The sequence below is a fragment of the Alsobacter sp. SYSU BS001988 genome (assembly GCF_054796215.1).
The window spans coordinates 271,348-327,201 of sequence record NZ_JBTAMK010000003.1 but is presented as its reverse complement, the minus strand read 5'-3'; the positions used below and the strand labels follow the sequence as shown (position 1 = coordinate 327,201).

51 protein-coding genes are annotated in these 55,854 nt (G+C 69.6%); 27 read left to right on the top strand and 24 right to left on the bottom strand.

All coding sequences use genetic code 11. From position 1 onward, the window contains the following. Positions 1-38: 38 nt before the first annotated feature. Complete coding sequence (locus ACYVO7_RS08565) at positions 39-1,424, bottom strand: dipeptidase (protein WP_460449404.1); 1,386 nt, start codon at positions 1,422-1,424, stop codon at positions 39-41. A gap of 122 nt (positions 1,425-1,546) precedes the next feature. Here ACYVO7_RS08565 and ACYVO7_RS08560 point away from each other — a divergent pair, with 122 nt between their 5' ends. Next, positions 1,547-2,575 carry a GSU2403 family nucleotidyltransferase fold protein gene (locus ACYVO7_RS08560; protein WP_460449403.1) on the top strand — a complete coding sequence of 343 codons (1,029 nt, stop codon included), beginning with the start codon at positions 1,547-1,549 and terminating at the stop codon, positions 2,573-2,575. Between the two features lie 36 nt (positions 2,576-2,611). Here ACYVO7_RS08560 and ACYVO7_RS08555 read toward each other — a convergent pair whose 3' ends face one another. Continuing rightward, positions 2,612-4,162 (bottom strand): helicase HerA-like domain-containing protein, encoded by a 1,551-nt coding sequence (locus ACYVO7_RS08555; protein ID WP_460449402.1) that lies wholly within the window; start codon positions 4,160-4,162, stop codon positions 2,612-2,614. A gap of 192 nt (positions 4,163-4,354) precedes the next feature. On the opposite strand from ACYVO7_RS08555, the gene ACYVO7_RS08550 reads away from it, so the two are divergent. The 7 genes from ACYVO7_RS08550 (at position 4,355) to ACYVO7_RS08520 (ending at position 11,130) form a co-directional block, all read left to right on the top strand. Next, entirely contained in the window at positions 4,355-4,744 is a 390-nt protein-coding gene (locus ACYVO7_RS08550) for a DUF2267 domain-containing protein (RefSeq protein ID WP_460449401.1), read from the top strand. Between the two features lie 109 nt (positions 4,745-4,853). After that, the gene (locus ACYVO7_RS08545) at positions 4,854-6,716 is read left to right on the top strand and encodes a methylmalonyl-CoA mutase family protein (RefSeq protein WP_460449400.1); all 1,863 of its coding nucleotides are present in this window, start codon (positions 4,854-4,856) and stop codon (positions 6,714-6,716) included. A gap of 92 nt (positions 6,717-6,808) precedes the next feature. Next, positions 6,809-7,159: a hypothetical protein gene (locus ACYVO7_RS08540; RefSeq protein ID WP_460449399.1), complete on the top strand. Its 351-nt coding sequence runs from the start codon at positions 6,809-6,811 to the stop codon at positions 7,157-7,159. A 142-nt stretch (positions 7,160-7,301) separates the two neighbouring features. Then, positions 7,302-9,467 (top strand): methylmalonyl-CoA mutase, encoded by a 2,166-nt coding sequence (gene scpA / locus ACYVO7_RS08535; RefSeq protein ID WP_460449398.1) that lies wholly within the window; start codon positions 7,302-7,304, stop codon positions 9,465-9,467. Between the two features lie 112 nt (positions 9,468-9,579). After that, on the top strand, positions 9,580-9,873 hold the full coding sequence (locus tag ACYVO7_RS08530) for a FitA-like ribbon-helix-helix domain-containing protein (RefSeq protein WP_460449397.1): 294 nt from the start codon (positions 9,580-9,582) through the stop codon (positions 9,871-9,873). Next, positions 9,870-10,292, top strand: coding sequence for a type II toxin-antitoxin system VapC family toxin (locus tag ACYVO7_RS08525; RefSeq protein WP_460449396.1), 423 nt, complete (start codon positions 9,870-9,872; stop codon positions 10,290-10,292). Before ACYVO7_RS08530 ends, ACYVO7_RS08525 begins: the two co-directional genes overlap by 4 nt. Before the next feature lie 52 nt (positions 10,293-10,344). Next, positions 10,345-11,130, top strand: coding sequence for a DUF3750 domain-containing protein (locus ACYVO7_RS08520; protein ID WP_460449395.1), 786 nt, complete (start codon positions 10,345-10,347; stop codon positions 11,128-11,130). A 10-nt stretch (positions 11,131-11,140) separates the two neighbouring features. On the opposite strand, the gene ACYVO7_RS08515 is transcribed toward ACYVO7_RS08520, so the two are convergent. Both ACYVO7_RS08515 and ACYVO7_RS08510 read right to left on the bottom strand, forming a co-directional pair. Next, the gene (locus tag ACYVO7_RS08515; protein WP_460449394.1) at positions 11,141-12,373 is read right to left on the bottom strand and encodes an alpha/beta hydrolase; all 1,233 of its coding nucleotides are present in this window, start codon (positions 12,371-12,373) and stop codon (positions 11,141-11,143) included. A gap of 221 nt (positions 12,374-12,594) precedes the next feature. Then, positions 12,595-13,812 carry an alpha/beta hydrolase gene (locus ACYVO7_RS08510; RefSeq protein ID WP_460449393.1) on the bottom strand — a complete coding sequence of 406 codons (1,218 nt, stop codon included), beginning with the start codon at positions 13,810-13,812 and terminating at the stop codon, positions 12,595-12,597. Positions 13,813-14,011: 199 nt separating this feature from the next. On the opposite strand from ACYVO7_RS08510, the gene meaB reads away from it, so the two are divergent. Beyond that, on the top strand, positions 14,012-15,013 hold the full coding sequence (gene meaB, locus ACYVO7_RS08505) for a methylmalonyl Co-A mutase-associated GTPase MeaB (RefSeq protein WP_460449392.1): 1,002 nt from the start codon (positions 14,012-14,014) through the stop codon (positions 15,011-15,013). A 9-nt stretch (positions 15,014-15,022) separates the two neighbouring features. Here the strand turns inward: meaB and ACYVO7_RS08500 are convergent, their stop codons facing one another. Then, on the bottom strand, positions 15,023-15,355 hold the full coding sequence (locus ACYVO7_RS08500) for a c-type cytochrome (RefSeq protein ID WP_460449391.1): 333 nt from the start codon (positions 15,353-15,355) through the stop codon (positions 15,023-15,025). Between the two features lie 58 nt (positions 15,356-15,413). Beyond that, on the bottom strand, positions 15,414-16,676 hold the full coding sequence (locus ACYVO7_RS08495; protein WP_460449390.1) for a PQQ-dependent sugar dehydrogenase: 1,263 nt from the start codon (positions 16,674-16,676) through the stop codon (positions 15,414-15,416). 204 nt (positions 16,677-16,880) lie between these two features. Here ACYVO7_RS08495 and ACYVO7_RS08490 point away from each other — a divergent pair, with 204 nt between their 5' ends. Continuing rightward, a complete protein-coding gene (locus tag ACYVO7_RS08490) occupies positions 16,881-18,227 on the top strand; it encodes a TIGR03808 family TAT-translocated repetitive protein (RefSeq protein WP_460449389.1) in 1,347 nt (448 codons plus the stop codon). A 2-nt stretch (positions 18,228-18,229) separates the two neighbouring features. Here the strand turns inward: ACYVO7_RS08490 and ACYVO7_RS08485 are convergent, their stop codons facing one another. Beyond that, positions 18,230-19,237, bottom strand: a complete 1,008-nt coding sequence (locus ACYVO7_RS08485) for an asparaginase (RefSeq protein WP_460449388.1) — start codon at positions 19,235-19,237, stop codon at positions 18,230-18,232. A gap of 161 nt (positions 19,238-19,398) precedes the next feature. Between ACYVO7_RS08485 and ACYVO7_RS08480 the strand changes: the two genes are divergently transcribed. The 8 genes from ACYVO7_RS08480 (at position 19,399) to ACYVO7_RS08445 (ending at position 27,875) form a co-directional block, all read left to right on the top strand. After that, the gene (locus tag ACYVO7_RS08480) at positions 19,399-20,703 is read left to right on the top strand and encodes a UDP-glucose dehydrogenase family protein (protein WP_460449387.1); all 1,305 of its coding nucleotides are present in this window, start codon (positions 19,399-19,401) and stop codon (positions 20,701-20,703) included. A 3-nt stretch (positions 20,704-20,706) separates the two neighbouring features. After that, positions 20,707-21,534 (top strand): alpha/beta hydrolase, encoded by an 828-nt coding sequence (locus ACYVO7_RS08475; protein ID WP_460449386.1) that lies wholly within the window; start codon positions 20,707-20,709, stop codon positions 21,532-21,534. A gap of 72 nt (positions 21,535-21,606) precedes the next feature. Next, positions 21,607-21,843, top strand: coding sequence for an Lrp/AsnC ligand binding domain-containing protein (locus ACYVO7_RS08470; protein WP_460449385.1), 237 nt, complete (start codon positions 21,607-21,609; stop codon positions 21,841-21,843). A gap of 184 nt (positions 21,844-22,027) precedes the next feature. Next, positions 22,028-23,644: an ABC transporter substrate-binding protein gene (locus ACYVO7_RS08465; RefSeq protein ID WP_460449384.1), complete on the top strand. Its 1,617-nt coding sequence runs from the start codon at positions 22,028-22,030 to the stop codon at positions 23,642-23,644. Between the two features lie 165 nt (positions 23,645-23,809). After that, positions 23,810-24,787 carry an ABC transporter permease gene (locus ACYVO7_RS08460; RefSeq protein ID WP_460449383.1) on the top strand — a complete coding sequence of 326 codons (978 nt, stop codon included), beginning with the start codon at positions 23,810-23,812 and terminating at the stop codon, positions 24,785-24,787. Between the two features lie 4 nt (positions 24,788-24,791). Further along, a complete protein-coding gene (locus tag ACYVO7_RS08455; protein ID WP_460449382.1) occupies positions 24,792-25,721 on the top strand; it encodes an ABC transporter permease in 930 nt (309 codons plus the stop codon). 163 nt (positions 25,722-25,884) lie between these two features. After that, a complete protein-coding gene (locus tag ACYVO7_RS08450) occupies positions 25,885-26,868 on the top strand; it encodes an ABC transporter ATP-binding protein (protein WP_460449381.1) in 984 nt (327 codons plus the stop codon). Further along, positions 26,865-27,875, top strand: coding sequence for an ABC transporter ATP-binding protein (locus tag ACYVO7_RS08445; RefSeq protein ID WP_460449380.1), 1,011 nt, complete (start codon positions 26,865-26,867; stop codon positions 27,873-27,875). The genes ACYVO7_RS08450 and ACYVO7_RS08445 overlap by 4 nt, the downstream gene beginning before the upstream one ends. A 9-nt stretch (positions 27,876-27,884) precedes the next feature. Here ACYVO7_RS08445 and ACYVO7_RS08440 read toward each other — a convergent pair whose 3' ends face one another. The 10 genes from ACYVO7_RS08440 to mog all read right to left on the bottom strand — a co-directional run bounded on the left by ACYVO7_RS08440 (position 27,885) and on the right by mog (position 38,880). Continuing rightward, positions 27,885-29,171 (bottom strand): TRAP transporter large permease, encoded by a 1,287-nt coding sequence (locus ACYVO7_RS08440; protein WP_460449379.1) that lies wholly within the window; start codon positions 29,169-29,171, stop codon positions 27,885-27,887. Further along, positions 29,168-29,701: a TRAP transporter small permease gene (locus ACYVO7_RS08435; RefSeq protein WP_460449378.1), complete on the bottom strand. Its 534-nt coding sequence runs from the start codon at positions 29,699-29,701 to the stop codon at positions 29,168-29,170. Before ACYVO7_RS08435 ends, ACYVO7_RS08440 begins: the two co-directional genes overlap by 4 nt. A gap of 92 nt (positions 29,702-29,793) precedes the next feature. Then, positions 29,794-30,792: a sialic acid TRAP transporter substrate-binding protein SiaP gene (locus tag ACYVO7_RS08430; RefSeq protein ID WP_460449377.1), complete on the bottom strand. Its 999-nt coding sequence runs from the start codon at positions 30,790-30,792 to the stop codon at positions 29,794-29,796. A gap of 57 nt (positions 30,793-30,849) precedes the next feature. Continuing rightward, positions 30,850-31,518: a GntR family transcriptional regulator gene (locus ACYVO7_RS08425; RefSeq protein ID WP_460449376.1), complete on the bottom strand. Its 669-nt coding sequence runs from the start codon at positions 31,516-31,518 to the stop codon at positions 30,850-30,852. A 19-nt stretch (positions 31,519-31,537) separates the two neighbouring features. Continuing rightward, positions 31,538-32,428 (bottom strand): dihydrodipicolinate synthase family protein, encoded by an 891-nt coding sequence (locus ACYVO7_RS08420; RefSeq protein ID WP_460449375.1) that lies wholly within the window; start codon positions 32,426-32,428, stop codon positions 31,538-31,540. Positions 32,429-32,525: 97 nt separating this feature from the next. Further along, positions 32,526-33,377 carry a carbohydrate ABC transporter permease gene (locus ACYVO7_RS08415; protein ID WP_460449374.1) on the bottom strand — a complete coding sequence of 284 codons (852 nt, stop codon included), beginning with the start codon at positions 33,375-33,377 and terminating at the stop codon, positions 32,526-32,528. A 235-nt stretch (positions 33,378-33,612) separates the two neighbouring features. Next, positions 33,613-34,554: a carbohydrate ABC transporter permease gene (locus ACYVO7_RS08410; RefSeq protein ID WP_460449373.1), complete on the bottom strand. Its 942-nt coding sequence runs from the start codon at positions 34,552-34,554 to the stop codon at positions 33,613-33,615. 263 nt (positions 34,555-34,817) lie between these two features. Continuing rightward, complete coding sequence (locus ACYVO7_RS08405; protein ID WP_460449372.1) at positions 34,818-36,176, bottom strand: ABC transporter substrate-binding protein; 1,359 nt, start codon at positions 36,174-36,176, stop codon at positions 34,818-34,820. A 322-nt stretch (positions 36,177-36,498) separates the two neighbouring features. Further along, on the bottom strand, positions 36,499-38,073 hold the full coding sequence (locus ACYVO7_RS08400) for a DEAD/DEAH box helicase (protein ID WP_460449371.1): 1,575 nt from the start codon (positions 38,071-38,073) through the stop codon (positions 36,499-36,501). Positions 38,074-38,331: 258 nt separating this feature from the next. Next, positions 38,332-38,880, bottom strand: coding sequence for a molybdopterin adenylyltransferase (gene mog / locus ACYVO7_RS08395; RefSeq protein ID WP_460449370.1), 549 nt, complete (start codon positions 38,878-38,880; stop codon positions 38,332-38,334). A gap of 342 nt (positions 38,881-39,222) precedes the next feature. Here mog and ACYVO7_RS08390 point away from each other — a divergent pair, with 342 nt between their 5' ends. The 3 genes from ACYVO7_RS08390 to ACYVO7_RS08380 all read left to right on the top strand — a co-directional run bounded on the left by ACYVO7_RS08390 (position 39,223) and on the right by ACYVO7_RS08380 (position 42,160). Then, a complete protein-coding gene (locus ACYVO7_RS08390) occupies positions 39,223-39,927 on the top strand; it encodes a helix-turn-helix domain-containing protein (protein WP_460449369.1) in 705 nt (234 codons plus the stop codon). A gap of 134 nt (positions 39,928-40,061) precedes the next feature. Then, on the top strand, positions 40,062-40,916 hold the full coding sequence (gene cysQ, locus ACYVO7_RS08385) for a 3'(2'),5'-bisphosphate nucleotidase CysQ (RefSeq protein WP_460449584.1): 855 nt from the start codon (positions 40,062-40,064) through the stop codon (positions 40,914-40,916). Next, a complete protein-coding gene (locus ACYVO7_RS08380) occupies positions 40,913-42,160 on the top strand; it encodes an MFS transporter (RefSeq protein ID WP_460449368.1) in 1,248 nt (415 codons plus the stop codon). The genes cysQ and ACYVO7_RS08380 overlap by 4 nt, the downstream gene beginning before the upstream one ends. 12 nt (positions 42,161-42,172) lie before the next feature. Here ACYVO7_RS08380 and ACYVO7_RS08375 read toward each other — a convergent pair whose 3' ends face one another. After that, positions 42,173-42,841, bottom strand: a complete 669-nt coding sequence (locus tag ACYVO7_RS08375) for a dienelactone hydrolase family protein (protein ID WP_460449367.1) — start codon at positions 42,839-42,841, stop codon at positions 42,173-42,175. Positions 42,842-43,033: 192 nt separating this feature from the next. Between ACYVO7_RS08375 and ACYVO7_RS08370 the strand changes: the two genes are divergently transcribed. Together ACYVO7_RS08370 and ACYVO7_RS08365 are read left to right on the top strand one after the other, a co-directional pair. Next, positions 43,034-43,531 (top strand): pyridoxamine 5'-phosphate oxidase family protein, encoded by a 498-nt coding sequence (locus ACYVO7_RS08370; protein WP_460449366.1) that lies wholly within the window; start codon positions 43,034-43,036, stop codon positions 43,529-43,531. 13 nt (positions 43,532-43,544) lie between these two features. Beyond that, a complete protein-coding gene (locus tag ACYVO7_RS08365; protein ID WP_460449365.1) occupies positions 43,545-43,832 on the top strand; it encodes a helix-turn-helix domain-containing protein in 288 nt (95 codons plus the stop codon). A 57-nt stretch (positions 43,833-43,889) separates the two neighbouring features. On the opposite strand, the gene ACYVO7_RS08360 is transcribed toward ACYVO7_RS08365, so the two are convergent. The 5 genes from ACYVO7_RS08360 to ACYVO7_RS08340 form a co-directional block, all read right to left on the bottom strand. Further along, entirely contained in the window at positions 43,890-44,102 is a 213-nt protein-coding gene (locus ACYVO7_RS08360) for a hypothetical protein (RefSeq protein WP_460449364.1), read from the bottom strand. A 174-nt stretch (positions 44,103-44,276) separates the two neighbouring features. After that, positions 44,277-44,744, bottom strand: coding sequence for a hypothetical protein (locus ACYVO7_RS08355; protein ID WP_406856779.1), 468 nt, complete (start codon positions 44,742-44,744; stop codon positions 44,277-44,279). 969 nt (positions 44,745-45,713) lie between these two features. Then, a complete protein-coding gene (locus ACYVO7_RS08350; RefSeq protein WP_406856778.1) occupies positions 45,714-47,261 on the bottom strand; it encodes a SpoVR family protein in 1,548 nt (515 codons plus the stop codon). Continuing rightward, complete coding sequence (locus ACYVO7_RS08345; RefSeq protein WP_460449363.1) at positions 47,258-48,595, bottom strand: YeaH/YhbH family protein; 1,338 nt, start codon at positions 48,593-48,595, stop codon at positions 47,258-47,260. Before ACYVO7_RS08345 ends, ACYVO7_RS08350 begins: the two co-directional genes overlap by 4 nt. A 79-nt stretch (positions 48,596-48,674) precedes the next feature. After that, positions 48,675-50,621, bottom strand: coding sequence for a PrkA family serine protein kinase (locus ACYVO7_RS08340; protein WP_406856776.1), 1,947 nt, complete (start codon positions 50,619-50,621; stop codon positions 48,675-48,677). 381 nt (positions 50,622-51,002) lie between these two features. On the opposite strand from ACYVO7_RS08340, the gene sugE reads away from it, so the two are divergent. Together sugE and ACYVO7_RS08330 are read left to right on the top strand one after the other, a co-directional pair. Then, positions 51,003-51,317, top strand: coding sequence for a quaternary ammonium compound efflux SMR transporter SugE (gene sugE, locus ACYVO7_RS08335; protein ID WP_460449362.1), 315 nt, complete (start codon positions 51,003-51,005; stop codon positions 51,315-51,317). A gap of 84 nt (positions 51,318-51,401) precedes the next feature. After that, on the top strand, positions 51,402-52,760 hold the full coding sequence (locus ACYVO7_RS08330) for a dicarboxylate/amino acid:cation symporter (protein WP_460449361.1): 1,359 nt from the start codon (positions 51,402-51,404) through the stop codon (positions 52,758-52,760). Positions 52,761-52,766: 6 nt separating this feature from the next. Here ACYVO7_RS08330 and ACYVO7_RS08325 read toward each other — a convergent pair whose 3' ends face one another. Then, positions 52,767-53,702 (bottom strand): lipid kinase, encoded by a 936-nt coding sequence (locus ACYVO7_RS08325; RefSeq protein WP_460449360.1) that lies wholly within the window; start codon positions 53,700-53,702, stop codon positions 52,767-52,769. A 118-nt stretch (positions 53,703-53,820) separates the two neighbouring features. On the opposite strand from ACYVO7_RS08325, the gene ACYVO7_RS08320 reads away from it, so the two are divergent. Next, positions 53,821-54,279: an NUDIX hydrolase gene (locus ACYVO7_RS08320; protein ID WP_460449359.1), complete on the top strand. Its 459-nt coding sequence runs from the start codon at positions 53,821-53,823 to the stop codon at positions 54,277-54,279. A gap of 317 nt (positions 54,280-54,596) precedes the next feature. After that, positions 54,597-55,754, top strand: coding sequence for an ABC transporter substrate-binding protein (locus ACYVO7_RS08315; RefSeq protein ID WP_460449583.1), 1,158 nt, complete (start codon positions 54,597-54,599; stop codon positions 55,752-55,754). The last annotated feature ends 100 nt before the right edge of the window (positions 55,755-55,854 follow it).

Here is a 55,854-nt window from a genome sequence, read left to right as displayed (position 1 = left end):
CGGGCCGAAGCCCCTCGTCCGGCGCCGCCGGGATCGCCTCACTCCGCCAGGGCGGCGAGGATGCGCGCCCAGGAGCGCGCGCCCTTGTGGAAGCTCTTCACGTCGTATTTCTCGTTGGGCGAATGCACCCGGTCGTCGTCGAGGCCGAAGCCGACCAGCAGGCTGTCGACGCCGAGAGAGCGCTTGAAGTCGCCCACGATCGGGATTGAGCCGCCGCTGCCCAGCGTGATCGGGGCCTTGCCCCACTCCTCCTGCAGGGCGTTGCGGGCCGCCGTAAGCTGCGGCATGTCGTAGGGCAGCTGGATGGCGCGCGAGCCCTTGTGCTTGATGAACTCGACCGAGCAGTCCGCCGGGATTCTGGCGCGCACATGGCGCTCGAAGGCGGCCGTGATCTTGGCCGGGTCCTGGTCGCCAACGAGCCGGAACGAGATCTTGGCCGACGCCTGCCCGGCGATGACCGTCTTGGCGCCCTCGCCCGTATAGCCGCCGATGATCCCGTTGACGTCGCAGGTGGGGCGCGACTGCACCTGCTCGATCAGCATGCGGCCTTTCTCGCCCGCCGGGATGGACAGGCCGACGGGCTTCAGGAAGCTCTCCTCGGTGAGGCCCAGGCCGCGCCACTGCTCCAGCACCTGGCTCGGGGTCTCGGGGACGCCGTCGTAGAAGCCTTCGAGCGTGATGCGCCCGTCGGCGTCGTGCAGGTCGGCGATGATCCGCGCCAGGACCCGGATCGGGTTCTGCGCGCCGCCTCCGAACAGGCCGGAATGGAGATCCCGGTCGGCGCAGCGCACGATGATCTCCTCATAGACCATGCCGCGCAGCGCCGTCGTGATCATGGGCGTGTCCTGGTCCCACATGCCGGTGTCGCAGACCAGCACGACATCCGCCTTCAGTTCGGCCTTATTGGCCTCCACGAATTCCGGCAGGTGCTTGGAGCCGTCCTCCTCGGCGCCCTCCACCAGGAGGGTGATCCCGAGCGGCAGCGATCCCGTCACGGCCTTCCAGGCCCGGCACGCCTCCAGGAACGTCATCACCTGGCCTTTGTCGTCGCAGGCACCGCGCGCCATGATGACCTTGCGGCCGTCCGGCAGCGTGGCGAGCCGCGGCTCGAAGGGCGGCGTCTCCCACAGGTTCAGCGGATCGACCGGCTGGACGTCGTAATGGCCGTAGAACATCACATGCGGCTTGCCGGGCTTCGGCGCGTGGCCGAGCACGACGGGGTGGCCGCCGGTGGGGCGCAGGCCCGCATCCTCGAAACCCAGCGACTTCACGTCCGCGGCCAGCCACTCGGCCGCGCGCTTGCACTCCGCCGCATAGGCCGAGTCGGTGGAAATCGAGGGAATGCGCAAGAAGGCGAACAGCCGCTCCAGCGACGCATCGAGATCAGCGTCGATTTTGGCGAGAACGGCGTCAAGTTGGGACATGGGAACACACTCGCGTTTCAGAAGGCGGCGAGCCTATCAGGGCGAACGCGGGTGGCAAGGAAGCAACCTCCCGCAACCCAGGATTTATGGACATAACAGGCGACTTGTGTCCATAACGGACCATGGCCAAACTGCCCCTCAACATCCAGACGCTCTACGCCGATCTGGAGCAGAGCCTCACCGTGCGCGACGCGCCCGTGGGATCGCCCTACGATCACGAGGTGCACGGACGTCCCTACACCTATCTGTCGGAACGGCAAGGGGTCGCCCGCATCAAGCATTATCTGGGGCCGAAGGACGCGCCGGAGACGTTGGACCGCCTGCGCGCATCCGCCGAGGCCGGGGAACGGGCGAGCCAGCGCCGCGCGCTGGTGCGCCTGCTGAAATCCTTCGGTCTACCCGGCCCCACCACGGCGGTCGGACGCGTCCTCGAAGTGCTCGCGCGCAACGGACTTTTCGACAACGGCGCCGTGCTCGTCGGCACGGTCGCCTACCAGTGCATGGGCGCGCTCGTGGGGCGGACGTTGCCGCTGCACGCCATGGCGACCCAGGACGCGGACCTCGCGACAGGGACGCTGGCGCTTGCGGCCGATCCGTCGTCGCGCGACGGCGCCGATCCCGAAGCGGCCGTCGAGGCGGAAAGGCCCTCGCTGGAGACGCTGCTGCAGCGCGCCGATCCCACGTTCCGCGGCGCTCCCCACCTGAGCAAGGCTGCGCCGCCCGCGCGATTCCAGGCCTCCAACGGGCTGATGGTCGAGGTGCTCGTGCCGCGCCTGCGGCGGAGCGACCCGACGCCGGTTCCCATCAAGCCGCTGCGGGCGGGAGGGCTGCCCCTGCAGCAACTCGACTGGCTCATCGCGCATCCCATGGCGGCGGTGGCGCTGCATGGCGCGGGCGTTCGCGTCCGCGTTCCCCAGCCCGCGCGCTACGCCGTCCACAAGCTGATCGTGGCGCAGAAGCCCGAGCGCAACCCTCAGAAGCGCATCAAGGACCTGACGCAATCAAGCGCCCTGATCGCGGCGCTGCGCGAGCATGACCCCGATGCGCTCGGCGACGCGCTGGCGGACGCCCGCAAGCGCGGCAAGCGGGGCTGGGCCGAGCCGATCGCCACCTCGCTGCGGGCGATCGGCGCGGAGGAATGGCAGAGCTAGCGATGCAAGCCAGCCCTTGAAGAGGACGCTTCCGGCCTACTTCATCAAGCTCCCCAGCACGCCGCGCAGGATGGCGCGGCCGACTTGCGTGCCTACCGTGCGGGCGGCCGACGAGGCCATGTTGGTGATGACGCGTTCCGTCACCGTCATGCGGGCGCGGCCTCCTCCTCCGGAGCCGCCGCCCATGCCGCCGAGAATGCCGCCCAGGATCCCGCCAAGGCCGCCCGAAGCGGAGGCCTGCTGCGGCGCTTGGCCGGCCGGGACCTGCTGCGGAGCCTGGCCGGGCGCCGGCGCCGGCTTCTGCAGCCCGCGCCGCTGGGTCAGGATCTCGTAGGCCGACTCGCCGTCCACGGCCGTCTCGTATTTGCCCTTGAGCGGGCTGGCGGCCACGATCGTCTGGCGCTCCTGCGCGGTGACGGGGCCAACGCGGCCGGCCGGCGGCCGGATCAGCGTCCGGGAGACCATTTCGGGGATGCCCTTGCCCTCGAGCATGGACACCAGGGCCTCGCCGACGCCGAGCTGGGTGATGACCTCCTCGGTCTTCAGCTTGGGGTTCTGGCGGAAGGTGGTGGCCGCCGCCTTCACGGCGCGCTGGTCGCGGGGCGTGAAGGCGCGCAGCGCGTGCTGGACGCGGTTGCCGAGCTGGGCCAGCACGGTGTCGGGCACGTCGAGCGGGTTCTGCGTGACGAAATAGATGCCCACGCCCTTGGAGCGGATCAGACGCACCACCTGCTCCACCGCCTCCAGCAGCGCCTTGGGGGCGTTGTTGAACAGCAGATGCGCCTCGTCGAAGAAGAACACGAGCTTGGGCTTGTCCACGTCGCCCACTTCGGGCAGCTGCTCGAACAGTTCGGACAGCATCCAGAGCAGGAAGGTCGCGTAGAGGCGCGGATTGGCCATCAGCTTGTCGGCGGCCAGGATGTTGACCACGCCCCGGCCGTCGCGGTCGGTGCGCATGAAATCGGTGATCTGCAGCGCCGGCTCGCCAAAGAAGGTCGTCGCGCCCTGGTTCTCCAGCACCAGCAGCTGACGCAGGATGGAGCCGACGGTGGCGTCGGCGACGTTCCCATACTGGATCGCGACGGGCTTCAGCCCGTCGTCCTTGGTCATCTCGTTGAGAAGGAGCCGCAGGTCCTTGATGTCGATGAGCGGCAGATGCTGCTCGTCGGCGATCCGGAACGCGATGTTGAGCACGCCCTCCTGGGTGTCGTTCAGCTCCAGCATGCGCGACATCAGGAGCGGGCCCATCTCCAGAACGGTCGCCCGCACGGGATGGCCCTGCTGCCCGAACAGGTCCCAGAAGGTCGCCGGGAACTCGTCGGCCTGGTAGTCGAAGCCCATGTCCTTGGCGCGCTTGACGAAGGCCTCCCTGGCGTCGCCCATCATGGCCAGCCCGGAGAGGTCGCCCTTCACGTCGGCGGCGAACACCGGCACCCCGGCGTTGGAGAAGCCCTCGGCCAGGACTTGCAAGGTGACGGTCTTTCCGGTCCCGGTCGCGCCGGTGACCAGGCCGTGCCTGTTGGCGAGCCGCAGCAGCAGCTGCTCCGGCTTTTCGCTCTGCCCAATGATGATCGCGTCTTCGGCCATAACCCGCCCGTCCGTGGCGCGGAGGCTCCGCGCATCGCTCGTCGCGCCCAGATATACCTGCGCCGCGCGCTCCATGCCACACGCTGCGGCCCGCCGACAAAAATCAATTCGTCGGCGACGCGCTTGTCTTTCCCCGGCGCGGCTTCCAAAGATGCGCCAGGAGCGGCGCGGGGCCGCCAGGACGGAGCCACCATGGAAGACCTCATCTCGCGCATCAGCGCCGCCTCGGGCATGGACCCCGAGCTCGCCCGCAAGGCCATCGGCATCATCCTGTCCTTCCTGCAGAAGGAGGCGCCGGCCGAGGATGTCGGCCGCATGTTCCAGGCGATGCCCGGGGCGGAGACGCTGGCGGCCGAGCAGGCCGGCGGCGGAAGCGGCGGCGGCATCCTGGGCGCCATCGGCGGCATGATGGGCGGCGGCGGCCTGATGGCGCTGGCCGGCCAGCTCACCTCGGCCGGCCTGTCGATGGACCAGATGCAGACGCTCGGCAAGGAGCTCTTCGCCTATGGCCGCGAGACGGCCGGCGAGGACACGATGGGCGCGATCGTCGGCGCGGTGCCGGGTCTCGGCCAGTTCGTCTGAGCCTGGCGCGCGGCCCGGCCGGCCGGGTCCGTCGAACGGAGGGTGGCGCCGGCGGGCGCGCTCATGGCATGGTCCGGCCGGATTTTCGGCCGGACAGCGAGAGCCTCGGATGACCCAAGCCCCCTTCGCATCGTCCTTCCCCCTGCCCACGCGCGACCAGTGGCGCGCCCTGGTCGACACGGTCCTGAAGGGGAAGGATTTCGAGCGGACCTTGGTGTCGCGCACCTATGACGGGCTGAACATCGAGCCGCTCTATCCCAAGGCCGAGGGCGCGGCCCCCATCGCCGGCCGCGCCCCCGGGACGGGCTGGAGCGTGCTGCAGCGGGTCGACGACCCCGATCCCGCGCGGGCGAACGCCCAGGCGCTCGAAGACCTCGAGAACGGCGCGACCGGCCTTCAGCTCGTCTTCGCCGGCTCGCACGGCGCCTATGGCTTCGGGCTCCCGGACGGGTCCGCCGCCACCGTCGAGCGCGCCCTGCAGGGTGTCGTGCTGGAAGCCGGCATCCAGGTCGAGGTCGACCTGTCCTTCGCGTGCAAGGACGCCGCAGAGGCCCTCGCCGCCCGCGTCGAACGCGACAAGACCGACCCCGCCTCCGTGCGGGTCTCCTTCGGCTACGATCCCTTGGGCCAGATGGCGACGCTGGGCGGCCTGCCCCTGCCCTGGCCGGACCTCGCCAAGCTCTTCGCCGCCCTGGCGTCCTCGATCGCGGCGCGCGGCTTTCGGGGTCCGGTCGCCGCGGCCGACGCCCGCGTAGTGCATGCGGCGGGCGGCTCGGAGGCCCAGGAACTCGCCTATGCGACGGCCGGCGCGGTCGCCTCCCTGCGCGCGCTGGAAGCGGGCGGGATGGACCTGGACGCCGCGCGGCGGCTGATCGGGTTCCGGCTCGCCGTGGACGCGGACCAGTTCCTCGGCATCGCCAAGCTGCGGGCGCTCCGGCTCCTGTGGGCGCGGGTGGAGGAGGCCTGCGGGCTCGCGCCCGAGCCGATCCACATCCACGCCGAGACGGCCTGGCGCATGATGACCCGCCGCGATCCGTGGGTGAACCTGCTGCGCGAGACGGTGGCGGTGTTCGCCGCCGGCGTGGGCGGGGCCGACAGCGTCGCGGCGCTGCCCTTCACCCAGGCCATCGGCCTGCCAGACGCCTTCGCGCGGCGGCTGTCGCGCAACACGCAACTCGTGCTGCTGGAAGAGGCGAACCTCGCCAAGGTGGCCGACCCGGCCGCCGGCGCCGGCGGGCTCGAGGCCCTCACCGCGGCTCTCGCCTCCGCCGCCTGGGATCTCTTCCAGGACATCGAGCGCGGCGGCGGCCTTCCGGCCGCGCTGGAAGCCGGGTCCTTCCAGGCCAGGGTCGCCGCCACGCGAAAAGAGCGCGAGACGGCCGTGGCGCGCCGCAAGGACGCCCTCACGGGCGTGAGCGAATTCCCGGACGCTCATGAGAAGCCCGTCGCGGTGCTGGCGCGGGCGCCGGAGGGCGCGCCCTCGCGGCCTTTCTCCGGGGTCGCTCCCCTGCCCGCCTTCCGGCTGTCGGAGCCCTTCGAGCGGCTTCGGGACGACGCCGAGGCGGCGCGCGCGGCGGGCCGCAACCCGACGGTGTTCCTGGCCAATCTGGGGCCGGTCTCGGCCTTCACGGCGCGCGCCCAGTTCGCCAAGAACCTGTTCGAAGCCGGGGGCGTGGTCGCGCTCGGCAATGACGGCTTCGCCGCGGCCGGCGCCACCGACATCGGCGCGCTCGCGGCGGCGTTCCGGGCCAGCGGGGCGCCGCTGGCCTGCATCTGCTCGTCGGACGAGGTCTACGCCCGCGAAGCGGCCGACGCCGCCCGGGCTTTGGCCGGCGCCGGGGCGCGCCGCGTCTATCTGGCCGGCCGCCCTGGCGAGCTGGAGGCCGCGCTGACCGACGCGGGCGTGGGCGGTTACGTCTTCGCCGGCATGGACGTGCTCAAGGCCCTGCGCGAGGCTCAGGAGGCCGTCTGAGAGCCGCGTCGCGCCGAGCCGGTCGCGCTCCGGCCGGCGGGAACCACCGCGCCCCTCGTTCGTCTTTCATCGGCGAACGCGGAGGTGAGGCGATGACGAAATCCATGCTGCTGGCCGCCCTGGTCCTGTCGGCGGCGGCGACGGCCGGGCAGGCGGCCAATTACGACGGGTCCTACTCGGTCCTGCTGACCACGCAGCGCGGCGCTTGCGACAAGGTCTACCGCTTCCCGGTGAACGTGGAGGGCGGCAGGGTCTTCTACGCGGGCCAGACCGGCGCGGTGGCGACCGGCGGCGTCGACGGCTCGGGGCGGGTGACCGCGACCATCCAGTACGGCCAGGACACGCTGCGGGCGAATGGGCGGATCACGCCAGGCTACGGCGAAGGCCGATGGACGTCGCCCACCCGCAAATGCTCCGGCGCATGGACCGCCGACAAGCGCTGAGCCCCGGCGCGCGGCCGGCCCGTCCGACTTATTGCGGGGCGTCGGCGGTTCGACGGGGCTCTCCCGGCATGGTAATTTCCGCCCTCGAACAGCGGCGCCCGCCCGCGCGCGGCGCCGCAGTATGCATGACGAGGACCCGTCCATGAGCCGGATACCCGACTTCGCCACCGTCGCCTTCGCGCCCCGTCCAGGCGCGCTCGGCCAGGGCGGAGAGGCGGCCGCCCCCTGGATGACGCCGGAGGAGATCCCGGTGAAGCCGGTCTACACGGAGGCGGACCGGGCCGGGCTGGCGGCCGTGGACACGCTGCCGGGGCTGCCTCCCTATCTGCGCGGCCCCTACCCGACCATGTACGTCAACCAGCCCTGGACGGTCCGGCAATACGCGGGCTTCTCCACGGCGGAGGATTCCAACGCCTTCTACCGCCGCAACCTCGCGGCCGGGCAGAAGGGCCTGTCGGTGGCCTTCGACCTCGCCACCCACCGCGGCTATGACAGCGACCATCCGCGCGTGGCCGGCGACGTCGGCATGGCGGGCGTGGCGATCGACTCCATCTACGACATGCGCACGCTGTTCTCAGGGATCCCGCTCGACCAGATGAGCGTGTCGATGACCATGAACGGCGCGGTGCTGCCCGTGCTGGCGCTGTTCATCGTGGCGGCCGAGGAACAGGGCGTCCCGGCCGAGAAGCTGAGCGGCACCATCCAGAACGACATCCTCAAGGAGTTCATGGTCCGCAACACCTACATCTACCCGCCCTCCCCCTCGATGCGGATCATCTCGGACATCTTCGCCTTCACGTCGCAGAAGATGCCGAAGTTCAACTCCATCTCGATCTCCGGCTACCACATGCAGGAGGCCGGGGCGACGCAGGACCTGGAGCTCGCCTATACGCTGGCGGACGGCGTCGAATATCTGCGCGCCGGCATCGGCGCCGGGCTCACGGTGGACCAGTTCGCGCCCCGCCTGTCGTTCTTCTGGGCGATCGGCATGAACTTCTTCATGGAGGTCGCCAAGCTGCGCGCCGCGCGGCTGCTGTGGGCCGAGCTCGTGAAGCCGTTCGGCCCCAAGAGCGACAAGTCGCTGCCGCTGCGCACGCATTCGCAGACGTCTGGCTGGTCGCTGACCGCGCAGGACGTGTTCAACAACGTCGTCCGCACCCAGATCGAGGCCATGGCGGCCACGCAGGGGCACACCCAGTCGCTGCACACCAACGCGCTCGACGAGGCGCTGGCGCTGCCGACGGACTTCTCGGCCCGCATCGCCCGCAACACGCAGCTCTTCCTGCAGCAGGAGAGCGGCACGACGCGGATCATCGACCCGTGGGGCGGCTCCTTCTATGTGGAGCGGCTGACGGCCGAGCTGGCGCAGAAAGCCTGGGAGCACATCCAGGAGGTGGAGCAGCTCGGCGGCATGGCCAAGGCCATCGAGGCCGGCATCCCCAAGCTCAGGATCGAGGAGGCCGCGGCCAAGACGCAGGCCCGCATCGATTCCCGTCGCCAGTCCGTGATCGGGGTGAACAAGCACCGGCCGACCGACGAAAAGCCGATCGACGTGCTCAAGGTCGACAACTCGTCCGTGCGGGCCCAGCAGCTCGAAAAGCTCGCCCGCCTCAAGGCCGACCGCGACCCCAGGGCCGTCGAGGCGGCGCTCGCCGCGCTCGCCGAGGGCGCGCGCCAGGACGGCAACCTGCTGGCCCTCGCCGTGGACGCGGCGCGCGCCAAGGCGACGGTGGGCGAAATCTCGATGGCGCTGGAGACCGTCTTCGGGCGCCATCGCGCCGAGATCCGCTCGATCTCGGGCGTCTACAAGCGTGAGGTCGGGACCATGTCGGACGCGGTCGCCCGGGTGCAGAAAATGGTCGAGCGGTTCGAGGACGCGGACGGCCGACGCCCCCGCATCCTGGTCGCCAAGATGGGCCAGGACGGGCATGACCGCGGGCAAAAGGTCATCGCCTCGGCCTTCGCGGATCTGGGCTTCGACGTCGACATCGGGCCGCTCTTCGCCACCCCGGGCGAAGCCGCCCGCCAGGCGGTCGAGAACGACGTCCACATCGTGGGCGTGTCGTCGCTCGCCGCCGGCCACCTGACGCTCGTCCCCGAGTTGAAGGCGGCGCTGGCCGAGGCCGGCCGTCCGGACATCATGATCGTGGTCGGCGGCGTGATCCCGCCGCAGGACTTCGAGGCGCTGCGCGCCGCCGGCGCGTCGGCCATCTTCCCGCCCGGGACCGTGATCGCCGACGCGGCGCAGGACCTGATCCGCGAGCTGAACCGGCGGCTGGGCTACGAGCCCAAGCAGGCGGCGGAATAGACGAGCCGCCTGCAACCACCAGCTTCAGGAACGATATTCTACAACTATCGAGTCGTAATACTTTCCCGTCACGTCTTACCTGATCTTAAATATTGCCGCTCATCCTGCCGGCATGGCGACCATCACCATTCAAAACTTGCCTCAGGACGTGCTCGTGGCGCTGGCGCGCAGCGCCTCGCAGAGCGACGCCACCATCGAGGACGAAGCGCGCCGGGCTCTCGTCCGGCTCTTCTCGGACGCGCGGCTCGGTCCCCAACGGACCTGGGCGCGGGCGCAACTGGACCAGTATCGCTACAGCAAGATGCCGACGGTCAAACGCAGCGTCAACGAGGTGCTGCGCGGCCACAGGATGGAGCGGGACCGGCTGATCGGCGACGCGTTCGAAGTCGCGGTGCTGGACATATGACGCGGCCGATCGTTGACGCCAGCGTGGCGCTGAACTGGTTCCTGACCTCCGAGCACACGCCGGCCAGCCTCGCTCTGCTGGAGAGCGAGAATGTCCGCGCCCCCGACATCCTGCCCGCCGAGGTGCGGGGCGTCCTCCGGAGCTTCGCCGCGGCCGGCGACATCTCCACGATGGTCCTGTCGGCCATGGAGCGGCGCCTCGGCCAGCTCGCGATCGAGACCTTGCCCTCGGACCCGCACCTGAAGGAGGCCTACCGGCTGGCCCAGATCCTGAGCGAGCCGATCTACTCCTGCATCTATCTCGCGCTCGCCATGGCCACCGACGCGCAGCTCGTCACCAGCGACCGGCGGTTCTACTCGGCCGTGCGCCGCGTCGCTGCGACCGGAGGTCACATCCGGTTCGTCGGCGGGGAGCCCTGATCCAGCCGATCCGTCTTTGTTCCGCCATGCTGGGGCGCTGAATGAGGGCGCCATGGCTGGGATCAAACGCGTGCTCCTTTTCTTCTTTCTGGTCTTCGTCGCGCCGCTTGGCCTGCATGCCGCCTGGTGGGCGGCGCAGGACCGCCCGCGCGACTGGTCGTCCGCCAGCTGGTCCAGCGCGGGCCTGCTGCCGCCCGCTTCCTCCAAGCCGGAAGCGCTGCTGCACGTCTACGCCGGACGGGTCGGCTGGTGGCGGGGCATCTTCGCCCATCACACCTGGGTGGTGATCAAGGACCGCGGCGGCGCCCGCTATACTCGCTACGACGTGGTCGGCTGGGGGACGCCCGTCCGGACGGACAATTGGGCGCCCGACGGGCGGTGGTTCGGACAGGATCCGGAGCGGATCGCCGCCATCGAGGGGGCCGAGGCGGAGGCGCTCATCCCCAAGGTCCGGGAGGCGGTGCGGCGCTACCCGTTCTCGAAGGCGGGAGGCTACCGCGCCTGGCCGGGGCCGAACTCCAACACCTTCGTCACCTTCGTGCTCTCCGCCATCCCGGAGGCCGGCATCGCGCTGCCTCCGACCGCGCTCGGCAAGGACTACCGCGCCGACGGCTCCGTGTTCGGGTTCACGCCCAGCCGCACCGGCGTGCAGGTCGCGCTGGGCGGCCTGCTCGGAGCCAGCGTCGGCTGGATCGAGGGCGTCGAGGTGAACGTCCTGGGGCTCGTCGCCGGGATCGACCTGCGCCGCCCCGCCATCAAGCTGCCGGGCTTCGGCCGGATCGGCTGGCCCTTCGAGCCCGTGATCGGTTCGGCTTCGGCCTCGCCCTCGCACGGCTGAGCCCGGCCCTTCACCGGATCGCGGTCGACGGCGTCGGAGCGGCGCCGGGAGCGCCCAGCGGCGCCGTGCTGACGGCGGCGGGCCGGGCCGGCGCGATCCCGTCGCCCGCATAGGGCGTCGCCGTCATGGCCTGCGGGTCCACATAGGATTGCGCCTGCTGCTGCTCCACGGCGGCCTTGTCCTCGATGCGGACATCGGCGAGCTGGGCGCCGATGGACTGCACCACGCTGGGCGCTTCCGCGAAGGTGCCGTGCCGGAACATGTCCGTGCTCTTGGCCTTGGTGAGGTCGTAGACCCGCACGTTCAGGCCGTCGAGTTCGGCGAGATGCGACTTGTCGCTCAGGTTCAGCGCGCCCAGGCGGGTGCGGTCGCCGGCGAGCGTGCTCGACATCGACAGCGCCCGGTCGTCGGCCGCCGCGAACACCGACACGCGGGCGACCTGCCCGACGCGGCTCATCTGCCCGCGGAAGACCTCCAGGTCGATGTCCGGCGCGGCCAGCATGACCTCGCCGAGGTGCCCGCCCAGCTGGGCCTTGCCGCCGATGGCCGCCTGGCGCAGCGACTCCATCGCCAGCCACGTCCCCATCGAATGCGCCAGCACATGGACGCGCCCGACTCCGGGCGCCGCGCCGAGATCTTCGATCAGCTTCTCCAGATGGTCGCGCGAGGCGGTGGCGCTCTCCTTGTCCGAGCCATAGGCGAGGATCTGGTTGCGGGACGGCCAGGTGAACAGCACGGGCACGCCGGTGAAGCCCGAGTCGGCGACGATCTGGGCCAGCCGGAACCGCGCCTCGTCATAGCCGGTGTTGAAGCCGTGCACGAAGACCAGCACGTCGCGGCTCACGCCGACGCGGCCGGAGAGCTGGGTGGCGACCGCCTGCTGAAACGCCTCGGAATCGAGCTTGCGCTCGCTGGCCACCGTGAAATGCCGGCTGGCGCTCTCGGAGGTGAAGCTCGGGCGCTCGATCACGCCGGGCTCGTGGCCGGGCGGCACGCTGACGGCCGTGAGGTTGAAACGGGGTCCCCGGACGGCTTCGCCGCTGGCGGGTTTGCGCGTCGAGGCGACGAAGATCCGCACGGTGCGGCCCTGCTCCGCCTGGGACGAGCCCAGGAGGGCGGACACGCCGGTGATCGAGGCGGAGCTCGTGCTGCATCCGGCCAGCGCCAGGACGAGCATCAGGGCCGTCGCGGCCTTCGCGGCGCGGCTGCGCGCCTCAAAAGCGTTCAATGTCGTGCGTGGCACGGTGTCCAACCCCTCCGAAGGCGCCCCGGGCGGGTTCGCGACCGCCCGCGCCGTCCGTCCCACATCGCCCTCCCCGGCCTAAGAGGAGGTTAAGCGCGGGCTTCGGCGGCGCCTGCCGCGTGTCGCAGCGGAAGGTGTCCAGAATGGGACCGGAGGATGGGCCGGCCAGGCGGGCCAAGCCGAAAGGGAGCGCTGCGGCGCCGGCGCAACACCGGCCGTCGTCATTCCAAGGCGGCGCCGGCCGCCTCGGCCGCGCCGCCGAGCACCGCGCCGGGCAGCGAGACCGCCGTTCCGACCGTCGTGCCCACCGTCGCGCCCAGGGTCGATCCGAGCGCCACGATGCCTTCGCCGAGGCTCGGCCCCCGGGAGCCGATGCCGTTGTCGCTGGCGAGGCGCTTGCCGATCAGCTGCACGACCTGCGGCGAATCGGCGAATTTGGCGTGCTTCAGGCTGTCTTCGGATTTCACGGCCGAGATGTCGTAGACGGTGATGTTGGCCTCCTTGAGCCGCTCCAGCACCTCCGGATCGCTCACCACCGTCGCGCCGGCCCGGGCCGTGCCGCCCCAGACCAGCTTGGAGATGCCCAGCGCCCTGTCGTCGCTGCTGACGAACACCGTGATCGGCAGCTTCAGCGGCGCGATGGTGAGCAGCTGGCGGCGAAACACGTCGACGTCGATGTCGGGCGCGGCCAGCATGACCTGCCCGAGCTTGCCGCCGAAGCGTCCGTCGCCGCGGATCGTGGCCTGCCGCATGGTCTCCATGGCGAGGAAGTTGCCCATGCTGTGGGCGAGCAGATCGATCTTCTGCGCCCCGGTCCTGCTCGCCAGCTCGCGCAGGGTCGCTTCGAGGTCGTCGCGGGAGTAGACCGCGCTCTCGCGGTCATACGGGTATTGCAGCAGCTGCCCCCTGGAGGGCCAGGTGAACAGCACCGGCACGCCCTTGAAGCCGGAATCGTGCACGATCTGGGCGAAGCGGTAGACCGACTCCTCGAAGGTCGTGTTGTAGCCGTGGACGAACACCAGGATGGAGCGATCGGCCGGCTTGCGGCTCGCCACGGCGGCGCGGACGCTCTGCACGAAGGCGTCGTCGGTCTGGAACTCTCGCGCCGCGGTCACGAAGAACCGCTTCGGGTCGCCCTGGGCCCGGCGCGGCCATTCGACCTCCCCGGGCTTGTGTCCGGGCGGGATGGAGATCACCAGCCTGGCGTGATCGGTGCGCCGGCCGCGCTCGCCCGTGAACATCTCGATCGGAAGGTCGGCCGCCCTGGCCCGGGTCGTGGCCACATGGATGGCGACCGCCGAGGCGTCGGCCGGGATGCCGCCCACCGGCTCCAGCACGCCCTTCGGCGGACCGCCCGCGCAGGCCGACAGCGCCAGGCCCGCCGCCAGGGCGATCGCCCCGGCCCTCGCCGATGTCCACCAGACGCCGATCTGTCCCACTGCCCGCCCCCGAGCGGCCGCCCAGCCGCATCGGACCTGGACCGCAGCCTAGAGCTACAATGCGCGGGCCGGGGTTGCAATGCGCCATGCCCTCCCTGCGCGTCATGCGAGCATTCACGCCGTTCCCGGACAGGCGCCGCGCAGGGGATCGCTGCGGGGCGATGTTGAACAGGCCGCGCTCACGGCGTAAGGCTGCGGCGTGACGACGCCCGCCGCCAGCCCCCCCGATCTTGACGACCTCGCCGCGCGGATCGCCGCCGGCGAGCGCGCCGCGCTGGCGCGCGGCATCACGCTCATCGAGTCCCGCCGCGCCGACCACCAGGCCGCCGCGCGGGCGCTGGTGCAGGCGCTGCTGCCGCGCACCGGCAAGGCCGTCCGGGTCGGGATCACGGGCGTGCCGGGCGTCGGCAAGTCCACGACCATCGACACGCTCGGGTCCAACCTCACCGCCCAGGGGCGCCGCGTCGCGGTTCTGGCCGTCGATCCGTCCTCGAGCCGAACCGGCGGCTCGATCCTGGGCGACAAGACCCGCATGGCGCGGCTCGCGGTCGACCCCAACGCCTTCATCCGCCCGTCCCCGTCCTCCGGCGCGCTGGGCGGGGTGGCGATGAAGACGCGGGAGACCATGCTGCTGTGCGAAGCGGCGGGCTTCGACGTCGTGCTGGTCGAGACGGTCGGCATCGGCCAGTCGGAGACCACGGTCGCCGACATGACCGACTTCTTCCTCGTCCTGATGCTGCCGGGCGCAGGCGACGAACTCCAGGGCATCAAGAAGGGCGTCCTGGAGATCGCCGACATGATCGCGGTCAACAAGGCGGAGCGCGACGGCGCGTCGCGCGCCAAGGCGGCCGCCGCCGAATACAAGGCCGCGCTGCACATCCTGGCGCCCGCCTCTCCCACCTGGTCGCCGCCCGTGGTGACGATCTCGGGTCTCGACAATCTGGGGCTGGACGACCTCTGGGCGAAGATCCTCGACCACCGCGCCCGCGTCACGGCCTCGGGCGAGTTCGCGGCCCGCCGCCGCGCCCAGCAGGTCAAGTGGATGTGGGCCATGGTGGAGGACCGGGTCTTCGCCCGGCTGCGGCAGGACCCGCAGGTGAAGGCCCGCCTGCCCGGCCTGGAGGCCCGCGTCGCGGAAGGCGAGCTCTCCGCCACGGTGGCGGCCGAGGAGATCCTCGGCCTCATGGGCCTGGAGCGCTGAGGCCGGGCCTCAGGGCCGCTTCACCACCTCGATCTGGATGGCGGAGTAGTAGGCCGCGAGATCGGCCATGTCGGCGTCCGACAGGTTCGGGGCGACCACCGACATCATCTCGTTCTTGCGGGCGCCTGACTTGTAGTCCTTCAGCGCCTTGACGAGGTAGTCCTCGATTTGGCCCGCCAGATGCGGCGCCTCGGGGATCTTCGACATGCCGTCGAGGCCATGGCAGGTCTGGCATTGCAGCGCCTTCTGGCGCCCCGCCTTCACGTCCGCCGCCTGGGCTTGGGACGCAACGGCCAGGGCCGCCGCGAGGGCGGCCAGGCGGACGAAACGGGGGATGAGCATCGCGTTCTCCGGCGGGAAGGCCGCGCCCGAAAGGCCGGGCGCGGCTGTCGTCAGGCGATCAACGCCCCTCGTACGTGATCCGATACAGGGCTCCGGCGAAATCGTCGGACACCAGCAGCGACCCGTCCTTGAGGACCGCGACGTCCACCGGACGTCCGAGATACTCCGCGTCGGGCGTCAGCCAGCCTTCGGCGAAGACCTCGGTCTTGTCGGCCGTGCCGTCCTCCTTCAGCGTCGTCACCATCACGCGCGCGCCGATCGGGTCGGTGCGGTTCCAGGAGCCGTGCTGGGCGGAGAAGATGGCGCCCTGGTACTTCTTCGGGAACATCCGGCCCGAATAGAAGGTCATGCCGAGATCGGCCGCATGCGCGTCCATCTCGACCTGCGGGAACACGACGTCCTTGGGCGGGGTCTCGTCCTTGTACTCCACGGTGCGGATCTTGCCGCCGCCATACCAGGGGAAGCCGAAATTGAGGCCGGCCGTCGGGGCGCGGTTCAGCTCGCCCGGCGGGATCTTGTCGCCCATGCCGTCCACCTGGTTGTCGGTGAACCAGAGGGTCTTGTCCTTGGGGTTGAAGTCCATGCCGACCGAGTTGCGGATGCCGGTGGCGAAGACCTCGCGGTTCTTGCCCTCGCGGTCGAAGCGCACGATGCCGCCGATGCCGAGCTTGCGGTAGTTCTCGAGCTTCTCGGGCGCCGGCACGTTGAAGGGCTGGCCGAGCGCCACATAGAGCTTGTCGTCGGGACCGACGCGGCAGACGCGGGCGGTGTGGTTGTAGCTCTCCTCGTCCTTGGGGATGAGGTCGCCCTGCGCCACCACCGGCACGGCCACGACGTCGGGGCTCTCATAGAAGAACTCCGCCGCCGGGAACATCAGGATGCGGTTCTGCTCGACCACGTAGAGGAAGCCGTCCTTGGAGAAGCACGGCCCGTTGGGGAGCACGAGGTCGATCGTGGAGGCGAACGGCTTCACTTCCTCGGCGACGCCCGCCTTGCCGCGATCCGTCACCGCGTAGATCTTGTTCTTGCGGGTGCCCACGAAGGTGACGACGCCCTGGGGTCCGACCGCGATGTGGCGCGCGTCGGGGACCAGCGCGTAGAGCGAGATCTTGAAGCCCGGCGGCATCTTGATCTTGGTGAGATGCTTCTTGATGGCGTCGGCCTTGGGGCCGTGCTGGTTGACGAGCGGGATCTCCGGGGTCGCGCCGGTGGTCTTGAAGGCGCCGAGCTTCTCGAGATTTCCCGGGGCGTTCTGGGCAAAGGCCGTGGTGGTCAGCAGCGCAACGGCCGCCGACAATGCTAACGCATGCAGTCTTGGCATCTGTTCGCCTCCCTTGTGCGCCTCTGTGGGCGCGCTCCTCAGCATGCCTCATCGGCCTAGACTTTGGTAGCAACCCGTGGACGTAGAAGCCCCGCTTGAGCTGCAGGGGCGGATTGCGCCAGCCGACGGGCGGCTCCGAGGCTCGACCGGGACGCCGACTCGGCTCACGGTGGGGCCGTTCGCCTGTCCGCCGAGGCCCAGCCCATGTCGATGACCCGCCGACGCTTCGTGGGAGCGGCGCCCTGCGTCATCGCCCTCCCGGTCGCCGCAGGCCTCCCGTCGGGCGCCTTCGCGCAGGCCGCGCTGGACGCGAGCTCGATGGGGCTGAAGCCCGAGACGCCGGGCGCCGGCCCGGCGCTGGCCCGCCTCGCCGGCGAGGCGGCGCGCCGCGGCCTGCCGCTGTTCCTGGCGCCGGGGCGCTACCGCGTCGGCCCCGCCCAGCTGCCGGAGGGCGCCGCGCTGGTGGGCGGAGCCGGCCTCGTCCGGCTCGTCTCCGACCAGCCGGGCGCCATCCTGACCGCACGGGGGATCCGCCGCCTGTCCCTCGCCGGGCTCACGCTGGAGGGCGCCGGCGGCCGCTCCCAGGCCCCGCCCCTGATCGACCTCGACGACGTCGCGTCGCTGTCCCTCCTGGACTGCGAGATCCTGGCCAGCCCCTCCACGGGCGCGAAGCTGAACCGCTGCGGCGGCCGGGTGGAGCGCTGCCGCATCGCCGGGGCCGCCGACGCCGGGCTGTTCTCCATGGACGGCCAGCGCATGCTGATCCGCGACAACGTCGTCGAGGGCTGCGGCAACAACGGCGTCCTGGTGTGGCGATCGCAGCTGGGCGACGACGCCACGCTGGTCGACGGCAACCGGATCTCGCGCATCCGCACCGACGCCGGCGGGACCGGCCAGAACGGCAACGCCATCGGGCTCTACCGCGCGTCGAACGTCATCGTCCGCGGCAACGTCGTGCGCGACTGCGCCCTCTCGGCGGTGCGCAACAATGGCGGGGCCGGGGTGCAGATGATCGGCAACTCCTGCGTCGGCCTCGGCGAGACGGCCCTCTACCAGGAGTTCGGCTTCGCGGGCGCGGTGGTGGCGCAGAACGTCGTGGAGGACGCCTCCACGGGGATCTCGCTCACCAATCTCGACCAGGGCGGGCGCGGGGCCGCCTGCACGGGCAACGTGCTGCGCCGGATCCGGCGGCGTCCCCTGCCCTACGGGGCCGAGGCCGGCGGCGGAATCGCGATCCATGCGGAGGGCGACGCCGCGATCGCGGGCAACGTCATCGAGGACGTCGACCGCATCGCCATCCGGATCGGCTGGGGCAAGTTCCTGCGCAACGTCGCCGTCACCGGCAACAGCATCCGGCGCAGCCCGGTCGGGATCGCGGTCAGCGTCGCGGAGGGGGCCGGGCCGGCGCTGGTGGGCGGCAACGTGCTGTCGGAGACGCGTGACGGCGCGGTGGTCGGTTTCGACCACGACCGCGCCGTCACGGGCGACCTGACGAAGCCCGGCCAGAAGCTTCCGCCCGGGATCCGCATCGAGGCCAACGCCGCAAGCTGACCTCAGCCGGCGAGCGCGCCGGCGGCCCGCACCGTCCCGACCTCGATCCCGCGCCAGTTCTTCAGCACGCGGTGCGTATGCGGCTCGAGGCGCGTCCGCTCCTCGTCGCTGAGCGTCATGACCCGGGCCAGGATGCCGGCCAGCATGGTCTCCGACGCGCGCGTCCCGCCATCGTCGGCCTTCAGGGCGACGCCCAGGCCCTCGTCCGGCAAGGCCGCGCAATAGACGCCCTCGGCGCCGGTCTTGGAGAAGATGCGCCGGCCGAAGGCCGTCATCAGCACCGTGTCGAAGCGTCCCTCGCCGGCGACGTTCCACGGATGGGCCGCCGCGGCGGCGCGGATGCGGGCGGCGGCGGCGGCGCGGTCCGCCGAGAGGCCGACGCCGGTCGCCAGCCGGGCGAAGCCGGTCGCCATCGCGGTCAGCGGGATGGCGTAGGTGGGGATGGAGCAGCCGTCGACGCCCGCCGCCTCCTCGTCATGGGCGACGCCGGTGATCTCCTCCATGGCGGCCTTCACCTCGCGCTGCACCCGATGGTCCGGGCGGACATAGCCGGCGGGATCCTCGCCCAGATGGCAGGCGAGGCAGACGAAGCCGGCATGCTTGCCGGAGCAGTTGTTGTGGAGGGCCGACGGCGTCCGGCCGGCGCGCGCCAGGTCCCGCCCGGCCTCCTCGTTGAGCGGCCAGTGCCAGCCGCATTCCAGGCAGCCCTCGTCGCGGCCCGCCTTGGCGAGGACGCCCGCCGCAGTGTCGGCGTGGCCCGGCTGGCCGGAATGCGACGACACCGCCAGCGCGATCTCGGCCTCCGTCAGTCCGTAGCGGTCCGCGGCGCCGCTCTCGATCAGCGGCAGGGCCTGGAACGCCTTCACGGCCGAGCGCGGGAACACGGGCCGGGCGACGTCGCCGAAGGCCAGCACCGTCCTCCCCTCGGCGTCCATCACGACGGCCGCGCCGCGATGGCGCGATTCGACCACCGCGCCACGGAGAATTTCGACCAGGACGGGGTTGTTCATCAGCTTCTCCGGGAAAGGGGGCGGAGAGTGGCGCAACCGGCCCGCCTTGCCAACCCCGGCGGTTCGGCCGTCCGGCGAACCCAACCGCTGCGCTTCGGCTCTCGCCTTGCGAGCATCGGGAAACGCGATTAGTCCTGGGAGGCTGAGACAAGGAACTCACAATGCGCATCGCAATGATCGGGTCGGGCTATGTGGGCCTGGTGTCAGGAGCCTGCTTCGCCGATTTCGGTCACGTGGTGACTTGCGTCGACAAGGACGCCTCCAAGATCGAGGCCCTCAAGGCCGGCGTGATGCCGATCTACGAGCCGGGGCTGGAAGACCTCGTCGCCAACAACGTCGCCGAGCAGCGTCTCTCCTTCACGACGGACTTGGCCGAGGGGCTGGACGGCGCCGACGCCGTGTTCATCGCGGTGGGCACGCCCTCGCGGCGCGGCGACGGCCACGCCGACCTCTCCTATGTGTACGCCGCCGCCCGCGAGATCGCCGAGCTCAGCGCCGGCCCGCTGGTGGTGGTCACCAAGTCCACCGTGCCGGTCGGAACGGGCGACGAGGTGGAGCGCATCCTGCGCGAGGCCCGGCCGGACGGGCAATACGCCGTGGTGTCGAACCCCGAATTCCTGCGCGAGGGCGCGGCGATCAGCGACTTCAAGCGCCCGGACCGGATCGTGGTCGGCGCCGAGGACCCCCGCGCCCGCGAGGTCATGAGCGAACTCTACCGGCCGCTGTCGCTCAACACGCCGCCGCTGATGTTCACCGGGCGGCGCACCTCCGAGCTGATCAAATACGCCGCCAACGCCTTCCTGGCGGTGAAGATCACCTTCATCAACGAGATCGCGGATCTCTGCGAGGCGGTGGGCGCCGACGTGCAGGAGGTCGCGCGCGGCATCGGCTCCGACAACCGCATCGGCCCGAAATTCCTGCACGCCGGCCCCGGCTACGGCGGCTCGTGCTTCCCCAAGGACACCACCGCGCTGGCCAAGACCGCCCAGGACTGCGGCGTGCCGCTGCGCATCGTCGAGACGGTCGCGGCCGTCAACGACACGCGCAAGCGCGGCATGGCCCGCAAGGTCCTGGCGGCCTGCGGCGGCTCGGTGCGCGGCAAGACGATCGCGGTGCTGGGGCTCACCTTCAAGCCCAACACCGACGACATGCGCGACGCGCCGTCCCTGGCGCTGATCACCGCCCTGCAGGACCAGGGCGCCAAGATCCGCGCCTACGACCCTGAGGGCATGGAGGCGGCCAAGAAGATGCTCACGGATGTGAGCTACGCGCCCAATTCCTATGACTGCGTGGAAGGGGCCGACGCGCTCGTGCTGGTGACCGAGTGGGACGCCTTCCGGGCGCTCGACCTCGGCCGCGTGAAGCGGCTCCTCAAGGAGCCGGTCGTGGTCGACCTGCGCAACGTCTACCGCCCCGACGACATGAAGAAGCGCGGCTTCACCTATGTGGGCGTGGGGCGCTCCTGACCCATGACCGTCGACTACGAAGCCGAATACAACAACCGCGCGCGCGTTCCCGAGCACCCGGCCCTGATCGCGGGCTGGGCCGCGGACGCGGCCGCCTACCGCGACGCGGCCGGCGGCGAGTTCGGCGTCCCGTACGGCCCCTCCGAGCGCATGAAGCTCGACCTCTTCGGGGACGGCGCCGGGCCGCTGGCGGTGTTCGTCCATGGCGGCTACTGGCAGGGGCTCGACCGCTCCTCCTTCAGCCACCTGGCCCGCGGCCTCGTCTCGCGCGGCGTCACCGTGGCGATGCCGAGCTACGACCTGTGCCCGTCCGTCGCCGTGGCCGACATCGTCGACCAGATCCGCGCCGCCTGCGCGTATCTCTGGCGGCGGTTCGAGCGGCCGATGACCGTGGCGGGCCACTCGGCCGGCGGCCATCTGGCCGCCTGCATGCTGGCGACCTCCTGGCCGAGCGTGGCGGCCGGGCTGCCGGCCGGCCTCGTCCCGTCGGGCTACGGGATCTCGGGGCTCTACGAGCTCGAGCCGCTCGTCGGGACCAGCGTCAACACGGCGCTGAAGCTCGACGCCGCGGAAGCCCGGCGCCTGTCGCCGCTGGCCTGGCCGGCGCCGCGCGGGCGCGTGTTCGACGCCGTCGTGGGCGGGGCGGAGAGCGCCGAATATCTGCGCCAGAGCCGCGCCGTCACGCAGGTCTGGGGCGGCGCCGGCGTGCGCACCCGCTTCGAGGCGCTCGAGGACGCCAACCATTTCACCGTGGTGGCGCCGCTGGCCGACCCGCAGAGCGCGATGACGCGGCGGCTGGCGAGCCTGGCCGAGGCGGCCGGAAAGCCGTGAGGCCTTTGCCCGCGTGACGCGCCGCGGCCGGGGCGGTATGGTCCGGCCACACAGGGGATTCAGGGCGGCGCGATGCAGACCTTCTTCGTCGAGATCAAGTGCAAGCTGGGCAAGACCTACGACGTGGCGAGCCGCCTCGCCGACGCCGAGATCGCGTCGGAGATCTACTCGACGGCCGGCGATTTCGACATCCTGGCCAAGTTCCACGTCGACGACGATGTCGATATCGGCCACTTCATCGGCGAGAAGGTGCACCCGATCCCCGACATCCTGGACACGCACACGATCATCACCTTCAAGGCGTTCTGAACGCACGCTCCCCGCGAAGACGCGCCGGCCCGGGCGCCCTCCACAGCTTCCTTCGCGTAGACGGCGGAACGCCTCTCCCGCCCATCGTGCCGCGCTTGCGTGGTCCGTATCTCTCCTTATGCTGCCCCGCAGGATGCCGCACCCGCTCGATCGACGCGGAGAAGGCGGCGGGAGGAGCAGTCAGATGGCCTTTTCGCGTACCGCGCCCGTCGCGGCGATCGTCGCCGTGTTCGCCGCCGCCCCGGCCCTCGCGCAGGAGTTGAAGATCGGCGTGGCCTCAGAGGCCACTTCGGTCGATCCGCATTTCCACAATGTGGGGCAGAACAACGCGCTGCGCCGGCACATCTTCGAATCGCTGGTCTTCATGGACGCGACCCAGAAGCCCTATCCGGGACTGGCCTCGTCCTGGCGCGCGGTGGACGACCAGACCTGGGAGTTCAAGCTGCGCCCCGGCGTCAAGTTCTCGAACGGGGCCGACTTCACGGCGCGCGACGTCATCTACTCGGTCTGCCGCATCCCGACGGTCGAGAACTCGCCGTCCAACTTCACCATCGCCACCAAGGGCATCGAGGCCATGGAGGCCCCGGACCCGCTGACGCTCGTGGTCAAGACCAAGGGCCCCTACCCGCTGATGCCGCTGGACATGAGCGTCTTCGGGGTGATCTCGGCCGCCGTGATCGGCGCCGGATCCGACCTGGCGTTCAAGAAGGGCGGCTGCCAGGGCCTGGGGACGCCGCCGAAGTCGGTCGACTTCAACGACCCCGCCAAGGCGATCGGCACGGGCCCCTACAAGCTCGCCGAATACACCCGCGGCACGCGCCTGACGCTGGAGCGCAACGACGGCTACTGGGGGGCGAAGCCGCACTGGAAGACGGTCGTCTTCCGGCCGATCACCTCCGCCGGACCGCGCGTCGCCGCGCTGGTGTCGGGCGACGTCGACATGATCGAGAACCCGCCGATCCAGGATTTCGACCTGATCAGGAAGTCCGGCCTGGCCATCGTGCAGGGCCTGTCGAACCGGATCATCTATGTCCATCTCGACCAGTTCAAGGGAGCGGACTGGAAGACGCCCGGGATCAAGGGGACGGACGGCAAGAACCCGCTGCTCGACAAGCGGGTCAGGCTGGCGCTCTCCAAGGCGGTCAACCGCGACGCCATCGTGGACCGCATCATGGGCGGGGTCGCCAAATCCGCCGGCGAGCTGCTGCCCGTGCCGCTTTTCGGCACGTCGGAGGATCGCAAGCCCGAGAAATACGATCCCGAAGGCGCCAAGAAGCTCCTGGCCGAAGCCGGCTATCCGAACGGGTTCGAGCTGACGCTGGGCTCGCCCAACGACCGCTACATCAACGACGAGAAGGTGGCCCAGGCGGTCGCCCAGATGTTCACCCGCATCGGGGTGAAGACGGGCGTCGATTCCATGACGGCCTCGACCTTCTTCACCCGCCGCAACAAATACGAGTTCTCGGCCTATCTGGCCGGATGGGGCGCCGACACAGGCGAGATGTCGAACTCGCTGGTCGCGTTGATCACCACGCAGGACGCCGCGCCGGGCTTCGGCAACACCAATCGCGGACGCTACTCCAACCCGGCCGTGGACGACCTCGTCAAGAAGGCGCTCACCACGATCGACGACAAGGCGCGCGAGAAGCTGCTGCAGGAGGCCTCCAAGCTCGCCATGGAGGACGTCGCCCTGATCCCCCTGCATTTCGAGCTGACGCCCTGGGCCTTCCGCAAGACCATCGGCTACGAGCCGCGCGTGGACCAGTACACGCTGGCCTATGAGGTGAAGCCGGCCAAGTGAGGCGGGCGTTGGGCTGCAACGCCCCTCACCCCAACCCTCTCCCCGTTTCCGGGGAGAGGGGGCAGGTCGCGGCTGCGGCGCGGGAGTTCCCTTCGCCCCGGAACGGGGAGAAGGTGGCGCGAAGCGCCGGATGAGGGGCGGCCCCCCTTTCAACGGAGCCTTTGAATGCTCGTCTACTTCATCCGGAGGCTCGGACAGGCGGCGCTCGTGGTGGCCGTGATGGGCGCCATCGTGTTCGTGTCCATCTACATGGTGGGCAACCCGGTCGACGTGCTCGCCAACCCCAATTCCGACGCCAAGGAGATGGCCGAGATCGCGGCGCGGCTCGGGCTCGACAAGCCGCTCTACGAGCAGTTCGGCCTCTTCGTCTGGAACGCGCTGCATGGCGACCTCGGCCGCTCCTTCGTGTTCAACGAACCGGCGCTGAAGCTGATCGCGCAGCGCATGCCCGCCACCATGGAGCTCGCCTTGGCGGCGCTCGTCGTCTCCATCCTGTTCGGCATTCCGCTGGGCATGCTGGCCGGCCTGCGGCCGCAGTCCTGGATCGGCCGCAGCGTCATGACGGGCTCGATCCTGGGCTTCTCGCTGCCGAATTTCTGGATCGGCCTGATGCTGATCCTGCTCTTCGCCGTGCAGCTGCGCTGGCTGCCCTCCGGCGGGCGCGGCGAGACGGTGAACCTGTTCGGCGTGCCTGTCAGCTTCCTGACCCTGGACGGGCTGAAGCACCTCATCCTGCCCGCCGTCACGCTGGCGCTCTACAAGGCGGCGCTGGTCATCCGCCTGGCCCGGGCCGGGACCCGCGAGGCCATGCTGCAGGACTATGTGCGCTTCGCCCGCGCCAAGGGCCTGTCGCCGGCGCGCATCGTGATGGTGCACATCCTGAAGAACATCATGATCCCGATCACCACGGTGCTGGGGCTGGAGTTCGGCTCCATGATCGCCTTCGCGGTGGTGACCGAGACCGTCTTCGCCTATCCGGGCATGGGCAAGCTGCTGATCGACAGCATCGGCCGGCTCGACCGGCCCATCATCGTCGCCTATCTGATGATGGTGGTGGTGGTGTTCGTCGTCATCAACTTCATCGTCGACCTCATCTACGCCGCGCTCGATCCCCGGGTGCGCCTCTCCGAGCAGGGGTCCTGACGCGATGACGGACGTGCTGGGCCCGCCCGCGGCGGCCATCCCACCCGAGCGCATCGAGCGCGGCGAAAGCCTGGCGAGGCGCCGCGCCGCGGCCTATTTCGACACGCCGCTCGCCTTCGTGGGCGTCGGCCTCCTGGCGCTGCTGCTCGCCCTCGCCCTGGCGGCGCCCTGGCTCGCGCCGCAGAATCCCTACGACCTCGCCCAGCTCGACATCATGGACGGGACGCTCGCGCCCGGCTCCCAGGCGGCCGCCGGCTTCGTCTACCGGCTGGGCACGGACGAGCAGGGCCGAGACATGCTGTCGGCGATTCTCTACGGCCTGCGCATCTCGCTCTTCGTCGGGGTCGTCTCCACGCTGTTCGCCTGCACCATCGGCGCCTCGATCGGCGTCGCGGCCGCCTATGCGGGCGGCCGGGTCGAGAACCTCGTGATGCGGGTCGTGGACCTGCAGCTGTCCTTCCCCGCCATCCTGATCGCGCTGGTTTTGCTGGCGGTCTGGGGGCGCGGCATCGACAAGGTGATCATCGCGCTTGTCATCGTGCAGTGGGCCTATTACGCGCGCACGGTCCGCGGCTCGGCGCTGGTGGAGCGCGGGCGCGACTATATCGAGGCGGCGCGGTGCCTGGCGCTGCCGCGCAGCCGCATCGTCTTCCGGCACCTGCTGCCGAACTGCCTCCCGCCCCTCATCGTGGTCGCCACCGTGCAGGTGGCCCACGCCATCGCGCTGGAGGCGACCCTCTCCTTCCTGGGCGTCGGCGTGCCGGTGACGGAGCCCTCGCTCGGGCTGCTGATCAAGAACGGCTACGACTACCTGCTCTCCGGCAAGTACTGGATCTCGACCTATCCGGGGGTAGCGCTCGTCGTCGCCATCGTGGCCATCAACCTCGTCGGCGACCGCCTGCGCGACGTGCTGAATCCGAGGCTGAGCCGATGATGGAGCGAGGCTCAATAGGCCCCCTCTCCCCCACAGGGGAGAGGGCTGGGGTGAGGGCTCTCGGAGCCGTCGCAAGACCCCTCATCCGGCGCTCCGCGCCACCCTCGGGTCTCGGCCCGAGGGCAGGCTCTTCTCCCCGTGCCGGGGCGAAGGGAGTGCGCCGATGACACCCGTCCTTCAGGTCAGCGACCTCGCCGTCTCGTTCGGCACGCGCGAGGGGGTGGTGAAGGCCGTGGACGGCGTCAGCCTCACGGTGAACCGGGGCGAGGTTCTGGGGCTGGTGGGCGAATCCGGCTCCGGCAAGTCGGTCACCGGCCTCGCCGTCATGGGCCTTATCGACGCGCCGGGGCGGATCACGGCGGGCTCGATCCAGTTCGAGGGGCGAGAACTCGTCGGGCTGGCCGAGCGTGAGCTGCGCCGGCTGCGCGGCCGGCGGATCGCGATGATCTTCCAGGATCCGATGACCACCCTCAACCCGGTGCTGCGCGTCGACACCCAGATGATCGAGGCCATCCGGGCGCATGAGCCCGTGTCGGAGAAGGCCGCGCGCGACCGGGCCGCCAAGGCGCTCGCCCGCGTCGGCATCCCCTCGCCGGAGGAGCGGCTGACCAGCTACCCGCACCAGTTCTCGGGCGGCATGCGCCAGCGCGTCGCCATCGCGATCGCGCTGCTGCACGGGCCGTCCCTGCTGGTCGCCGACGAGCCGACCACCGCGCTCGACGTCACCATTCAGGCGCAGATCCTCGCCGAGGTGCAGCAGCTCTGCGCCGAGACCGGGACCGCGCTGGTGTGGATCACGCATGACCTCGCCGTGGTGGCCGGCCTCGCCGACCGGGTCGCGGTGATGTATGCGGGCCGCATCGTCGAGGTCGGGCCGGTCGACCCGGTGCTGGACGCGCCGCGCCATCCCTACACGGCCGGGCTCATCGGCTCGGTCCCGAGCCGCAACCGGCGCGGGTCGCCGCTGGCGCAGATCCCCGGCATGACGCCCTCGCTGGCCAACCTGCCGCCGGGCTGCGCCTTCGCGCCGCGCTGCCCCCGCGCCGACGCGGCCTGCCGGGTGGAGGCCCCGCCGCTCTTCTCCGAGCCGGGCGAGCGCGCCTTCCGCTGCATCCATCCGCTGGCGGCCGAGGGGGTCGCCGCATGATCGAGCCCATCGTCAGCATCGAGGGCGTGTCGAAGCGCTTCGTGAAGCGGGTCGATCTCGCCGGCAAATTCGCCAACCTGCTGGGGGCGGGCCTGCGCGACCAGGTGGTGCGGGCGGTCGACGACGTCAGCCTCGACATCCGCCCCGGCGAGGTGCTGGGGCTCGTGGGCGAGTCCGGCTGCGGCAAGTCCACGCTCGGCCGCATGGCGGCGGGCGTCATGGACCCCACCGAGGGCGTCATCCGCTACCGGGGCCAGGACGTGGCTAAGCTGGACGGACCGAAGCGGCGCGAGGCGGACCTCGCCATCCAGATGATCTTCCAGGACCCGATGGCCTCGCTCAATCCGCGCATGCGCGTCGAGGAGATCGTGGGCGAGGCCCCGATGGTGCACGGGCTCGTGAGCGCCGCCAAACGGCGGGACTATGTGGCCGAGACGCTCACCCGCGTCGGGTTGGACCCGACCGTGATGGGGCGCTACCCGCACCAGTTCTCCGGCGGCCAGCGCGCCCGCATCGGCATCGCGCGGGCGCTGGCCGTGCAGCCCAAGGTGCTGGTCTGCGACGAGGCGGTCGCCGCCCTCGACGTGTCGATCCAGGCTCAGGTGCTGAATCTCTTCATGGACTTGCGGCGGGACCTTGATCTCACCTACCTGTTCGTCTCGCACGACCTCGGCGTGGTCGAGCACATCGCGGACCGCGTGGCCGTGATGTATCTCGGCCGCATCGTCGAGTTGGCGCCGGCGGACGAGCTCTTCGCCCGCCCCAACCACCCCTACACGCAGGCGCTGCTGGCCGAGGTCCCGCGCCTCGACGCCCGCAAGCGGCGCTTCACGGCCCTGAAGGGCGAGATCCCCTCCCCGCTCCACCCGCCGGCCGGCTGCCACTTCCACCCGCGCTGCCCCCGGGCGATGCAGGTCTGCCGCGAGGGACGCCCGCCCTTGCTGGAGGTCGGTCCGGCGCACTGGTCGGCGTGCCGGCTGAACGAGGTCGCGCTGGAGCGGGCCTGAGCCTCGGGCCTATTTGCCCATCAGCAGGTTCGGCAGGGCCGTCGTCAGCGGCGGCCAGAGCGTGATGGCGAGGAGAACCACGAGCAGCGGCACGAGCCAGGGCAGGATCGCCTTCGACATCGCCTCGAAGCTGATCCCCGCGATGCGCGACACCACGAACAGGACCACCCCGATGGGCGGGTGGATGGTGCCGAGGATCAGGTTGAAGATCATGATCAGCCCGAACTGGACCGGATCGATCCCGAAGGAGTGCGCCGCCGGGACCATGATCGGGATCAGCAGCAGCATGGCGGCGAGCGCCTCCATGAAGCAGCCGACGACGAGCAGGATCAGGTTGCAGGCCAGCAGGAACACGATCGGGCTGCTGATGGCAGCGACGATCAAGGGCGACAGGGTCTGCGGAACGCGCGAGATCGACATGCACCAGCCGAGCGCGCCCGCCACCATCACGAGCGCGGCCACGAGGCCCATGGTCTCGGCGGCGTCGACCATCAGCTCGGGGATCTGCCTCCATTCCAGCGTGCGATAGACGTAGAGTCCCAGGATGAGGGCGTAGAGCGTCGCCACGGCGGCCGCCTCGGTGGGCGTGAAGGCGCCGCTGAACATGCCGCCCAGCAGCAGCACCGGCGCCATCAGGGCGAAGAATCCGTCCAGGAATGTGCGGCCGATGCGGCGAAAGCCCTGGAACTTGTGGCGCGCGAACCCCTGCCGGCGCGCGACGACGGCCACCATGGCCATCAGCGACAGGCCCATGAGGACGCCCGGGATCACGCCCGCCAGGAAGAGCCGGCCGACGGAGACGTCGGCGGTGACGCCGTAGATCACCATGGGCAGGCTCGGCGGGATGATCGGCCCGATGGTGGCGGCCGCCGCCGTGATCGCCGCCGCGGTCTCGGGCTTGTAGCCGGCGCGGCGCATGGAGCGGATCTCGATGGCGCCGGAGCCGGCCGCGTCGGCCACGGCCGAGCCCACCATGCCGGCGAAGATCATGCTGGCCAGGATGCTCGCGTGGGCGTAGCCGCCGCGCAGCCAGCCGATGAGCGCGCTGGCGAAGGCGACGATGCGGTCCGTGATCTTGGCCGCGCCCAGGATGTTGCCCATCAGGATGAAGAGCGGCGCGGCGACGATCGGAAAGGAGTTCATCGCCTGCGCCATTTTCTGCGGGACGATGGAGTCCGACAGGCCGGCGAAGTGCACGAAGGCGAAGGCCGCCAGCCCCATCGAGGCGAAGAGCGGCATCCCGATCAGGATTGAGGCGAACCAGACCGCCGCGACGATGACGATGAGCTGGGTCATTCCACACCCTTGCCGGCCGGCGTGACGGGCGCGACATCCTCCATGCCGGCCGCGGCCCTCATGGGCGGCGCCCGGTGCTCGGGCCGCAGCGCCTCCGCCACGCCCTGCGCCGCCGTGGCGACGCCGGTCAGGACGAGCGGCACGTACATCCACGAGATCGAGAAGGCGAGCGACGTCGCCTCGATCTCCCAGTTTCGCTCCACCAGATCCGCCGCGTACCAGGCCGTCAGCACGCCGAAGAGCACGATCGCGGCCTGCATGACGCGCTCGGCCTGGGGCTGCCAGGACAGCGGCAGCTTGTCGAGGAAGTAGCGCACCCGGATGTGGGAGCGCCGCCGGCTGGCGAGTGTCCAGCCCAGGCAGGCGAGCCACACCATCAGCAGGCGGGCCACCTCGTCGGTCCAGATCAGCGGCTCGCCGGCCGCGCGGGTGAAGACCCCGAGCAGGACGCAGACCAGCAGCAGCGCCACGACCGCCATGGAGGCGAGCGCGAGGGCGCGGTCGAAGAAGCCGGGGAGGCGCTGGAGCATGGGGAGCCTGCGGACGGGGACGAAGGGCGCGCGGTCTGGTCTCCTCCCCGGCGCGCGGCGCGCCGGGGAGGCCGAAAGGGGTCGCTTTCGCCTCACATGGCGGCGATGCGGTCCCACAGGCCCTTGCCCCACTTGGCCTCGAACTTCTGCGGCACGGTGGCCAGCACCGGCTTGCGGAAGCTCTCCAGGTCCGGCTCGATCACCGTCATGCCGGCCTTCTGGAAGGTGGCGGTGAGGTTCGCCTCCTGGCCGAGGATCTCCTTGTCCTGCCATTCCGAGGCCGCCTTGATCGACTGCTGGACCACCTCGCGGTCCGCGTCGCTGAGCTTGCGCCAGGCGGCCTCGTTCACGATGACCAGCCGCGGGGTGATGATGTGGCCGGTCAGGACGAGGTATTTCTGGACCTCGTAGAGCTTGCCGCTCTGCAGGGTGGGCAGCGGGTTCTCCTGCCCGTCCACCGCGCCCTGCGACAGCGCCAGGTAGAGCTCGTTAAAGTTGAGCGGGGTGGGCTTGGCCCCCCAGGCCTCCGCCATGGCCTTGAAGGTGTCGACCTCCGGCACGCGCAGCTTGAAGCCCTTCATGTCGTCGGCGGTCTTCACCGGCTTGGAGCCGGTCGTGAGGTGGCGCTTGCCGTAATAGGTCGGCGCGATCACGCGCATGCCGCGCTTCTCGACCAGCACCTTGTTGAGCTCGTCCATCAGCGGCGAGTTGAGCGCCTTGGAGAGGTGGTCGGCGTCGCGCCACAGATAGGGCGCCTCGATGATGGAGAGCTGCGGCACGAACTGGCCCAGCAGGGCGGCGCCCTCGGTCACCATGGTGAGCGCGCCGCTCGAGACCGATTCGACCATGTCGCGCGAGCCGCCCAGCTGTCCGCCCGGGAAGCTCTGGATGTCGACGCGTCCGCCGGTCTTCTCCTTGACGTCCTTGGCGGCGCGGTCGGCGCTCATGGGCGAGGGATGGTTGGGAGCCTGGCCGTCTCCCCAGCGCAGCACGACGGCCTGGGCGCGGGCGCCGATCGCCGGCATGAACACGCCGGCGGCGCCGGCCCCGAGCGTGGCGGCCGTGAAGGCGCGCCTGGTGATCCTGGTCATGGTCTCTCCTCCCGTGTGGCGGGGCCGGGCTCTGGCGGCGCGGCTCCCGGGTCTTGGCTACATGCCGATGGCTCTCGCCCGCGAACTCGCGATATGGGCCTCCACGGCCGCGACGGCGGCCGCCGGATCGCGCGCCTCGAAGGCGTCGAGAATGCGCAGATGCTCATGCATCACCGAGACGAGCAGGCTGTCCAGGATGCGGACCCGCTCCTCGCGGATGAGGCGGATCTTGATGGAGTTGACCCGGTAGGCGTTGGAGATGATCTCGTTGCCCAGCGCGTCGATGACGGTGTCGTGCAGGCCCCAGTCGACGGCCTGCGCCTCCGCCACGAGGGCCGGCGTGATCTCGTCGGCGGCCCGGCGCAGGATGTCCTCATGCGTGGCGCGCAGTTCGCGGAGCGTCGCCTCGCTCGCCGTGCGGGCGAAGAGCGACACGGCTTCTTTCTCCAGGCAGAGGCGGAACTGGAACGCGTCGCGGATCAGGGTGAGGTCGATATGGGCGATCTGCATCCCCCGCTGGGGCACGGTGCGGATCAGGCCCTCGGCCTCCAGCCGCGGGATCAGCTCGCGGATCGCCCCCAGCGGCAGGCTGGTGAGCTCCACCAGCTCGCGCTGCGAGACGAATTGGCCGGGCCGGATGTCGCGCGCCAGCAGGTGCTGCGTGAACGCGTCATAGGCGCGCTCGCGCAGCTTCAGCGGCTCCCGATCCTCCTGCGCCCGGTCCATCACGCTGTCTCCGGACCCGTCACGCCGCCTTGGCGCCGACGATGCGGTCGAAGCCGGCCGTGAGTTCGCGCGTCTGCTGGGCCGTGAGGGGCTCCAGCGGCGGGCAGACCTCCAGCCAGGCCGGGTCGCTGGTGCGGTGCGCGATCAGCGCCTTCACGGCCGACATCACCGGATACTGGCAGACGAGGTCCACGACAGCCTTCACGCGCGGGTCGTCGCGGCCGTCATTGGCGACCGGGGCGAGCACGTCCGGCATGAAGTTGGCGCAGCCGCAGATGGTGCCCTGCGCGCCGTTGCGCACCGCGCCGGCGAGCTGGCGCTCGTCGCCCACCAGGATCGCGAGGTCGCCATGCTGCTCCAGGAGGCGCGCCGTGTTGGCGGCGTCGCCGGAGCTGTCCTTGACGCCCGCGATGACGGCCGGGAAGGCCTTGCGCAGCCGGCCGATCAGTTCGGCCGAGAGGCCGACCGCGGTGACGGACGGGATGTGGTAGAGGAACACGTCGCGCACACCCGGGGTGCGCTCGAACAGGCGCGAGAACCAGGCGAAGATCCCGTCGTCCGACACCCCCTTGAAGTAGAAGGCCGGCGCGACGAGCAGCCCCCGGCAGCCGGCGTCGAGCGCCATGCGGGCCTGGGCGGCGGCTTCGTCGAGCGAGGCTGCGGCGACGCCGACCAGGATCTTGTCGGCTCCGATCCCCACGCCTTGCAGGGCGCCCAGCATCTCGGCCCGCTGCGTCAGCCCGATGGAGGCGCCCTCGCCCGTGGTGCCGCAGAGCGTGACGCTGCCGGCGCCGTTGTCCAGCACCCAGGCGGCATGGCGGGCGAGCCGCCCGAGATCCACCCTGGCGTCAGGGCGGAACGGCGTCGAAAGCGCGACCGAGAGGCCGAAGCGGGGTTGCGATGACTGCATGAGAGGACTCCTGGTTCCGAACCGCCGACCGCTCAGCCGGCGATGACTGACATGTTGGTGAAGCGTCCGCGAAGGCCTCGCGGCCTTGCGGGGCCGATCATCCGTCCTTCAGGCCTCCGGCGGAGAGGCCGGCGACGATCTGGCGCTGGGCCATGACGGTGAGCAGCAGGACCGGCAGCGTGACCAGCAGCGCCGCGGCGGCCAGCGGCCCCCACGAAACCTGCTCGAAGGTGAGCACGTTGTAGACGGCGGCCGGCAGCGTCCGGGTCGACTTGCCGCCCAGCACCACCGAGAAGATGAAGTTGTTCCACGAGAAGATGAAGGCCAGGATCCCGCCCACCACCAGGCCGGGCTTCGCCAGCGGGAAGGCGATGTAGCGGAAGCTCTGCCAGGGCGAGCAGCCGTCCACCAGCGCGGCGTCCTCCAGCTCGGTCGGAATGTTCTCGAAATAGCCGATCATGATCCAGACGATGATCGGGATGGTGATGACGAGATGGGTGATCATCAACGCCGGGATGGTGCCCACGAGGCCGAGCCACTGGAAGGCCATGAAGAGCGGGATGAGGTAGCTCAGCGCCGGCGTCATGCGGGCGATCAGGATCAGGATCGCGAACTTGGCCGACTTCGACCGCGCGATGCCGTAGCCGGCCGGCACGCCGACCAGGAGCCCCACCAGCACGGCCCCGCCCGTCACCAGGATCGAGTTCCAGAGATAGAGCAGGAAGTTGTTGCGCGCGAAGACCTCGACATAGTTGGCGAGCGTCGGCGGGTTGGGGATGAACACCGGCGGCCAGGCGGTGTTGTCGACCTCGTTCTTGAACGACAGCGACAGCATCCACAGGAAGACCAGGATGGCCGGCGACACCAGCAGGAAGACCGAGAACCCGAAGGCGGCCTTGGTGAGGATGTTCTTCGGCGTGAGCCGGTTGGAGCCGACGGCGGCGCTCATGAGCGTGCTCCGGAAATCTTCGAAGGAGGCCGCGACCGGCCCCCTCTCCCCACCAGGGGAGAGGGCTGGGGTGAGGGTTGCGCCGATGACGGGCGCGACCCCTCATCCGACGCTGCGCGCCACCTTCTCCCCGTGCCGGGGAGAAGGGTTCGACCGGCGCTGCGGGCGCACGCTATGGCCCCCCTCGCCTTGGAACGGAGAGAGGGCTGGGGTGAGCGGATCAAACCTGGGCTCATCACGCGTTCCACTTCGACTTTTGCCGCGTGTAGAGCAGCAGCAGGCTGAGCGCGACGATGATGCCGAAGAAGATCACCACCACGGCGGAGGCGTAGCCGATCTTGTAGAACTGGAAGGCCTGCAGATAGAGGAAGATGTTGAGCGTCTCGGAGGCCGTGCCCGGGCCGCCTTCGGAGATCACGAAGATGATGTCGAAGGCCTTGAGGGCGTCGATCGTGCGGATGATCAGCGCGATCATGATGAAGGGCCAGAGCAGCGGCAGCGTGATGAAGCGGAACATGTGCCAGCCGTTCGCGCCGTCGATGACCGCCGACTCGTAGGGCTCCTTGGGCAGTCCCGCGAGGCCGCCGAGCACGATGAGCATGACGAGCGGGGTCCAGTGCCAGACCTCGACCATCACCAGCGTGGGGATGACCGTGTTGGGGTTGAACACCCACTCGGACGGGCCGATGCCGACCAGCGACAAGAGGTAGTTCAGCACGCCGAGCTGCGGGTGGAACATCATCTTCCACACCAGCGAGACGGCGACGGGCGTCGCCATCATCGGCATCACGAAGACGGTGCGCAGCAGGCCGCGCATCGGGAATTCCTTGTGGAACACCAGCGCGGCGGCGGTGCCGAGGAACACCGGCAGGACCACGCCGAGCACCGTGAAGTAGAAGGTGATCCACAGCGACTCGCGGAAGCGGCTGTCGTTCGCCAGCGTGCGGAAGTTCTCCAGTCCGACGAAGTCGACCCCGCCGCCGATCTTCCAGTCCTGCACGGACATGAACATCGTGAACAGCCACGGGAAGACGATCACGGCCGAGATGATCACCGCCGCCGGGACGGCGAAGACCCAGTATTTGCGGGAGAAATCGTGCGGCTTTCCGCTCGGCGCCGTGGCGCGCGGCGCAGCCACGGTTCGGGGGAGAGCGGCGGGGGCCGAGGACTCAGTCATGAACGCTCTCTCGTGCTGTCTCGTGTGCGCGGGACGGCGTTGCGGCGTCCCGCGTCCTGGCGTTCGCCGAGCGAACCACCCAGCTTGGTTCTGTCCGTCATCCCCGGCGGCGCGTAGCGCCGGGAACGGGATCCAGAGCCGCCGCGCTCACCCCTGGATCCCCTTCCCGGCCTGCTGCGCAGGTCGCCGGGGATGACGGCGGAGCGATTTGTCCCTCTTTGCACTGACGGAAGCGGCGGCCTCGTTGAAGGCCGCCCCCATCCTCAACCTTGCTCGGACTTCTCGAGCACCGGCTTGAACGTCTCCGTGGCCTTCTTCAGCTCGGTGAGGGAGTCGGCGCCCGACAGGGTGTTGGTGAGCGCCACGCCGAAGATGTCGCGGAACTCGGTCACCGGGATGATCTGCGGCAGGCCGGGACGGCCGATCTTGCCCGACTCCGCCATGCAGTCGAAATAATCCTTGGCGAAGGTCTTCGACTTGACGCCTTCCGGGTCCTTGAACGGCGACTGGCGGCCGGGAGCGCCCGCGCCGGCCTTCAGCATGGCCAGCTGGTTCTCCTTGTTGGTCGCCCACTGGATGTAGTACCAGGCCGCGCCCTTCTTCTTGGACGCCTGGGCGATGCCCATGCCGTCGCAGAAGATCGCCGAGTGATGCGCCTTCGGGCCGGGCGGGGTGACGCCGTAGCCGACCTTGCCGACGATCTTGGACTTGGTCGGGTCCTCGAGCGGGGTGGCGAAGCCGATGCCGTCGAGCCACATGGCGGCGCGGCCCTGCGCGAAGGTCGTCTGGCACTCGTTCCAATTGAACCCGATCGTGCCGGGAGGGGCGTAGTCCTTGTTGAGCTTGCGGTAGAAGTCCGCCGCCCAGACCGCCTCGGGGCCGTCGGTGTTGAGCTTGCCGGTCTTGGGATCGATGGTCTCCAGGCCCTGGCCGAGCAGCCAGCTGGTCCAGACCGGGATGTTGGCGTTCTTCAGGCCGCGCGACACGAAGCCGGCCACGCCCTTGGACGGATCATGCAGCTTGGCGGCCGCCGTGATGATCTCGTCCATGGACTTGGGATATTCGATCCCCTTCTGGGCGAACATCTCCTTGTTGTAGTAGAGCATCCAGAAGTCGACGAAGTGCGGGATCGTGGTGATCGCGCCGTCGGCCTGGGTGGCGAAATTCATGCCCGCCGGACCGAAATCGGCGAGGTCGAACTCCGGATTGGTCATCTCGGGGTTGTTCAGGAGCGGCCGCAGGTCGTCCACCCACTTGCCCTTGTAGGCGAGGCGCTTCTGGACGTGGAGGGCGAGCAGCACGACGTCGAAGGTCGGGCGGCCCGACGTGAACTCGATCATCGCCTTCTGGCGCTGCTGCTGCTCGGGGATCTGCTCGGACGAGACCTCGATGCCGGTGAGGGCCGTGAACTCCTTCTCGGCCGCCTGGAGCAGGTCGGACCGGGGGTTCTTCACCATCATGACGTCGATCTTCTCGCCCTTGAAGCGCTTCCAGTCGAATTTCGACTGCGCGTTGGCGCGAGAGACGATGGCGGGGGCGCCGATTACGCCCACGGCGGCGGCCGCGGCCGTGGTCTTCAGCAGGCTGCGACGCGACAGGTCGCCGAAAGTGGGCTTGTTCATCGAAGGTCCTCCCCAGGATCTTTTTTGTCTCGATTGTAGCTGGTTGTATCGGTCGTCGGCCATCCGGGTCGAGCCGGGCCTGGCCGTTGTCTCACAATCTCGGGAAAACGCCCCCGCCTGCGCGGCGAGGCGGCCGCATCCTGCTCCAACCCTAACCGGTTCAGACGCCCCGTCAACTGACATGTTAGTCGAAACGCACCGCAAAGCGCGCCGGGACCAACGGCCAGGGCGCGCCTGCGCGCCCTGAAACGCAAAAGGGGCGGCCCATGGCCACCCCTTCGGCTCTCTCCCGCCAGGCGGGAGAGCGATGTTTCAGTCGAGCCTATCGGCTGCTGGGCCGGCCTTCGCGGCGGGGCTGGCCGCCCTGCGGGCGCGGGTTGCGCTTGGGAGCCGCGCCCGTGCCCCAGAGCTCGAGCGCCCTGGCCCCGTCGGGGCCGTCGCGCCGCGGCTCGGCGCCGTGGCGCTGGCCGCCGCGCTGGTCGGCGCCGCGCTGTTCCTGGGCGGGACGATGCCGCTGCTCGTCACGGCCCTGGGCCGGACGGGCGCCGCGCGGCTCGTGGGCCCGCGGCTGCTCGGCGCGGTCCTGCGCCGGACGGCCGGGCTGGCCGCCGGAGCGGCCGTTGCGGGCGGGCTGGCCGGCCGGACGGCCGTTGCGGTTCGGGCCGCCGCGGCCGTTGCGCTGGTTGACGGCGCGTTCGTCGCGGTGACGTTCCTCGCGGGGAGCCGCGGCGGAGCGCCGGGCCTCCTCGGCGGCCGCGTCGGCCAGGCCGGCGGGCAGGTCCGCCTGCGGCACCTTCTGGCGGGTCACCCGCTCGATGTCGCGCAGGAAGGCGCGCTCCTCGCGGTCGCAGAACGAGATCGCGATCCCGGCGGCGCCGGCGCGGGCCGTGCGGCCGATGCGGTGCACGTAGCTCTCGGGCACGTTCGGCAGGTCGAAATTGATGACGTGGCTGACCGCGTCGATGTCGATGCCGCGGGCCGCGATGTCGGTCGCCACCAGCAGGCGCGAGCGGCCGGCGCGGAACTCGCCCAGGGCGCGCTCGCGATGGTTCTGGCTCTTGTTGCCGTGGATGGCGGCCGCCGCGTGGCCGGAGGCGATCAGCTTGCGCACCACCTTGTCCGCGCCATGCTTGGTGCGGGTGAAGACGAGCGCCCGATCGATCTCCGGGTGGTTGGTCAGCAGAAGGTGCAGCAGCGCCTGCTTGTGGGCCGTGTCGACGAACATGACCGACTGGTCGACCCGCTCGGCGGTGGTGGCCACCGGAGCGACCGACACCTTGACCGGGTTCTTCAGCAGGCGGTCGGCGAGGTCGGCGATCTCGCGCGGCATCGTGGCCGAGAAGAACAGGCTCTGGCGCTGCGCCGGCACCATGGCGATCAGTTTGCGGATGTCATGGATGAAGCCCATGTCCAGCATCTGGTCGGCCTCGTCCAGCACCAGGACCTCGATCTTGGAGAGGTCGACGGCGCGCTGGTTGCAGAGGTCGAGCAGGCGGCCCGGGGTGGCGACGAGAACGTCGACGCCGTTGGCCATCTCGCGGATCTGGCGGTTCACCGGCACGCCGCCGAACACCACCGTGGAGGTGAGCTTGGTGAACTTGCCGTAGACGCGGAAGCTCTCGGCGATCTGGCTGGCCAGTTCGCGGGTCGGGCTGAGGACGAGCACGCGGCAGCCCTTGCGGGGCGTCTGCTTGGGATTGGCGGCGAGCCGATGCAGGATCGGCAGCGCAAAGGCCGCGGTCTTGCCGGTGCCGGTCTGCGCGATGCCGAGGAGGTCGTGGCCCTGAAGCACCTGGGGGACGGCCTGGGCCTGAATCGGAGTGGGGGTCTCGTAGCCCTCGGCCTTGAGGGCGTCGAGGAGCGGCTGGGCGAGGCCCATGTCGGAAAAGAGAGTCAAGGAGTCATCCTGGAACGGAGATCTGTGGGAGAGTCGGACTCTCACGCCCGGACGATCGCATGTGATCGTTCGTTCGGAGGACGCCCCGCGTGTTCAGGGATGTCTGTTGAAAGCCCAGGGCTACGGCTTCGAGAGGAAGCTTAACCCAGACGGTCGGCAGGTCGGATCGCAAGGGATCCGTACACGCAGCCTGTTTCGCCGATAGCCGACGTTCGCTGCCTCATATGCATGTTGCACCGCGAAAAGTCAAGGACGGGATCATGCCTTGGGCCGGAACGCCCGGCAGACGGCCGGGTCGGTCTCCAGGAAGGCGCCGCCGATCAGGTCGATGCAGTAGGGAATGGCCGGAAAGACCGCGTCGAGGCAGGTGCGGATGGCCGAAGGCTTGCCCGGCAGGTTGACGATCAGCGACGCGCCGCGCGTGCCGGCGATCTGCCGGGACAGGATCGCGGTCGGCACCTCCCGCAGGCTGGCCGTGCGCATCAGTTCGCCGAAGCCGGGAAGCAGCCTCTCGCAGACGGCCTCGGTGGCCTCAGGCGTGACGTCGCGCGGGGCCGGCCCCGTCCCGCCCGTGGTGAGGATGAGGCTGCAGCCTTGCGAATCGGCGAGCTCGCGCAGCGCCGCCTCGATCGCGGGCCTTTCGTCCGGGACCACGCGCATCACGGCCCGCCAGGGGCTCGCCAGGATGTCCGACAGCGCCGCGACCACGCCCGGGCCGCCCTTGTCCTCGTATTCGCCTCGGCTGGCGCGGTCCGAGACGGTCAGGACCCCGATCGGAGCGGCGTTGGGCTGGGTGCTGGGGGTCATTGCGAATCTCGCTTTTTCCGTTGGATCTGCAACTCGGACGGGAACTTTCTTATCCGATCTGCGTTGTCACATGTTTCTGCATGTCCTACGGCGTCAGACCTCGGTCATGCATGGGCATCCAATATAACAAAGGAGCGGGCCGGAGATAAACAAGGAGAGGTCAACAAGGGAAGTTCAAGGACTGCGCATGGGTCAAATGAGGTCTGCGGCAGATAATCTGTACGTTCCCCGCCGTACACATTTGTCGCAGCAGCCATAACCCTCATGCAAATCCCTGAATTTCATCGTTGACAACAGCCTTGATTATCGATTGCTTCCCCGAAAAACCACAAGGGGCGCCGGGTGCGAAGCGTAGACGCTGAAAACATCAGAACACTGCCGTTGTTCAAGGACATGGCTGACGAGAGGTTCGACGCTCTCATCCAGCCAGCCTTCCTTCAGCGGTTCCCGCCACACGTCACTCTGTTCGAGCGTGGGCTGTCGCCGGACTTCCTGCACATCGTGCTGGACGGCTCGGTGGAGCTGTTCGCCCGGCATGACGATCGCGAGACCACGGTCGGCGTGCTCAGGCCCGTCACGACCTTCGTCCTCGCGGCGCTTGTCCGGCAGCAGCCGCTGCTGACGGCGGCGCGCACGCTCGAGAGCTCGCGGATCCTGATGATCCCGGCCGAAATCGTGGTCTCGACCATGAGGACCGACATCGGTTTCGCCAACGCCGTCGCCGACGAGATCGCCGGGGCGTATCGGGGCATGGTGAAGGAGCTCAAGAGCCAGAAGCTGCGCACCAGCGTCGAGCGCCTGGCGAACTGGATCCTGCGCGAGCAGACCGGCCATGGCGGCAAGCCCGAGTTCGACATCCCCTTCGACAAGCGCACTCTGGCGGCGCGGCTGGGCATGACGCCGGAGAACCTGTCGCGCAACTTCGCCACCCTGACGCGCCACGGCGTCGAGGTGCAGGGCAGGACGATCCGGATCCAGGACCGCGACGCCCTGGTGAAGCTCGCCAACCCGGATCCGCTGATCGACGATCCTGAACTGATCTTCTGATCTCCGACCGGCGCCGGCGGGCCTTTCGTCCCGTCCGCGTGACGCGGCAGCGATGCGCGCCACGCCGGGCCCGACGCGCGATAAAGCTCCCTTCTTCCACGCCGATGCGGTAACGATCAGGCGTGAGGCTCGCGATGATCCACAAGGCGGGGCCGAAAGGCCCACTCTCCTCCAGCGCGCTGTTCGAGCTCGCCGAAGCCTTCGGCGCGATCGCGGTCATGGCCGGGCCGCCGATCATGCGCCATTACGCCTGCCGCGCGGCGGGCAAGGCCAAAGCCGACGGCAGCCCGGTGACGGAGGCCGACCTCGCCGCCGAAGCCGTCATCCTCCCGGCGCTCGAAGCGCTGATGCCCGGAACGCCGATCCTTTCCGAAGAGCAGGCCAGCGCCGGCAACATCCCCCGCTGCGGGCAGGACTTCCTGCTCGTCGACCCGCTCGACGGCACGCGCGAGTTCCTCGACCACAATGGCGAGTTCACGGTCAATATCGGCCTGATCGCGGCCGGCCGGCCGGTGGCCGGCGCGGTCTACCAGCCGGCCGGCGGCCTGCTCTGGATCGGCGGCGGCGGACGCGCGCAAGTCATGACCGTGGCGCCCGGCGAGGCGCTCCCGCCCGCCGGCCAGCGCCGCGAGCTGTCGGCCAGGCCCGTGCCGGATCATGGCGTGACCGCGCTGGTGAGCCGCTCCCATCTCGATCCGGACACCCAGGCCTTCCTGGCGCAGCGGCCCTGCGCGAGGACGCTGGCCGCCGGGTCGGCGCTGAAATTCTGCCTCATCGCGCAGGGCGACGGCGACGTCTATCCCCGCTTCGGCCCCACCATGGAGTGGGACACGGCCGCCGGCCACGCCGTGCTGGCCTCGGCCGGCGGCGACGTGGTCGCGCCGGACGGCGGCCCGTTCCGCTACGGCAAGGCCGAGGAGGGCTTCCGCAACGGCGCTTTCGTGGCCTGGGGGCGGCGCGCGCCCGGGGAGCCGGGCTCCGCCGCATGAGCGGCGAGGAGGCCGCCGCCGCCGCGCCCGCCGCGCGGTCTCCCGACGCGTTCCTGTGGGTCTGGCCGCTGGCGGCGACCCTGGGCATCCAGACCGCCAGCTCCTTCCTGCTGCGCCTCATCCCGACCATCGCGCCCGTGCTGACCGCCTCGCTCGGGCTGTCGCCCGAGGCGATCGGCTCCATCTCGTCGGTGGGGACGGTGGGCTCGATGCTGTTCCTGGCGATCGGCCACCCGCTGATCCGGCGCTTCGGCCCCATCCGCACGCTGCAGATCGGGCTGCTGCTGGGCGGCCTGGGCCTCGCGCTCCTCACGCCGCCCTGGTGGGCCGCCGCCTATGGGGCGAGCCTGCTGCTCGGGCTCGGCTACGGGCCGTCGGCGCCGGCCGGAAGCGACATCCTGCTGCGCCACTCGCCGGCCGCGCACCGCACCCTGATCTTCTCGCTGAAGCAGGCCGGCGTGCCGCTGGGCGGCGTGCTGGCCGGCCTCGCTTTGCCCTGGCTCGTCGGCCTGATGGACTGGCGCGCGGCGCTGCTGGCGGTCGCGCTCCTGCCGCTCGCCACGGTGCTGCTGGTCCAGCCGCTGCGGGAGAGGATCGACGTGGACCGGGACCCCGGCCAGCCGATCGGGCCTTCCGTGCTGCTCTCGCCCGCCAACATGCTGCGGCCGCTGCGGCTGGTGGTGTCGTCCCCTCCCCTGCGGGGCCTGACGCTGGCCGGCTGCTGCTTCGCGATCGGGCAAGGATCGCTCTTCGCCTTCACGGTGACGTGGCTGGTGGGGCTTGGCTACGGCCTCGCCGAAGCCGGCCTCGTCTTCGCCGTCATGCAGGCGACGGGCGTCTTCGGCCGGGTGCTGCTGGGCTGGACGTCCGACCGCATCGGCTCGGGCATGCCGACGCTGCGGTTCACGGCCGTGTCGGCCTGCGCCACCATGCTGGCGCTGGCCTCGGCCTCCGCCGCCTGGCCGTTCTGGGCGCTGCTGCTGCTGGCCGGCGTCGCGGGCGTGACGGTGTCGAGCTGGAACGGGGTGCACCTCGCCGAGGTGGCGCGCCACTCGCCGCAGGGCCGGGTCGGCGAGACGACCGCCGGGGCGACGCTGATCACCTTCATCGGCTATGTGGTCGGGCCGGCCGGGTTCGGCCTCGCGCTGGGCGCGCTGGGCGGATACCCGGCCGCCTTCCTGGGGGTCGCGGCCGTCTCGCTCGTCGCCTTCGCGGGACTGATCTGGTCCGCCCGCGAGGGCTGACGGAACGGGCGCTCAGCCGAGCTTGTCGGCGAGGAACTCCAGCGTGCGGGCCCGGGCGAGATCGGCCGAGGGCTTGTCGTAGGACCCCCGCGCGTCGCAGTTGAAGCCGTGGTCGGCCGGGTAGACGAACACGGACATGTGCGGGAAGGCCGCCTGGATCTTGCGCACGTCGTCCTGGGAGATGTGCTTGTCCTTCTCGCCGAAGTGCAGGATCGTCGGCGCCTTGGGGATCTCGTCGAGATGCGAGGCGATCATCCCGCCATAGTACCCGACCGCGGCGCTGACGCCGGCGAGCCGGGTCGCGGCCAGGAAGGCCAACGAGCCGCCCCAGCAATAGCCCACCACGCCCACCTTGCCGGCCTCCGACGCCGCCTTCACGGCGGCCTCCACGTCCGCCAGCGCGCCCTCCAGGGTGGTGCGGGCGCGGATCTCCATGCCCTGCTGCATGTCGTCGGGGCCGTAGCCCAGCTCCACATGCGGCTGCGCCCGGTCGAACAGGGCCGGCGCGATGGCCAGGTAGCCCTCGGCGGCGAAGCCGTCCGTCACGCGGCGGATATGGTCGTTGACGCCGAAGATCTCCTGCAGGACCACGACGCCCGCCTTGGGGGCGCCCGACGGCGCGGCCCTGTAGGCGTCGATGGTCACGCCGTCCGCGGCCGTGAGCCGGATCATGTCACCCATGGAAGGTCCCTCGTTTTCAACGTGTTTGTCGCGCCCCCGGCGCCCTGCTTAGCGCATTTCGGCGGCCTTCGCCGCCCTCGGCGGGCCCTGGCCGACGCCGGGACGACAGGTCGCGGAACCGGGCGGAACCGGACCGCGGCGGGGCGGGTTGTCGGCCGAGACCCGGATCAAGACGAAAGACGGGAGACCGCCATGGACACCAGAACCGATCAGGCCGCGAAGGACAAGGTCCTCGAACTCATCAAGGACGCCCGCATCGCCATGATGGCGACGCGCGGCGACGACGGGCGCCAGCACGCCCGCCCGATGGGCACCAACACCGTCAACTTCGACGGCCATCTGTGGTTCTTCTCGGACGCGGATTCGCCCAAGATCGCCGAGATCCGGCGCGACCCGCAGGTGCTGCTGACCTACTCGGACGAGAACAAGCAGCATTACGTCTCGATCGCCGGGACCGCCGAGGTCGTCCAGGACGCCGCCAAGGCGAAAGAACTCTGGACGGAGGGCCTGCGCGTGTGGTTTCCCAAGGGGGCGGAAGACCCTGAAATCGCCCTGATCAAGGTGAAGGTCGAGATCGCCGAATATTGGGACAGCCCTTCCAGCACGATGTTGTACGCCTATGGATACGTCAAAGCGGTCACGACCGGGGAACGGCCGAATGGCGGTGAAAACGCCACCGTCCGTTTCTGAGAAGATCAGGGCCATGTTCACGGGCAACCAGATCTGGGCCGCACGCGTGCTGGCGGGCCTGTCCCGGGAGGACGCCGCCGAGCGCGCCGGGATCAGCCTGGAGGCCCTCGGCGAGATCGAGTCCCAGGGCGGAGCTGCGCTCAGCCCTGACGCGGCGGCCGCGCGCCGCCTGATCGAGGCCCTGGACGCGGCCGGCGTGGAGTTCCTGGGCGAGAACGGCCCCGGGGTCCGCCTGCGCGCCGTCGGCGTGCGCGACGAGGGCATGCGCCCTGAGAACCTGAACGCCGAGAACGACGGCTGAGAGGCCCCGGCCGAGGGCCGGGGCAGAGTCGCCGGCCCGGAGGCCGGGGCGCGGCCGCTAGTCCTCGGCCGCCTCGTCGTCCTCCTCGGAGGCCGCGAGCAGGTCGTCCAGGGCGTCGGCGATGACGTCGACCTGGTCGCGGGTGGCGATGACGTCCATCACCTCGCCGGCGTCCGTCTCGATCCTCATGCGGAAACCGTCGTCGCTCGGCTCCACGGTGAATTTTCCGAGCGACGCGGCTTTTTGCGTCCCTGAACTCTGGGCTGCCATTGGGTCTCCTCCATCTCGCTGAGCTTCGACCAACGCGTCACGCGAGCGGGAGATCCGAGCGTGCGGGAGCGACCGGGACGCCAGCTGCGGCCCGGTCAAATCGATGCGCATGCGCCTGGCATGCGGCCGCGCTCGATCGGAGGCGCTCCTCCGACGTGTCCTGGCCCGGCCGGATCAGCCGAACAGGTACATGAGCACGGGCGTGGCCACGAGCCCGCCGGCGACCACCCACGCCACCGACTGGAGCCGCGTGTCCGGGTCGGCGATCGACCGCACGCCGCGCGCCACCTTGCCGGCCGACATGGTCCAGCCGTTCATGCAGGAGCAAAGCAGCCGGTGGGCGTCGTCCTCCGCCAGCGAGAAGAAGTCGATGGCGTCGCCGAGCCGGTCGCTGGCGAGGCCTTCGGCCCGCAGCATCGGATCCTCGAACGCGATCGTGAGCGGCGAATCAGGAGAGCGCATCTGCACCCGTTCGGCCGGCGTCTTGGTCTCGATCTCCCCGAGCGAGCGCAACCTGCGCGCGGGATCCTGCTCCAGCAGGGTCGCCCATCGCTCGAGACGCTCGCGGCGGGTCATCACCGGCCGCGCTGCGACCCGCACGTCAGCGACGTCGCGCAGCTTGTCGAATTCGCGATATTCCATGGACCTTCTCCCACACGGCAGAAGATCGACTTGCCGAACGCGACCGGCTGAAGCCGATCCTCATGGAACCCCCGTCCCACCGACGCTGGAATCTTCCGCCGCATCTGCGGCAACATTGCGATGGCGTCCCATTTCGGAACGCCTGAAATTCAGGCGTCCGCACGCGGCGCGCCGGGGATGACGGGGGGTGGGCTGAACCGTTGGGAAGCGCCGCAGCGGGCCCCCTCGCCCCGGAACGGGGAGAGGGTGGGGGTGAGGGGTGGTTCAGCTTGGCTGGATTTCGGCCCCTCATCCGACCTCGCTGCGCTCGGCCACCTTCTCCCCGTGCCGGGGAGAAGGAAGCGCGTTCAGCTCCGCGGCCTTTCGGCCCGGAGGTGGAGGGCGGCGCGGAGCGGCGTCGCTGGGGGCCCCACGGCGAGTGGGGTTAGAGAAAAGTGAAGCCGGGAGGCCGCCAGGCCCCGCCGCTCCGCGCGCGACGTTGGAGGATGAAAGGAAGATCCCGGGGCGCTTTCAGCCCCTTCGCGCTTCGCTGGTCGGACCTTGTCTTCCGTCCGCCGCCTCGAACCGGGTGGTGAGCCCGGCCTTCGACGGCCGCCGCCCCTGGTCCACGTCCTCACGCTGCAGACGCCCCTCCGTGGACCAGAGCATGGACAGGGATATAGGAATTTTATCCGCCTGTCAAGCTCTGTTCCGCGCCCTTGCCGTCCGGCCCCTCATCTGACCTCGCTGGGCTCGGCTGCGTTCTCCCCGTGCCGGGGAGAAGGGCAGCGCCGCCATTCCCGGCGGCGCGAACCGCCGGGAATGGGATCCAGGAGGGTTGGCGAGGGGCGCCCTCCGCCTGGCCGCTCTGGATCCCCTTCCCGCGCCTGCGGCGCGCCGGGGATGACGGGGATGGTGGGTTTGACCGTTGACGAAGGGCCGCGGCCGGCTCCCTCTCCCCGGAACGGGGAGAGGGCTGGGGTGAGGGTCTCACCGGCCCAGGGGCTGGGCGCTGGCGCGGTGTTCCTTGAGAATCATGCCGGTGGAGGCGTCGACCTCCTTGAGGAGGACGTCGTAGCCCCACAGGTCGGCGAGGTGCTGGAGCACGCGGCTGGCGTCCTCGGGCTCGAGCAGGAGGCGGTTGACGACGTTGTGGTGCAGGATCAGGCGGCGATCGCCCGCGAGGTCGACGTCGACGACCTGGATATCGGGATCGATCCAGGCGACGTCGTACTGGCGCGCCAAGGCGCGGCGCATGCGCCGGTAGCCGCGCTCGTCATGGATGGCGTCGACCCGCAGCTCGGGCCGGTCCGGATCGTCGACGACGTGGAACATGCGCCACTCGCGCATCAGCTTGGGGCTGAGGAACTGCAGCAGGAAGCTCTCGTCGCGGTAGTTCTCCCAGACGCCGCGCAGGGTCTTCATGCCGTCGCCCGTCCCGGCGATCTCCGGGAACCACTGGCGGTCCTCCTCGGTCGGCTCCTCGCAGATGCGCTCGATGTCGCGCATCATGGCGAAGCCGATGGCGTAGGGGTTGAGGCCGCCATAGCGCGGGTCGTCGTATTTCGGCTGGAAGGTCACGTTGGTGTGCGACTTCAGGAACTCGAAATAGGCCCCGTCGTCGATCATCCCCTGCTCGTGCAGGCGGTTCATGATCTTGTAGTGCACGAATGTGGCGCAGCCCTCGTTCATCACCTTGGTCTGGCGCTGCGGATAGAAATACTGCGCGACGTTGCGCACGATGCGCAGGATCTCGCGCTGCCACGGGGCCAGCTTGGGGGCCGTCTTCTCCAGGAAGTAGAGCACGTTCTCCTGCGGCAGCTGCAGCAGCGCGCGGCGCCGCTCCTCGTCGAGATTGCCCGTGCGGGCCTTCTCGGTCCGGGGCACGGTGCGCCACAGGTCGTTGAACATCTGCTCGTCATGGGCGCGTCGCTCTCGGGCGCGGCGCTCCTCGGACCGCAGATCGGGCTTGGAGCGCCGCGGATAGCGGTGCACCGCCTGGCTGTTGAGGGCGTGCGCGGCGTCGAGCAGGCGCTCCACGGCGGTGTGGCCGTAGCGCTCCTCGCAGTCGGAGATGTAGGTCTTGGCGAAGTCGAGATAGTCCAGGATGCCGTCGGCGTCGGTCCACTGCTTGAACAGATAATTGTTCTTGAAGAAGTGGTTATGCCCGAACGCCGCGTGCGCGATCACCAGCGTCTGCATCGTGGCGGAGTTCTCCTCCATGATGTAGCTGATGCAGGGATTGGAGTTGATGACGATCTCATAGGCGAGGTCGCCATAGCCGCGCCGGTACACCGCCTCGTGATGGGCGAAATGCTTGCCGAAGCTCCAGTGCTTGTAGAAGAGCGGCATGCCGGAGGACGAGTAGGCGTCCAGCATCTGCTCGGCCGTGATGGTCTCGATCTGGTTGGGATAGACGTCGAGCCCGAGCTCGCCCACGGCGATCCGCTCGCAGGCGTCGTAGATCCGCCGGATCGTGTCGAAGTCCCAGTCTCCCCCATGGAAGAGCAGCGGCTTCGGAATGATGTGCATGGTCATGCGCCGGCCCCCACACGCTCCGCCGAGGCGCCCTCGCCGCGGCGGCGGAACAGCTCACGAAACACCGGAAAGATGTCCCGCCGGTGGCGCACCTGGCGCATCGCGAAGCGCGCGCTGGCGTCCTTGACGGCGGAATCCTGCATCGCCTCATAGGCGCGCCAGAGGTCGCTGGCGCGCGAGGTGAGCCCCAGCGACATCGGCTCGTCCTCGGGCTTCACCTCCAGATAGGCGAAGTACTGCATCATCGGCAGGATGCGGTTCTGCAGCAGGCCGACGGTCTTGTCGTTGTCGTTGGGTGCGTTGTCGCCGTCGGAGGCCTGGGCGGCGTAGATGTTCCAGTCCTCCGGGCGGTAGCGCTCGCCGATGACCCGCAGCATCTCCTCAAGGGCGGTCGACACCACCGTGCCGCCGGTCTCGGTGGAGTGGAAGAAGGTCTCCTCGTCCACCTCCTCGGCGGTGTGGGTGTGGCGGATGAAGACCAGGTCCACATGCCGGTAACGGCGCTTGAGGAAGATGTAGAGCAGCGCGTAGAAGCGCTTGGCCAGGTCCTTCATGTGCTCCGTCATGGAGCCCGACACGTCCATCAGGCAGATCATGACCGCCTGGGCGACCGGCTTGGGATAGGGCGCGAACTGGCGGTAGCGTAGGTCGATCGGATCGACGAAGGGGATGAGCTTGCGCCGGCGCTCGAGCCCCTCGAGCTTCAGCCGCAGCACCGCGACCCGCTCGGGCTCGTCGCCGAGCGCCTCCAGCCGGGCGATCTCCTCCTCGATCTCCTTCATCTCCTCGGATTTCGGGCGGTTGAGGGCGATGCGGCGCGACAGGCTGTTGCGCATGGTGCGCGTCAGCGACAGGTTCGCGGGCGAGCCGGAGGTGGAGTAGCCCGCCCGGCGCCAGGAGGGGTTCTCCAGGTCCTCGACGCGCGTCTTGGCGAGATCCGGAAGCTCCAGGTCCTCCAGGAAGAGGTCGAGGAACTCGTCCTGCGACAGGACGAAGCGGAAATCGTCCTCGCCGCCGCCTTCCTCGGCTCCCTCGGAGCCGCCGCCCCCTCCCCCGCCCGAGGGGCGCGGGATGGTGTCGCCTTCGGTGAAGTGCTTGTTGCCGGGCAGCACGTGCTCGCGCAGGCCGCCCGACGAGGAGCGGCGCAGCGCCGGCTCCCTCACCCCGTCGACCGGGATGGAGACCTCGCCGCCCTCGCCCATGTCCTTGATGGACCTGTCTCGCGACTGGTCGCGGACCGCGCGGCGGACCAGGGACTGCGCCCGGCGCAGGAATCTCTGGCGGTTTCCGAGGCTCTTGCCTCCCGGGTTGAGGCGTCTGTCGACGATGTGCATCTTCGCTCCGCTCTGGCCGGGGGGCGGCTCCTGGCCCGGATCGTCAGGGTCAGGAACCGGCCTTGATGAGGGCTGCGCCCTACCCGGCCTGCTTCACTCGCATGTACCACTCGACCAATCGTCGGACCTGACGTTCGGTGTAGCCCCGCTCGGTCATGCGGGCGACGAAGTCCGCGTGCTTCTTCTCGCTGTCGGAGTCCTTCTTCGACCCGAAGCTGATCACAGGCAGAAGCTCCTCCACCTGGCTGAACATCCGCTTCTCGATGACGTCGCGGATCTTCTCGTAGCTGGTCCAGGAGGGGTTCTTGCCGCCGTGGCTCGCCCGCGAACGCAGCGCGAACTTGACGACCTCGTTGCGGAAGTCCTTCGGATTCGCGATCCCGGCCGGCTTCTCGATCTTGGTGAGCTCCTGGTTGAGCAGCTCACGGTTGAGAAGCTGTCCGGTGTCGGGATCCTTGAAGTCCTGATCCTCGATCCAGGCGTCCGCATAGTCGACATAGCGGTCGAAAAGATTCTGACCATAGTCGTGGTACGATTCCAGATAAGCCTTCTGGATCTCGTGACCAATGAATTCCGCATAGCGCGGGGCCAGTTCGGCCTTCACGAATTCGAGATAACGCTTCTCGACCGCCTCCGGCACCTGCTCGCGCTTCACGGTCTGTTCGAGCACGTACATGAGATGCACCGGGTCGGCGGCGATCTCGGTGGTGTCGTGGTTGAAGGTCGCGGCCAGGACCTTGAAGGCGAAGCGGGTCGAGATCCCGTCCATGCCCTCGTCGACGCCGGCCGAGTCCTTGTATTCCTGCAGGGAGCGGGCGCGCGGATCCACCTCGCGCAGGCTCTCGCCGTCATAGACGCGCATCTTGGAGAAGATGTTGGAGTTGGCGTGCTCGCGCAGGCGCGACAGCACCGCGAAGCGCGCCAGCATCTCCAGCGTGAACGGGGCGCAGGGGGCGCCTGCGAGCTCCGAGCCGCGGATCAGCTTCTCGTAGATCTTCTGCTCTTCCGTCACCCGCAGGCAGTAGGGCACCTTGATGACGTAGATGCGGTCGATGAAGGCCTCGTTGTTCTTATTGGTCTTGAAGGTCTGCCACTCGGCCTCGTTCGAGTGGGCCATGACGATGCCCTGGAAGGGGATCGCGCCGATGTTCTCGGTGCCGACATAGTTGCCCTCCTGCGTCGCGGTGAGCAGGGGATGCAGCATCTTGATCGGCGCCTTGAACATCTCGACGAATTCGAGCATGCCCTGGTTGGCCCGGTTGAGGCCGCCGGAGTAGCTGTAGGCGTCGGGATCGTTCTGCGACAGGTGCTCGAGCTTGCGGATGTCGACCTTGCCGACCAGGGACGAGATGTCCTGGTTGTTCTCGTCGCCGGGTTCCGTCTTGGACACGCCGATCTGGCGCAGCCGGGAGGGGTTCACCTTGACGACCTTGAAGCGCGAGATGTCGCCGTCGAACTCGTCGAGGCGCTTGAGGCACCAGGGGCTCATCAGCCCGGTGAGCCTGCGCCGGGGGATGCCGTAGCGTTCGTCCAGGACCTTGCCCATCTGCTCGGGATCGAACAATCCCAGCGGGCTCTCGAAGATCGGGCTCAGGTCGTCGCCGGCCTTGAGCACGTAGATGGGATGGACCTCCATCAGGGCCTTCAGGCGTTCCGCGAGCGAAGACTTGCCGCCGCCGACCGGACCGAGGAGGTAGAGGATCTGCTTGCGCTCCTCCAGCCCCTGGGCGGCGTGACGGAAGTAGGACACGATCCGCTCGATCGTCTCCTCCATCCCGTAGAATTCGGCGAAGGCCGGATAAGCCCGGATCGTCCGATTCATGAAGATGCGGCCGAGGCGCGCATCCCGGGACGTGTCGAGGAGTTCTGGTTCGCCGATCGCGGCGAGAATTCTTTCCGCCGCGCTGGCATACATCATGGGATCGTCGCGGCACCCTTCGAGATAGTCCTGGAGGGACATCTCCGCCTCGCGACGGGCTTCGTACGACCTTGCATAAGTCGTGAAGAGGTCAGTGTTGGGATACATCTGCACCCGCTGGCTCGTGACGCCTCAACGCAGTGACAACCGTCTCGGCGGACAAGAGTTGCGTCGACGTCACCGGCTGCGCTCGCCAATCCCCACCCCAGACCAAGCTGGAATTCGATTGCGGCTGCCACGTGGCGCGCGGGCGGCGGCGGCGTACCGCGACCGGCTTTCCGAAGGGTAGTATGCGTGTCCGCATCGAATCACCCCCGACCAAGCTCATGCTACCATGACGAACCCGAGCTTTGCATGGTTCATGCCACCATGGGATGCGTCGAAGGGTCTTAGGCCGGCCGGCGTGTCGCGCCAGCCACAGCGCTCGGGGCCGGGCGCCGCTAGGGTCGCGTCGGCCGCCTTCCGGCGGCGATGACGCGGGAGCGCAAGGTGGGCTGGCTGATCCTGATCGCGGCGGGGCTCTTCGAGGTCGGCTGGGCCGTGGGGCTGAAATACACGCAAGGCTTCACGCGGCTTTGGCCCACGCTGGCGACGCTGGCCAGCATGGCGGTCAGCCTGGGACTTCTCGGATTGGCCCTGAAAGAGCTGCCGATCGGGACCGCCTACGCGGTCTGGACCGGAATCGGCACGATCGGGACCGCGATCCTGGGGATCGCGCTCTTCGGCGAGCCGGCGACGGCGGCCCGCATGGCCTGCATCGGCCTGATCGTGGCCGGCATATTGGGATTGAAACTCGCCGGCTGAAGGACCAAAGATCGGGGCGGAACCCAAGATCCCGCCGCGCGTCAGCGCGACAGCACCTTCAGAACGGCGGCCCGGAGTCCCCCCATGGCTCACACCCTCGCAGACAGCCCTGCGGCCCGCGACGTCTCGCCGGCCCACCGCACGCCCTGGTACAAGGTGCTCTACGTCCAGGTGCTGATCGCCATCGTCCTGGGCGTCCTGGTCGGGCATTTCTGGCCCACGACCGGCGCGGCGCTGAAGCCGCTCGGCGACGCCTTCATCTCGCTCATCAAGATGATGATCGCGCCGGTGATCTTCTGCACGGTCGTGCACGGCATCGCGTCCATGAGCGACCTGAAGAAGGTGGGCCGCGTCGGGGCCAAGGCGCTGCTCTATTTCGAGGTGGTGTCGACCGTCGCGCTGGCGGTCGGCCTCCTGGTCGGCGAGATCGTCAGGCCCGGGGCGGGCTTCAACATCGACCCCGCCACGCTGGATACGAAGGCGGTGGCGAGCTATGTGAGCCGGGCCAAGGACGAGGGCGTGGTCGCGCATCTGATGGCGATCATCCCGAACTCGTTCTTCGACGCTTTCGCGAAAGGCGACCTGCTGCAGGTGCTGCTCATCGCCATCCTGTCGGGCTTCGCGGTGTCCCAGATGGGCAAGACCGGCGAGCGCATCACCCACGCCATCGACACGGCCGGGAAGATGTTCTTCCGCATCATCGGCATGATCGTGCGGGTGGCGCCCATCGGCGCGTTCGGGGCCATGGCGTTCACGATCGGCGCCTACGGACTGGGCTCGCTGTGGAACCTGCTGGCGCTCGTGGCGACGTTCTACGCCACCGCGCTCCTCTTCGTGCTGGTGGTGCTGGGCGCGATCGCCCGGCTCGCCGGGTTCTCGATCCTGCGCTTCATCGCCTACATCAAGGACGAGCTGCTGATCGTGCTCGGGACGTCGTCGTCCGAGACGGTGCTGCCGCACATGATCCAGAAGATGCAGCGGCTCGGCGCCTCGCCGTCGGTCGTCGGCCTCGTGATCCCGACCGGGTACAGCTTCAATCTCGACGGCACCAACATCTACATGACGCTGGCGACCCTGTTCCTGGCGCAGGCGACCAACATCCACCTCACCTTCGGGCAGGAGATGACCATCCTGCTGATCGCGATGCTGACCTCCAAGGGCGCGTCCGGCGTCACCGGGGCGGGCTTCGTGACGCTCGCCGCCACGCTGCAGATCGTGCCCGACATCCCGATCGCCTCGCTGGCGATCCTGGTGGGCATCGACAAGTTCATGAGCGAGTGCCGCGCCCTCACCAACCTCATCGGCAACGGCGTCGCCACCGTGGTGGTCAGCCGCTGGGAGGGCGAGCTCGACCCGGTGAAGCTGCGGCAGGTGATGGCGCACCCGCTGGAGATCGGCGAGGCCATGGAGCGCGAGCCCCTGCCGGCGCGCCCGGCGGCGTGAGGCTGATCAGGGCGAGAACACCCGCACGGCGTCTGGCACGATCTTGAACCGCGCCGGCGTCTCGGTGCAGAGCTCGCCGTCGCAGTTGACCGGGCGGGGCCGGCGCGTGCGGATCTCGAACTCGGTGCAGCGCTCCGTGCGCACCTCCTCCCAGGCGCCGTGCGACCCGGCCCGGAAGGCCGGCAGCATGGCGGCGAGCTTCCAGACGCTCTTCAGTTCGAGGCTGTAGAGATCGAGATGGTGGTCGTCGATCTCGGCCCGGTCGGAGACCGACATTCCGCCGCCATAGTAGCGGCCGTTGCCGACGGCGATCTGCATCGTCTTGACGCGCGCGACGTCGCCCTTGGCGACGATCGTGGCCGTGAAGGGCGCGGCGCGGCTCAAGACCTTGAGCGCGGCCAGCGCGTAGCCGAGCCGCCCCCAGCGGCGCTTAATGTCGGGCGTGAGGCTGCGGGCGAGATCGGTGGAGAGCCCGAGGCTGGCGACGTTGAAGAACGGCTTGTCGTTGACCATGCCGAGGTCGATCGGCCGGACCCGCCCGGCGACGATGACGTCCGCCGCCGCCAGCAGGTCCTCCGGCAGGCCGAGCGTGCGGGCGAGGTCGTTGCCGGTGCCGAGCGGCAGGACGCCGAAGGGCAGCCCGGTCTCCATGAGTCCGCGGGCGGCGGCGTTGACGCTGCCGTCGCCGCCGCAGATGACGACGCGGTCGACGTCGGGGGCGCGGCGAACGATGTCCTGGCTGACCTCGTCGGCGGAGGTGAAGGTTTCGTGCTGCAGGACCAGCCCGCCCTTTTCCAGGCGTTCATTGACGGCGTCGAGCGATTCCGAGCCGCGCCGGCTGTTGGGATTGACGAGCACGAGCGTCCGCGGTCCGATCCCGCGCTCTGGAGGAGCGTCGCCCAGGATCGTACCTTTGGCGTCGCCGCCCAAACCCTCTTGCATGTCGGGCATTGTCCCCAGAATTGAGCTGATCTGAGTCACAAACGCTCGGGGGGCTTCAGCGTTGCATTGCAATCGACAGCCGATGCGTTCGAGATAGCGCCATGCGACCGTCAGTCCCATGACCCCGGATCCGGCATCCCTGGTGCAGTTCGCCGCCCTGCCCTACCGCAAGGTCGACGGGGCGACGCAGGTGCTGCTCGCCACCTCGCGCGACACCGGGCGCTGGGTGATCCCGAAGGGCTGGCCGATGAAGAACCGCAAGCCCCACGAGGCCGCCGCGCAGGAGGCGCTGGAGGAGGCCGGGCTGAAGGGCAAGCCCGGCAAGAAGCCCGTCGGCTCCTACCAGTACTGGAAGCGGCTGAAGGAGCACTTCGTCCTTGTCACAGTGGTGGTGTTTCCGCTCGAGGTCACGCGGCAGCTGAAGAGCTTCCGGGAGGCGGGCGTCCGCAAGCTGGAATGGGTGTCGCCGCTGGAGGCGGCGAAACGCGTCGACGAGGCGGGCCTCGCCTCCATCCTGCTCGGCTGGGAGGAGGCGAAGCCGCGCGCGGCGCCGCGGCTGGCCAAGGCGCGGTCCTGATCCCCGGTCCCGCCCGGGCGGCGCGGCCGCCGAACCGTCTTCGACTTTCGTCGAGTGCGCTGAAAGAACCCATCAAAACCGCCGAAAATCGCACGGTTACGCCGGTCCAGAACGGTTGCCAGCCGCCCGCGCGCCTCTATTCTGCCCGCTACCCGCCGCGCTTATGGCGGCAGCAGGAACGATCGCGGCTCAGCCGCGGCGCGGGCGCCGCCCCCAGGCGCTCTTGAAGGAGGAAAACGATCGTGACGACATCCGCAAAGGCGGCCGCCAGCGCCGTGAAGACCCTCGCCTTCTCGGCGGCGTTCGGCGCCCTCGCCATGGCCTCCGCCGTCTCGGCCCAGGCGGCCGACGGCGTGAAGATCGGCATCCTGAACGACCAGTCCGGCGTCTACGCCGACTATGGCGGCAAATGGTCCGTCGAGGCCGCCCGCATGGCCATCGAGGATTTCGGCGGGTCCGTGCTGGGCCAGAAGGTCGAGCTCGTCACCGCCGATCACCAGAACAAGCCCGACATCGGCTCCAACATCGCCCGCCAGTGGTACGACGTCGACGGCGTCGACATGATCACCGAGCTGACCACCTCGTCGGTGGCGCTGGCCGTCCATGAACTCTCGAAAGAGAAGAAGAAGATCGACATCGTGGTCGGAGCCGCCACCTCGCGCCTGACCGGCGACGCGTGCCAGCCCTACGGCTTCCACTGGGCCTTCGACACGCGCGCGCTCGCGGTGGGCACCGGCGGCGCGCTGACCAAAGCCGGCGGCGACACCTGGTTCTTCCTGACCGCCGACTACGCCTTCGGCTACCAGCTGGAGGACGATACGTCCAAGCTGGTGAAGCAGGAGGGCGGCAAGGTGCTGGGCTCGGTGAGGCACCCGCTCAACAACAACGACTTCTCGTCCTTCCTGCTGCAGGCGCAGGCCTCCAAGGCCAAGGTCGTGGGCCTCGCCAACGCCGGGCTCGACACCACCAACTCGGTGAAGCAGGCGGCCGAGTTCGGCATCACGGCCGGCGGCCAGAAGATCGCCGGGCTGCTGATGACGCTGGCGGAGGTGAACGGCCTCGGACTGCAGGCCTCGCAGGGGCTGGTGCTGACCGAGGGCTTCTACTGGGACCTCGACGACCGCTCCCGCGAGTTCGGCGAGCGCTTCTTCAAGCGCACGCAGCGGATGCCCAGCATGATCCACGCCGGCACCTACTCGGCCGTGCTCTCCTACCTCAAGGCCGTGAAGGCGGCGAACTCGAAGGACACCGAGAAGGTGGCGGCCAAGCTCAAGGAGCTGCCGGTCGACGACGCCTTCGGCCGCAACGGCAAGGTGCTGGCCAATGGCCGCATGATCCACGATATGTATCTGTTCGAGGTCAAGAAGCCGGCCGAGAGCAAGAAGCCCTGGGACTACTACAAGCTGCTCGCCACCATTCCGGGCGAGAAGGCCTTCTTCTCGGCGGCCGAGAGCGGCTGCCCGGCGACGAAGTAGGCGAGCGTCAGCACAAGGGGGGGGGGGGGGGGGGGGGGGGGGGGGGGGGGGGGGGGGGGGGGGGGGGGGGGGGGGGGGGGGGGGGGGGTGGTGGGGGGGG

Bases quoted from the DNA above. Each gene is read 5' to 3' on its own strand.
- ACYVO7_RS08410 (WP_460449373.1), bottom strand. From the start codon at position 34,554: ATGACTGAGTCCTCGGCCCCCGCCGCTCTCCCCCGAACCGTGGCTGCG.
- ACYVO7_RS08315 (WP_460449583.1), top strand. From the start codon at position 54,597: ATGGCCTCCGCCGTCTCGGCCCAGGCGGCCGACGGCGTGAAGATCGGC.
- ACYVO7_RS08355 (WP_406856779.1), bottom strand. From the start codon at position 44,744: ATGGAATATCGCGAATTCGACAAGCTGCGCGACGTCGCTGACGTGCGG.
- ACYVO7_RS08365 (WP_460449365.1), top strand. From the start codon at position 43,545: ATGTTCACGGGCAACCAGATCTGGGCCGCACGCGTGCTGGCGGGCCTG.
- ACYVO7_RS08375 (WP_460449367.1), bottom strand. From the start codon at position 42,841: ATGGGTGACATGATCCGGCTCACGGCCGCGGACGGCGTGACCATCGAC.
- ACYVO7_RS08560 (WP_460449403.1), top strand. From the start codon at position 1,547: ATGGCCAAACTGCCCCTCAACATCCAGACGCTCTACGCCGATCTGGAG.
- ACYVO7_RS08330 (WP_460449361.1), top strand. From the start codon at position 51,402: ATGGCTCACACCCTCGCAGACAGCCCTGCGGCCCGCGACGTCTCGCCG.
- ACYVO7_RS08360 (WP_460449364.1), bottom strand. From the start codon at position 44,102: ATGGCAGCCCAGAGTTCAGGGACGCAAAAAGCCGCGTCGCTCGGAAAA.
- ACYVO7_RS08350 (WP_406856778.1), bottom strand. From the start codon at position 47,261: ATGACCATGCACATCATTCCGAAGCCGCTGCTCTTCCATGGGGGAGAC.
- ACYVO7_RS08485 (WP_460449388.1), bottom strand. From the start codon at position 19,237: ATGAACAACCCCGTCCTGGTCGAAATTCTCCGTGGCGCGGTGGTCGAA.
- ACYVO7_RS08470 (WP_460449385.1), top strand. From the start codon at position 21,607: ATGCAGACCTTCTTCGTCGAGATCAAGTGCAAGCTGGGCAAGACCTAC.
- ACYVO7_RS08425 (WP_460449376.1), bottom strand. From the start codon at position 31,518: ATGGACCGGGCGCAGGAGGATCGGGAGCCGCTGAAGCTGCGCGAGCGC.
- ACYVO7_RS08550 (WP_460449401.1), top strand. From the start codon at position 4,355: ATGGAAGACCTCATCTCGCGCATCAGCGCCGCCTCGGGCATGGACCCC.
- ACYVO7_RS08540 (WP_460449399.1), top strand. From the start codon at position 6,809: ATGACGAAATCCATGCTGCTGGCCGCCCTGGTCCTGTCGGCGGCGGCG.
- ACYVO7_RS08405 (WP_460449372.1), bottom strand. From the start codon at position 36,176: ATGAACAAGCCCACTTTCGGCGACCTGTCGCGTCGCAGCCTGCTGAAG.
- ACYVO7_RS08445 (WP_460449380.1), top strand. From the start codon at position 26,865: ATGATCGAGCCCATCGTCAGCATCGAGGGCGTGTCGAAGCGCTTCGTG.
- ACYVO7_RS08320 (WP_460449359.1), top strand. From the start codon at position 53,821: ATGACCCCGGATCCGGCATCCCTGGTGCAGTTCGCCGCCCTGCCCTAC.
- ACYVO7_RS08430 (WP_460449377.1), bottom strand. From the start codon at position 30,792: ATGACCAGGATCACCAGGCGCGCCTTCACGGCCGCCACGCTCGGGGCC.
- mog (WP_460449370.1), bottom strand. From the start codon at position 38,880: ATGACCCCCAGCACCCAGCCCAACGCCGCTCCGATCGGGGTCCTGACC.
- ACYVO7_RS08475 (WP_460449386.1), top strand. From the start codon at position 20,707: ATGACCGTCGACTACGAAGCCGAATACAACAACCGCGCGCGCGTTCCC.
- ACYVO7_RS08490 (WP_460449389.1), top strand. From the start codon at position 16,881: ATGTCGATGACCCGCCGACGCTTCGTGGGAGCGGCGCCCTGCGTCATC.
- ACYVO7_RS08370 (WP_460449366.1), top strand. From the start codon at position 43,034: ATGGACACCAGAACCGATCAGGCCGCGAAGGACAAGGTCCTCGAACTC.
- ACYVO7_RS08530 (WP_460449397.1), top strand. From the start codon at position 9,580: ATGGCGACCATCACCATTCAAAACTTGCCTCAGGACGTGCTCGTGGCG.
- ACYVO7_RS08500 (WP_460449391.1), bottom strand. From the start codon at position 15,355: ATGCTCATCCCCCGTTTCGTCCGCCTGGCCGCCCTCGCGGCGGCCCTG.
- ACYVO7_RS08455 (WP_460449382.1), top strand. From the start codon at position 24,792: ATGACGGACGTGCTGGGCCCGCCCGCGGCGGCCATCCCACCCGAGCGC.
- scpA (WP_460449398.1), top strand. From the start codon at position 7,302: ATGAGCCGGATACCCGACTTCGCCACCGTCGCCTTCGCGCCCCGTCCA.
- ACYVO7_RS08415 (WP_460449374.1), bottom strand. From the start codon at position 33,377: ATGAGCGCCGCCGTCGGCTCCAACCGGCTCACGCCGAAGAACATCCTC.
- ACYVO7_RS08345 (WP_460449363.1), bottom strand. From the start codon at position 48,595: ATGCACATCGTCGACAGACGCCTCAACCCGGGAGGCAAGAGCCTCGGA.
- ACYVO7_RS08460 (WP_460449383.1), top strand. From the start codon at position 23,810: ATGCTCGTCTACTTCATCCGGAGGCTCGGACAGGCGGCGCTCGTGGTG.
- ACYVO7_RS08440 (WP_460449379.1), bottom strand. From the start codon at position 29,171: ATGACCCAGCTCATCGTCATCGTCGCGGCGGTCTGGTTCGCCTCAATC.
- cysQ (WP_460449584.1), top strand. From the start codon at position 40,062: ATGATCCACAAGGCGGGGCCGAAAGGCCCACTCTCCTCCAGCGCGCTG.
- ACYVO7_RS08435 (WP_460449378.1), bottom strand. From the start codon at position 29,701: ATGCTCCAGCGCCTCCCCGGCTTCTTCGACCGCGCCCTCGCGCTCGCC.
- ACYVO7_RS08340 (WP_406856776.1), bottom strand. From the start codon at position 50,621: ATGTATCCCAACACTGACCTCTTCACGACTTATGCAAGGTCGTACGAA.
- ACYVO7_RS08555 (WP_460449402.1), bottom strand. From the start codon at position 4,162: ATGGCCGAAGACGCGATCATCATTGGGCAGAGCGAAAAGCCGGAGCAG.
- ACYVO7_RS08420 (WP_460449375.1), bottom strand. From the start codon at position 32,428: ATGCAGTCATCGCAACCCCGCTTCGGCCTCTCGGTCGCGCTTTCGACG.
- ACYVO7_RS08450 (WP_460449381.1), top strand. From the start codon at position 25,885: ATGACACCCGTCCTTCAGGTCAGCGACCTCGCCGTCTCGTTCGGCACG.
- ACYVO7_RS08325 (WP_460449360.1), bottom strand. From the start codon at position 53,702: ATGCAAGAGGGTTTGGGCGGCGACGCCAAAGGTACGATCCTGGGCGAC.
- ACYVO7_RS08565 (WP_460449404.1), bottom strand. From the start codon at position 1,424: ATGTCCCAACTTGACGCCGTTCTCGCCAAAATCGACGCTGATCTCGAT.
- ACYVO7_RS08545 (WP_460449400.1), top strand. From the start codon at position 4,854: ATGACCCAAGCCCCCTTCGCATCGTCCTTCCCCCTGCCCACGCGCGAC.
- ACYVO7_RS08525 (WP_460449396.1), top strand. From the start codon at position 9,870: ATGACGCGGCCGATCGTTGACGCCAGCGTGGCGCTGAACTGGTTCCTG.
- ACYVO7_RS08520 (WP_460449395.1), top strand. From the start codon at position 10,345: ATGGCTGGGATCAAACGCGTGCTCCTTTTCTTCTTTCTGGTCTTCGTC.
- ACYVO7_RS08480 (WP_460449387.1), top strand. From the start codon at position 19,399: ATGCGCATCGCAATGATCGGGTCGGGCTATGTGGGCCTGGTGTCAGGA.
- ACYVO7_RS08495 (WP_460449390.1), bottom strand. From the start codon at position 16,676: ATGCCAAGACTGCATGCGTTAGCATTGTCGGCGGCCGTTGCGCTGCTG.
- ACYVO7_RS08465 (WP_460449384.1), top strand. From the start codon at position 22,028: ATGGCCTTTTCGCGTACCGCGCCCGTCGCGGCGATCGTCGCCGTGTTC.
- ACYVO7_RS08380 (WP_460449368.1), top strand. From the start codon at position 40,913: ATGAGCGGCGAGGAGGCCGCCGCCGCCGCGCCCGCCGCGCGGTCTCCC.